Origin of the sequence: Bradyrhizobium sp. DN3, from assembly GCF_041357655.1 — a bacterium.
Lineage (GTDB): Bacteria > Pseudomonadota > Alphaproteobacteria > Rhizobiales > Xanthobacteraceae > Bradyrhizobium.
In genome coordinates this window covers 113597-167747 of record NZ_JAULLN010000002.1, presented here as the reverse complement: position 1 = coordinate 167747, position 54151 = coordinate 113597, and the positions used below count along the sequence as shown (strand labels likewise).

At 64.2% G+C, this 54151-nt stretch carries 61 protein-coding genes and 4 tRNA genes (2 of these 65 cut by a window edge); 26 read left to right on the top strand and 39 right to left on the bottom strand.

Annotated elements, in window-relative coordinates; translation table 11 throughout:
- The 3 genes in view from AAE027_RS04125 to AAE027_RS04115 are tightly spaced (at most 3 nt apart) and all read left to right on the top strand, a layout consistent with a single transcriptional unit that may run on beyond the window.
- On the top strand, positions 1-660 hold the 3' portion of the coding sequence (locus tag AAE027_RS04125; RefSeq protein WP_370985616.1) for a class I SAM-dependent methyltransferase. It extends 558 nt beyond the left edge of the window; the window shows 660 of its 1218 coding nt (coding positions 559-1218); its start codon lies off the left edge, out of view; the stop codon is at positions 658-660.
- Positions 653-1858: a class I SAM-dependent methyltransferase gene (locus AAE027_RS04120; protein ID WP_370985615.1), complete on the top strand. Its 1206-nt coding sequence runs from the start codon at positions 653-655 to the stop codon at positions 1856-1858. The genes AAE027_RS04125 and AAE027_RS04120 overlap by 8 nt, the downstream gene beginning before the upstream one ends.
- 3 nt (positions 1859-1861) lie before the next feature.
- Positions 1862-2896: a Gfo/Idh/MocA family protein gene (locus tag AAE027_RS04115; RefSeq protein ID WP_370985614.1), complete on the top strand. Its 1035-nt coding sequence runs from the start codon at positions 1862-1864 to the stop codon at positions 2894-2896.
- Here the strand turns inward: AAE027_RS04115 and AAE027_RS04110 are convergent.
- A complete protein-coding gene (locus AAE027_RS04110) occupies positions 2886-4493 on the bottom strand; it encodes a hypothetical protein (protein WP_370985613.1) in 1608 nt (535 codons plus the stop codon). The two genes, AAE027_RS04115 and AAE027_RS04110, sit on opposite strands and share 11 nt — an antisense overlap.
- Positions 4494-4710: 217 nt before the next feature.
- Here AAE027_RS04110 and AAE027_RS04105 point away from each other — a divergent pair, with 217 nt between their 5' ends.
- The 3 genes from AAE027_RS04105 (at position 4711) to AAE027_RS04095 (ending at position 6636) form a co-directional block, all read left to right on the top strand.
- Positions 4711-5217 carry a hypothetical protein gene (locus tag AAE027_RS04105; RefSeq protein ID WP_370985612.1) on the top strand — a complete coding sequence of 169 codons (507 nt, stop codon included), beginning with the start codon at positions 4711-4713 and terminating at the stop codon, positions 5215-5217.
- An 8-nt stretch (positions 5218-5225) separates the two neighbouring features.
- Entirely contained in the window at positions 5226-5732 is a 507-nt protein-coding gene (locus tag AAE027_RS04100) for a hypothetical protein (RefSeq protein WP_370985611.1), read from the top strand.
- A gap of 142 nt (positions 5733-5874) precedes the next feature.
- Entirely contained in the window at positions 5875-6636 is a 762-nt protein-coding gene (locus AAE027_RS04095; protein WP_370985610.1) for a glycosyltransferase family 2 protein, read from the top strand.
- A 93-nt stretch (positions 6637-6729) separates the two neighbouring features.
- Here the strand turns inward: AAE027_RS04095 and AAE027_RS04090 are convergent.
- Positions 6730-6805, bottom strand: a tRNA-Trp gene (locus AAE027_RS04090).
- A 149-nt stretch (positions 6806-6954) separates the two neighbouring features.
- On the opposite strand from AAE027_RS04090, the gene AAE027_RS04085 reads away from it, so the two are divergent.
- Entirely contained in the window at positions 6955-8190 is a 1236-nt protein-coding gene (locus tag AAE027_RS04085) for a serine hydrolase domain-containing protein (protein WP_370985609.1), read from the top strand.
- 202 nt (positions 8191-8392) lie between these two features.
- Here the strand turns inward: AAE027_RS04085 and AAE027_RS04080 are convergent, their stop codons facing one another.
- Both AAE027_RS04080 and AAE027_RS04075 read right to left on the bottom strand, forming a co-directional pair.
- Entirely contained in the window at positions 8393-9160 is a 768-nt protein-coding gene (locus AAE027_RS04080) for an SDR family NAD(P)-dependent oxidoreductase (RefSeq protein WP_091894773.1), read from the bottom strand.
- Between the two features lie 67 nt (positions 9161-9227).
- On the bottom strand, positions 9228-9926 hold the full coding sequence (locus AAE027_RS04075) for a histidine phosphatase family protein (RefSeq protein WP_370985608.1): 699 nt from the start codon (positions 9924-9926) through the stop codon (positions 9228-9230).
- A 134-nt stretch (positions 9927-10060) separates the two neighbouring features.
- Between AAE027_RS04075 and AAE027_RS04070 the strand changes: the two genes are divergently transcribed.
- Together AAE027_RS04070 and argE are read left to right on the top strand one after the other, a co-directional pair.
- On the top strand, positions 10061-10846 hold the full coding sequence (locus tag AAE027_RS04070; protein WP_091894792.1) for an SDR family NAD(P)-dependent oxidoreductase: 786 nt from the start codon (positions 10061-10063) through the stop codon (positions 10844-10846).
- 1092 nt (positions 10847-11938) lie between these two features.
- Positions 11939-13111, top strand: coding sequence for an acetylornithine deacetylase (argE, locus tag AAE027_RS04065; RefSeq protein ID WP_370985606.1), 1173 nt, complete (start codon positions 11939-11941; stop codon positions 13109-13111).
- 684 nt (positions 13112-13795) lie between these two features.
- On the opposite strand, the gene AAE027_RS04060 is transcribed toward argE, so the two are convergent.
- Both AAE027_RS04060 and AAE027_RS04055 read right to left on the bottom strand, forming a co-directional pair.
- Entirely contained in the window at positions 13796-14854 is a 1059-nt protein-coding gene (locus AAE027_RS04060) for a phosphotransferase family protein (protein WP_370985605.1), read from the bottom strand.
- A 158-nt stretch (positions 14855-15012) separates the two neighbouring features.
- On the bottom strand, positions 15013-16248 hold the full coding sequence (locus AAE027_RS04055) for an acyl-CoA dehydrogenase family protein (RefSeq protein ID WP_370985604.1): 1236 nt from the start codon (positions 16246-16248) through the stop codon (positions 15013-15015).
- Between the two features lie 215 nt (positions 16249-16463).
- Here AAE027_RS04055 and AAE027_RS04050 point away from each other — a divergent pair, with 215 nt between their 5' ends.
- A complete protein-coding gene (locus AAE027_RS04050; protein WP_091889201.1) occupies positions 16464-17126 on the top strand; it encodes a TetR/AcrR family transcriptional regulator in 663 nt (220 codons plus the stop codon).
- A 346-nt stretch (positions 17127-17472) separates the two neighbouring features.
- On the opposite strand, the gene AAE027_RS04045 is transcribed toward AAE027_RS04050, so the two are convergent.
- From AAE027_RS04045 to AAE027_RS04020, 6 genes are all read right to left on the bottom strand, one after another.
- Entirely contained in the window at positions 17473-17862 is a 390-nt protein-coding gene (locus tag AAE027_RS04045) for a RidA family protein (protein ID WP_370985602.1), read from the bottom strand.
- A gap of 89 nt (positions 17863-17951) precedes the next feature.
- Complete coding sequence (locus AAE027_RS04040; RefSeq protein ID WP_091889205.1) at positions 17952-18167, bottom strand: hypothetical protein; 216 nt, start codon at positions 18165-18167, stop codon at positions 17952-17954.
- 164 nt (positions 18168-18331) lie between these two features.
- Positions 18332-19561 (bottom strand): CaiB/BaiF CoA transferase family protein, encoded by a 1230-nt coding sequence (locus AAE027_RS04035; RefSeq protein ID WP_370985600.1) that lies wholly within the window; start codon positions 19559-19561, stop codon positions 18332-18334.
- A gap of 175 nt (positions 19562-19736) precedes the next feature.
- Positions 19737-20942, bottom strand: coding sequence for an MFS transporter (locus tag AAE027_RS04030; protein WP_370985599.1), 1206 nt, complete (start codon positions 20940-20942; stop codon positions 19737-19739).
- Positions 20943-21075: 133 nt separating this feature from the next.
- Entirely contained in the window at positions 21076-21903 is an 828-nt protein-coding gene (locus AAE027_RS04025; RefSeq protein ID WP_091889213.1) for a 3-oxoadipate:acetyl-CoA acetyltransferase, read from the bottom strand.
- Between the two features lie 122 nt (positions 21904-22025).
- Positions 22026-23423 carry an MFS transporter gene (locus AAE027_RS04020; RefSeq protein ID WP_370985597.1) on the bottom strand — a complete coding sequence of 466 codons (1398 nt, stop codon included), beginning with the start codon at positions 23421-23423 and terminating at the stop codon, positions 22026-22028.
- 194 nt (positions 23424-23617) lie between these two features.
- Here AAE027_RS04020 and AAE027_RS04015 point away from each other — a divergent pair, with 194 nt between their 5' ends.
- Entirely contained in the window at positions 23618-23764 is a 147-nt protein-coding gene (locus tag AAE027_RS04015) for a hypothetical protein (RefSeq protein ID WP_370985596.1), read from the top strand.
- 20 nt (positions 23765-23784) lie between these two features.
- Here AAE027_RS04015 and AAE027_RS04010 read toward each other — a convergent pair whose 3' ends face one another.
- The 7 genes from AAE027_RS04010 to dctA form a co-directional block, all read right to left on the bottom strand.
- Positions 23785-23955 carry a hypothetical protein gene (locus AAE027_RS04010; protein ID WP_370985595.1) on the bottom strand — a complete coding sequence of 57 codons (171 nt, stop codon included), beginning with the start codon at positions 23953-23955 and terminating at the stop codon, positions 23785-23787.
- Between the two features lie 41 nt (positions 23956-23996).
- Positions 23997-24200, bottom strand: coding sequence for a hypothetical protein (locus AAE027_RS04005; protein WP_091889217.1), 204 nt, complete (start codon positions 24198-24200; stop codon positions 23997-23999).
- A gap of 69 nt (positions 24201-24269) precedes the next feature.
- Positions 24270-25607, bottom strand: coding sequence for a PQQ-dependent sugar dehydrogenase (locus AAE027_RS04000; protein ID WP_370985594.1), 1338 nt, complete (start codon positions 25605-25607; stop codon positions 24270-24272).
- Positions 25604-26056 (bottom strand): DUF2231 domain-containing protein, encoded by a 453-nt coding sequence (locus AAE027_RS03995; protein ID WP_091889220.1) that lies wholly within the window; start codon positions 26054-26056, stop codon positions 25604-25606. The genes AAE027_RS04000 and AAE027_RS03995 overlap by 4 nt, the downstream gene beginning before the upstream one ends.
- A 173-nt stretch (positions 26057-26229) precedes the next feature.
- On the bottom strand, positions 26230-27069 hold the full coding sequence (locus AAE027_RS03990; RefSeq protein WP_370986044.1) for a bifunctional allantoicase/(S)-ureidoglycine aminohydrolase: 840 nt from the start codon (positions 27067-27069) through the stop codon (positions 26230-26232).
- 27 nt (positions 27070-27096) lie between these two features.
- Positions 27097-27597 carry an ureidoglycolate lyase gene (locus tag AAE027_RS03985; RefSeq protein ID WP_370986043.1) on the bottom strand — a complete coding sequence of 167 codons (501 nt, stop codon included), beginning with the start codon at positions 27595-27597 and terminating at the stop codon, positions 27097-27099.
- Positions 27598-27618: 21 nt separating this feature from the next.
- Entirely contained in the window at positions 27619-28953 is a 1335-nt protein-coding gene (gene dctA / locus AAE027_RS03980) for a C4-dicarboxylate transporter DctA (RefSeq protein WP_370985592.1), read from the bottom strand.
- A gap of 205 nt (positions 28954-29158) precedes the next feature.
- On the opposite strand from dctA, the gene AAE027_RS03975 reads away from it, so the two are divergent.
- Positions 29159-30049: a LysR substrate-binding domain-containing protein gene (locus AAE027_RS03975; protein WP_370985590.1), complete on the top strand. Its 891-nt coding sequence runs from the start codon at positions 29159-29161 to the stop codon at positions 30047-30049.
- A 240-nt stretch (positions 30050-30289) separates the two neighbouring features.
- On the opposite strand, the gene AAE027_RS03970 is transcribed toward AAE027_RS03975, so the two are convergent.
- Positions 30290-30363: transfer RNA gene (locus tag AAE027_RS03970), tRNA-Gly, on the bottom strand.
- Between the two features lie 401 nt (positions 30364-30764).
- Between AAE027_RS03970 and AAE027_RS03965 the strand changes: the two genes are divergently transcribed.
- Entirely contained in the window at positions 30765-31223 is a 459-nt protein-coding gene (locus tag AAE027_RS03965; RefSeq protein ID WP_370985589.1) for a type I pantothenate kinase, read from the top strand.
- Positions 31224-31444: 221 nt separating this feature from the next.
- Here the strand turns inward: AAE027_RS03965 and AAE027_RS03960 are convergent, their stop codons facing one another.
- On the bottom strand, positions 31445-31648 hold the full coding sequence (locus AAE027_RS03960) for a hypothetical protein (RefSeq protein WP_370986042.1): 204 nt from the start codon (positions 31646-31648) through the stop codon (positions 31445-31447).
- A 26-nt stretch (positions 31649-31674) separates the two neighbouring features.
- Complete coding sequence (locus tag AAE027_RS03955) at positions 31675-31860, bottom strand: hypothetical protein (RefSeq protein ID WP_091889314.1); 186 nt, start codon at positions 31858-31860, stop codon at positions 31675-31677.
- Positions 31861-32056: 196 nt separating this feature from the next.
- On the opposite strand from AAE027_RS03955, the gene AAE027_RS03950 reads away from it, so the two are divergent.
- Positions 32057-32437 carry a YciI family protein gene (locus AAE027_RS03950; protein WP_370985588.1) on the top strand — a complete coding sequence of 127 codons (381 nt, stop codon included), beginning with the start codon at positions 32057-32059 and terminating at the stop codon, positions 32435-32437.
- A gap of 8 nt (positions 32438-32445) precedes the next feature.
- Here AAE027_RS03950 and AAE027_RS03945 read toward each other — a convergent pair whose 3' ends face one another.
- Positions 32446-33036, bottom strand: coding sequence for a TMEM175 family protein (locus AAE027_RS03945; protein WP_370985587.1), 591 nt, complete (start codon positions 33034-33036; stop codon positions 32446-32448).
- 129 nt (positions 33037-33165) lie between these two features.
- Here AAE027_RS03945 and AAE027_RS03940 point away from each other — a divergent pair, with 129 nt between their 5' ends.
- Together AAE027_RS03940 and AAE027_RS03935 are read left to right on the top strand one after the other, a co-directional pair.
- Complete coding sequence (locus tag AAE027_RS03940) at positions 33166-35223, top strand: ATP-dependent helicase (protein ID WP_370985585.1); 2058 nt, start codon at positions 33166-33168, stop codon at positions 35221-35223.
- Between the two features lie 56 nt (positions 35224-35279).
- Positions 35280-36260, top strand: a complete 981-nt coding sequence (locus AAE027_RS03935) for an NADPH:quinone oxidoreductase family protein (protein ID WP_370985584.1) — start codon at positions 35280-35282, stop codon at positions 36258-36260.
- Positions 36261-36307: 47 nt separating this feature from the next.
- Here AAE027_RS03935 and AAE027_RS03930 read toward each other — a convergent pair whose 3' ends face one another.
- From AAE027_RS03930 to AAE027_RS03920, 3 genes are read right to left on the bottom strand one after another with little or no spacing between them, the layout of a single operon-like run.
- Complete coding sequence (locus AAE027_RS03930) at positions 36308-37555, bottom strand: metal-dependent hydrolase family protein (RefSeq protein WP_370985583.1); 1248 nt, start codon at positions 37553-37555, stop codon at positions 36308-36310.
- A gap of 17 nt (positions 37556-37572) precedes the next feature.
- Complete coding sequence (locus tag AAE027_RS03925) at positions 37573-38070, bottom strand: GAF domain-containing protein (RefSeq protein WP_370985582.1); 498 nt, start codon at positions 38068-38070, stop codon at positions 37573-37575.
- Complete coding sequence (locus tag AAE027_RS03920) at positions 38067-39425, bottom strand: MFS transporter (protein ID WP_370985581.1); 1359 nt, start codon at positions 39423-39425, stop codon at positions 38067-38069. The genes AAE027_RS03925 and AAE027_RS03920 overlap by 4 nt, the downstream gene beginning before the upstream one ends.
- A gap of 112 nt (positions 39426-39537) precedes the next feature.
- Between AAE027_RS03920 and AAE027_RS03915 the strand changes: the two genes are divergently transcribed.
- Both AAE027_RS03915 and AAE027_RS03910 read left to right on the top strand, forming a co-directional pair.
- A complete protein-coding gene (locus AAE027_RS03915; protein ID WP_370985580.1) occupies positions 39538-40455 on the top strand; it encodes a LysR family transcriptional regulator in 918 nt (305 codons plus the stop codon).
- A gap of 141 nt (positions 40456-40596) precedes the next feature.
- Positions 40597-41628 carry an LLM class flavin-dependent oxidoreductase gene (locus AAE027_RS03910; protein WP_370985579.1) on the top strand — a complete coding sequence of 344 codons (1032 nt, stop codon included), beginning with the start codon at positions 40597-40599 and terminating at the stop codon, positions 41626-41628.
- 13 nt (positions 41629-41641) lie between these two features.
- Here the strand turns inward: AAE027_RS03910 and rlmB are convergent, their stop codons facing one another.
- Positions 41642-42484 (bottom strand): 23S rRNA (guanosine(2251)-2'-O)-methyltransferase RlmB, encoded by an 843-nt coding sequence (gene rlmB / locus AAE027_RS03905; protein ID WP_164940296.1) that lies wholly within the window; start codon positions 42482-42484, stop codon positions 41642-41644.
- Positions 42485-42691: 207 nt separating this feature from the next.
- On the opposite strand from rlmB, the gene AAE027_RS03900 reads away from it, so the two are divergent.
- Positions 42692-42777: transfer RNA gene (locus AAE027_RS03900), tRNA-Tyr, on the top strand.
- A gap of 196 nt (positions 42778-42973) precedes the next feature.
- On the opposite strand, the gene AAE027_RS03895 is transcribed toward AAE027_RS03900, so the two are convergent.
- Both AAE027_RS03895 and AAE027_RS03890 read right to left on the bottom strand, forming a co-directional pair.
- Entirely contained in the window at positions 42974-43462 is a 489-nt protein-coding gene (locus AAE027_RS03895; RefSeq protein WP_091889333.1) for a hypothetical protein, read from the bottom strand.
- 43 nt (positions 43463-43505) lie between these two features.
- Positions 43506-43991: a hypothetical protein gene (locus AAE027_RS03890; RefSeq protein WP_370985578.1), complete on the bottom strand. Its 486-nt coding sequence runs from the start codon at positions 43989-43991 to the stop codon at positions 43506-43508.
- Positions 43992-44273: 282 nt separating this feature from the next.
- Between AAE027_RS03890 and AAE027_RS03885 the strand changes: the two genes are divergently transcribed.
- Positions 44274-44738: a hypothetical protein gene (locus AAE027_RS03885; RefSeq protein ID WP_091889337.1), complete on the top strand. Its 465-nt coding sequence runs from the start codon at positions 44274-44276 to the stop codon at positions 44736-44738.
- 177 nt (positions 44739-44915) lie between these two features.
- Positions 44916-44990: transfer RNA gene (locus AAE027_RS03880), tRNA-Thr, on the top strand.
- Between the two features lie 476 nt (positions 44991-45466).
- Here AAE027_RS03880 and AAE027_RS03875 read toward each other — a convergent pair.
- The 3 genes from AAE027_RS03875 to AAE027_RS03865 form a co-directional block, all read right to left on the bottom strand.
- On the bottom strand, positions 45467-45886 hold the full coding sequence (locus tag AAE027_RS03875) for a GFA family protein (RefSeq protein WP_370985577.1): 420 nt from the start codon (positions 45884-45886) through the stop codon (positions 45467-45469).
- Positions 45883-46569 (bottom strand): class I SAM-dependent methyltransferase, encoded by a 687-nt coding sequence (locus AAE027_RS03870; RefSeq protein ID WP_370985576.1) that lies wholly within the window; start codon positions 46567-46569, stop codon positions 45883-45885. The genes AAE027_RS03875 and AAE027_RS03870 overlap by 4 nt, the downstream gene beginning before the upstream one ends.
- Positions 46570-46644: 75 nt before the next feature.
- A complete protein-coding gene (locus AAE027_RS03865) occupies positions 46645-47364 on the bottom strand; it encodes a class I SAM-dependent methyltransferase (RefSeq protein ID WP_370985575.1) in 720 nt (239 codons plus the stop codon).
- Positions 47365-47789: 425 nt separating this feature from the next.
- Here AAE027_RS03865 and AAE027_RS03860 point away from each other — a divergent pair, with 425 nt between their 5' ends.
- Positions 47790-47984 carry a hypothetical protein gene (locus AAE027_RS03860; RefSeq protein ID WP_176945680.1) on the top strand — a complete coding sequence of 65 codons (195 nt, stop codon included), beginning with the start codon at positions 47790-47792 and terminating at the stop codon, positions 47982-47984.
- 3 nt (positions 47985-47987) lie between these two features.
- On the opposite strand, the gene AAE027_RS03855 is transcribed toward AAE027_RS03860, so the two are convergent.
- On the bottom strand, positions 47988-48131 hold the full coding sequence (locus tag AAE027_RS03855) for a hypothetical protein (protein ID WP_176945671.1): 144 nt from the start codon (positions 48129-48131) through the stop codon (positions 47988-47990).
- 126 nt (positions 48132-48257) lie between these two features.
- Between AAE027_RS03855 and AAE027_RS03850 the strand changes: the two genes are divergently transcribed.
- Complete coding sequence (locus tag AAE027_RS03850) at positions 48258-48635, top strand: hypothetical protein (protein ID WP_370985574.1); 378 nt, start codon at positions 48258-48260, stop codon at positions 48633-48635.
- A 22-nt stretch (positions 48636-48657) separates the two neighbouring features.
- Here AAE027_RS03850 and AAE027_RS03845 read toward each other — a convergent pair whose 3' ends face one another.
- A complete protein-coding gene (locus tag AAE027_RS03845) occupies positions 48658-48834 on the bottom strand; it encodes a hypothetical protein (RefSeq protein WP_370985573.1) in 177 nt (58 codons plus the stop codon).
- Positions 48835-48938: 104 nt separating this feature from the next.
- On the opposite strand from AAE027_RS03845, the gene AAE027_RS03840 reads away from it, so the two are divergent.
- Positions 48939-49193: a hypothetical protein gene (locus tag AAE027_RS03840; protein ID WP_130212011.1), complete on the top strand. Its 255-nt coding sequence runs from the start codon at positions 48939-48941 to the stop codon at positions 49191-49193.
- Position 49194: 1 nt separating this feature from the next.
- Here the strand turns inward: AAE027_RS03840 and AAE027_RS03835 are convergent, their stop codons facing one another.
- The 4 genes from AAE027_RS03835 to AAE027_RS03820 all read right to left on the bottom strand — a co-directional run bounded on the left by AAE027_RS03835 (position 49195) and on the right by AAE027_RS03820 (position 51713).
- Positions 49195-49437: a DUF6719 family protein gene (locus AAE027_RS03835; RefSeq protein WP_027560017.1), complete on the bottom strand. Its 243-nt coding sequence runs from the start codon at positions 49435-49437 to the stop codon at positions 49195-49197.
- 251 nt (positions 49438-49688) lie between these two features.
- Positions 49689-50396 carry an outer membrane protein gene (locus AAE027_RS03830; protein WP_370985572.1) on the bottom strand — a complete coding sequence of 236 codons (708 nt, stop codon included), beginning with the start codon at positions 50394-50396 and terminating at the stop codon, positions 49689-49691.
- A 287-nt stretch (positions 50397-50683) separates the two neighbouring features.
- The gene (locus AAE027_RS03825) at positions 50684-51079 is read right to left on the bottom strand and encodes a hypothetical protein (RefSeq protein ID WP_128940612.1); all 396 of its coding nucleotides are present in this window, start codon (positions 51077-51079) and stop codon (positions 50684-50686) included.
- A 265-nt stretch (positions 51080-51344) separates the two neighbouring features.
- Positions 51345-51713 carry a His-rich protein BRANT gene (locus AAE027_RS03820; protein WP_370985571.1) on the bottom strand — a complete coding sequence of 123 codons (369 nt, stop codon included), beginning with the start codon at positions 51711-51713 and terminating at the stop codon, positions 51345-51347.
- Between the two features lie 250 nt (positions 51714-51963).
- On the opposite strand from AAE027_RS03820, the gene AAE027_RS03815 reads away from it, so the two are divergent.
- On the top strand, positions 51964-52506 hold the full coding sequence (locus AAE027_RS03815) for a tetratricopeptide repeat protein (RefSeq protein WP_370985570.1): 543 nt from the start codon (positions 51964-51966) through the stop codon (positions 52504-52506).
- 125 nt (positions 52507-52631) lie between these two features.
- Positions 52632-54014: a serine hydrolase domain-containing protein gene (locus tag AAE027_RS03810; RefSeq protein ID WP_370985569.1), complete on the top strand. Its 1383-nt coding sequence runs from the start codon at positions 52632-52634 to the stop codon at positions 54012-54014.
- A 51-nt stretch (positions 54015-54065) separates the two neighbouring features.
- On the opposite strand, the gene AAE027_RS03805 is transcribed toward AAE027_RS03810, so the two are convergent.
- Positions 54066-54151, bottom strand: the end of a protein-coding gene (locus tag AAE027_RS03805) for a S10 family peptidase (RefSeq protein WP_370985568.1). 1483 nt of this gene lie beyond the right edge of the window; only the last 86 of its 1569 coding nucleotides appear in the window; its start codon lies off the right edge, out of view; the stop codon is at positions 54066-54068.

Here is a 54151-nt window from a genome sequence, read left to right as displayed (position 1 = left end):
GATGGCCTGCTGTTCATCGACGTGCCCGATTTCGCCCCCGGATCGACGGCGGGCGACCTCTCCGTCCTCTGGGAGGAGCACGTCAGCTATTTCACCGAACCGACCCTGCTCGCCCTGCTGGCACGCCACGGCTTCGAGGCGGTGTCCGTGAAGAAATACAATTTCAGCGGCGGCAGCCTCGCGATTGCAGCCCGCCGAGCGGCGCGCGACGTGACACCGCCTCCTGCGCCATCCGGCGTCGGCGAGAAATTCGGTCAGCGCGCGCGGGAGTATGGCGCACGGCTGCGTCCGATCCTCACCAAGGCCCGCGCCAATGGTGCCGAGATCGCCATCTATGGCGCAGGCTGCCGCGCCTGCACCTTCACCAATGCCCACGAACTGGCGGATCTCGTCGATCTCTCGGTCGACGATCAGAAGGAGCGCCAGGGCCTGTTCCTGCCTGGCACCGGCATTCCGATCCGTTCGCCTGTGGACCTCACCCGCAAGCCGGATCCGCTTGTCTGCCTTCTCGCCGTGAACCAGGAAAACGAGGCCAAGGTCAGCAGCCGGCTGCGAGAGAACGTGAAGCGCCCGCTGCACATCGTTTCGATCTTCGCGCCCTCCGACATCTGGAGCGAGCTCGATCGCCTCGAGGCGGTCGCAGGGTCGCCGCATGGCTGAGGACAAGCTCTTCAACTACTACGAACGCCAGAACGTTCTGCCGACGTTCGGGAATTTCAAATCGTCCGCTGAGCTCGGAGCCTATGCCAGTCAGCGGCGCGAACTGTTTTCGGACAAATTGGCGCTGTCGCCGCGGCTGTTCCGCGATGCCGAGGTGCTCGAATTCGGTCCTGATTCCGGCGAGAATGCCCTGGTGTTTGCCGGCTGGGGTGCGAACATGACGCTCGCCGAGCCGAACCGTCTCGCCCACGAGAAAATTCAGGCATATTTCGCGCAATTCAGCCGGGCGGACCGTCTGCGTGAACTCGTAGCGTCCGATGTCGAGGGATTTCGCAGCGATCGTCGCTTCGACATCATCGATGCCGAAGGATTCATCTACACGGTGCAGCCGACCGAAAATTGGCTCCGCATCTTCCACCGGCTGCTCAATCCCGACGGTCACGCCGTCGTTTCCTACTACGAACGTTATGGCGGCTTCTTCGAGCTCGCGCTCAAGGCGATCCATGCGGCCGGCAAGGCATTGACGGGTCGGCCCGCGCTGGAGACCGCGAAGACGCTATTCGACGCGAAATGGAACAGCATTCCGCACACCCGCAGCTTCGACTCCTGGCTAATGGACGTGCTGGAAAATCCCTTCGTTCGGCACCGGTACTTCCTCGACGCTAGAGCCTTATGCACGGCGGCGCATGAACAGGGCTTCGACATCCATTCGGCATGGCCGGCCTATCGCGACAGCCTTGACGTCTACTGGCACAAGAAGATCTTGTCCGACGACGAGAAGCTGCGGCGCGCGGCGCGCCATCTTAGCCGCAGCCGCCTGAGCTTCCTCGGCGGACGGAAGCTCTATCTGGTCGGCAACATCGAAGCCGTCGACGCGATCTCGGCATCGATCGAAGCGCTGGTTCGCGATGTCGACGGGATGATCGACGATCCCTTCGGCGCCAGCCTGCCCCGGGTGATCTCCAGCCTCGCCGCATTGCGCGATTCGATCCGGACGACGGAGATTCTCGCCGACGATGCTGCCGACATCGAAGCCATCGTTGCGACGCTCGACAGTTTCCATCGCATCTTCGGCGCGATCGGGCGGCGGGATGCATCTGCAGTCACCGCCCTCACCCAATCAGACCCGGCGTTCATCAACACCTGGGGTCAGCCGGCGCACTTCCTCGTCGTCCGAAAGCGCTTCGAGGGATCGTAGCCAGTGAGGCCAGGCATTGGCATCATCGGAACGGGCATGGTCGGCCAGATGTGCCACCTCGCCAATTTCGCTGCCAACCCCGCCTGCCGCGTCGTCGCGATTGCCGATCTCCGGCCTGATCTGGCGGCCGCAGCGGCGCTGAAATTCGGCGTCGCGCGCATCTACGGCACGCACCGGGAGTTGCTCGCGGACAGCGAGGTCTCCGCCGTCGTCGTCGTGACGAAGCGACGCGCCACCGGCCCGATCGTCCTGGACGCATTGAACAGCGGCCGGCACGTGCTGTCGGAGAAACCGATGGCCTACACGACGGTTCAGGCCGCGATGCTGGTCGAAGCTGCGCAGCAGAAAGAGCTCCTGTACAGCGTCGGCTACATGAAACGTCACGACGCCGGCGTGGCGCGCGCGCTGGTCGAGCTGGCGCGCATCCGCGCCGACCTGTCGCTCGGCCGCATCATCGGCGCGCATGGCTGGTGCTTCGGCGGCGATACGGGCCGATCGCAGGACAATTTCGTCATGACCGGCGAAACGCGGCCGGACGGGCTCGAGCTCTGGCCGGATGGTCCTGACTGGATGCCGAGCGCGATGCGCCCCGGCTACGACAATTTTCTGAACGTCTTCAGCCATATCATCAATCTGGCGCGTTACGTGCTCGGCCGGTCGCCGACGATCGCCGAAGGCACCGTCGAGACCTCGGGAGCTGCGCGCATCACCCTCGACTTCGACGGCATCGCGTGCACGCTGGATCTGGTGAACGGGTCCGAGGGCGCCTGGCGCGAGGGACTGACGATCAATTTCGAGCGCGGTGCCCTGACCATCGAATTGCCCCCTCCCTTCGCCGAAGAGGAGGCGCGGGTCATCCTCGATCATGACGGCGAATCCACGCAGCTCGTGCGTGCAACCAGCTGGGCATTTCGGCGCCAGGCCGATGCCTTTGTCTCCGATATCGTCGAACGACGGATACCCCTCGCCTCCGGCCAAGACTCGGTGACCGACATCGCGCTTGCAGAAGCGATCTGGAAGCGGCGAGCTAGCGGCTAGGCGAGACATCCTCGCTGGCGCCGTTGAGCGGCAAGATTCCAGCGATCGGGCCGACCTTGATCGTGATCTGCGCAAGTTGAGCCAGAAACTCTGCAACGTCACAGCGCGCCAGCAACCGACACGCGTAGTACCTTCGCACCACTGCCCGGTCCGACGCAGCTCCAGAGCCCGCCTGCAACAAGATCGTCGCCTGCGGTCCCGACGGATCGAAATGACGGAATGCAGTTCCCGGAGCGACCCGCTTCCACTCCATTTCCTGGAGGATGTCAGGCCGCTCGGCTCGCAAAGCAAACCCGAAGAAAGGCTGATTGCCCCAGGCGAGGCGGAGCATACCGGTGACCTCGGCCAGGCCGAACGGCACGTCCCGTGACGGATAGTCGAAGAAGCGGTCGTCGAGCGCGTAGACCGTCGCCGCGGGCTGGACCCGGTCGGCGAGGCCGCGCGTCAGAGCCTCCTGTTTCAGCGTTCTCGCCTGCATGAAGACGTAATCGTTCCACAGCGTTCCGATCCACAGGATCGTGCCCAATCCGAACAACATCGCAAAGGCGGCGCTGGGTCCGATCCAACGTTCGGCCTGACGCTTGAACGCGAGAAGCGCCAGCGCCGCCGGCACGCCGAACAGCAGCAGGTGACGGCTTTCGTAAAAATGCGTGGAAGAGGGTCGCAGGCCGGCGATCAGATAGGGCGAGGACAATGCGAGGAACAAAACCACGGCGAGCACGAGCGGCAAGGCGGTCGCGCGTCTGGGTGGCGTTGGCTCCGTACCGGGACGCAGCAGTAGCAAGACGACGCCAACGAGGACCGCAGCCGAGATGAAGGGCGCTGGGACCTGGATCGCCGCCCGGATCGCGTGGGTCACGACGTCCCTGTAGCCGGCGTCGAAGAACGCCCCCCATCCGTTCGCCATCTCGCTGAGCGTCGGGAAATGGGCGTCATAGTGCTGCGCGTACAAACCAATCCGCTTGAACCAGATACTCAGCGCGGCCGCATAGACCGGAGGAAGCACGATCAAATCCGGATAGCCCAAAGCGCAGCGCCAGGCTGCGAGCCATGTGCGACGAACGAAACCATGCGCGGCGGCTTCGCTCCGCCATTTTGCAACGAAGAGTCCCAGCATGACGAAGGCATAGAGCATGACCGTCGAGTTGAGCGCGAAGCTGAGAAGGAATGCGAACGCACAGGCCACGCGAAGCAACACACGCCGCCGACCCCGGGCGCTGAAAGCGAGCGTCAACAGCCATGCACCGACGAACAGGAGTCCAAAGCTGAAGACGTAGACCGCGTTCGCCTTTCCCGCCCAAAGCTGATAGCCGGGATAGGTCCAGACGATCAGCGCAAAGCCAACTGCTTCGGCGCGATCGAGCAAGCCGAGCCGCGTCGCCGTCAGCACCAGGCACACCGCGCCGAAGACAATTCCAGCAAACGCCAACGATACCATCACGGCCACCGGCGCGCCCGTCCAATTCGCGAGCGTGTCGTAACTGTAAAAGATCGGATGGCCGGCGCCGTTCAGCAGGAAACCGATGTCGATGAAATAGTCCGGACGTGGCTTGAGCACCAGCCAATCGTCCATGAAGAGGCCGTCGTTCAGGAGCATCGGTGCATGCGCGGCCAGCAACACCAGGAGGAGAACGACTATCGCGCGCAGCAATGGGGACGAGTTCGGACGGGAGAGGAAGGGCATCGCTGGCAAGAATTCGCACGCCCACGTGACGACCGCAAGAGCGGGATGGCGGGCTCCCTTGACCGGAAAAATACGACCTCCTATAGACTTTCGCTCTGGCTGGGCCTGAGAGGCGTCCGGGATTTCCGCAATGAACATGCTACCGGGCCCGGCGCAAGCCGCTGCGATCTGTCTCAGCATCGCCTTCCCACTTCTACTGCTGGGCTATGCGCGCATCGCTGCCACAGGCGGATCCGGTCGCCGCTTTCGGCTGGGCTGCGTCAGCGTCATCGTCCTTTACGTGCTCGCCTGCATCGTGCTTCCCGGTCAACGCCATTTCGACGAGGTGCTCAGCGGTCTCTTCCTGTTGGCGACGGCGATGATGCTTTGCTACGTCCTGTTCAGCCTGCTGGCATGGGGCTTTACGCTGACGTTGCTCACGGCACTGGTCAAGACTGGACGTCCTCTCACGCTGGAGCAATGGGCCGCAGCCTACATGCAGGGCGGCGATCTCGGCACCTTCACGCATAATCGCCTGAAACTCCTGATCGGTTCGAGGCTGGTGACGACGGCAGACGGCAGGCTGGCGCCGACATCCAAGGGGGTGGCGGTCGCGCATCTCGTCAAACTGGTTCGTCTGTCGACGGGCCTTGGGTGAGCGGCACGATGTCCTATGTTGTCGGACTGATCGCCGTCCTCGCCTTCGCCGTGCTGTCGCCTGCCCTGCAGCTCATGGCGCGCGCTTTCGCATGGTCGCTTTCATCCGTGATGCTGCTCGCGATCGCCGCGGTCGTCTCGCATGGCTTCGGCGTGATGCTCGGTATGCTCGTCGTCCCGCAATTCCAGTACTGGGACGCCGCCTCGATTTTCGCGTTTTGCGTCATGGCCTATGTGTTCGCCTTTGGCGCAGTGTTCAAATCGGTTTCGCTCGACATCCTGCTTGGTCTCGTCGACCGGCCTGAAGGCAGCGCCCCGCTTGTCGACATCCTCGAACGGCAGGTTCCAGATCTATTCGAGGGACGCATCCGGACCCTGATGGACGGCGGCTTGGTCGAACAGACCGGTGCTCACTTTGCGCCGACCGCGGCAGGCCGGAACATGGCGGGCCGCATCGGACGGCTACGCCAAACCTTCGGCATCGGCGATACCGGCCTTTACGATTTTTCCGATTAGTTGCCCGGAACACACACATCACGGGCTTCGTTTCACTTGTGCGGGCTTGAATGGCGGGGTCCGTCTTGTTCTCCCGGCAGAGATCACCTAGCGTGAATCGGGGGTCCCAACGGTATAGGGTGGCCGGCAACGGCAGCATGCGATGACACCTTCCAGGGCGGCAAAAAGGCTTACGATCGTCATCCCTGCGCTGAACGAGCAGGACAAGATCGCCGACACCATCGACGGCGTGCTCCCGCTCGCCCGCGAGCTGCTTGACGATTTCGAGATCTTCCTGATCGACGACGGCAGCACCGACGCCACCGGCGCGATCATGGACGAGTACGCGGCCGGCGAGCCGCGCATCATCGTGCATCACAACCCCGAACGGCGGGGCGTGGGTGCCGGCTTCGAATATGCGCTCTCGCGCGCGAAATTCGATGCCATCACCCTCATTCCCGGCGATCACGCCTTTCAAAACGAGGGCATCGCCAGGATGTTCAAGGCGGCGGGCGCCGCCGATATCGTCATCACCTATCGCGACAACCAGTCAGACCGCTCCGTCAACCGCTCGATCCAATCGCATTCGCTGCGGTTCATCCTGAACTGCCTGTTCGGCTTCTGGCTGTCCGACTACCACAGCATGATCGTCTACCCCGTCAAATGGCTGCGCCAGATCGCAGTCAAGGCCGACGGCTACGGCTATCAGATCTGTGCCTTGATCTCGCTGCTCCAGCTCGGCCTCACCTACGTGCAGGTGCCGGTCAGCCTGAATGCGGAGCTCAAGGGATCTTCCCGCGCACTGCGGCTGCGCACCTATTTCGAACTCGGCGGCACCATCGTCTCGCTGCTGCGCCGCGTTCCGATCCGCGACGTCGATCTCAGCCAAGTCTCCGCCAACGCCGAGCGGACCCCGGCGCGCTAGCGTTGGCGCAGGGCCACTCGCCTATCGTGATTCGCAAACGGGGACCTTCGCGTCCCTACCCCGTCAGAATCTGATCTAAGTGATTGATTTTACTGGCAGGAGTGGCAGGGCTCGAACCTGCGACCCCCGGTTTTGGAGACCGGTGCTCTACCAATTGAGCTACACTCCTACAGACCCTGCGTCGCCTTAGGATCAGGGCCGCTTTCAAGCACAGGGGACGGCCGGTTTGCAAGGGTGAACCGCGCCGGCTCCGCTTGTTTGTACCGGGGTTTTTGCGCCACAGTCGTTCCCGATAATCAAGAGCAACCGGGAGTGCCCATGACCGCCACAGCGACCGCTACAGCCGCCCCACAGGCCACGATCGCGCCGCAGACCCCGCCTTTGCCGGAAGCCCGCCCCGAGACGCTCGGGCTGTCGCGGCCCCGCCTCCAGGCTATGTCGGACGCCTTCAAGCGCGAGATCGACAAGGGCACTGTTCCCGGCGTCACCGTGCTGGTGGCCCGCCGCGGCCAAATCGGCTGGTTCGAGGCGCTGGGCCGGCAGAGCCCGACGGGCGCCGCGCCGATGACGCGCGATTCGATCTTCCGGATCTTCTCGATGACCAAGCCGATTGTCTCGGTCGGCATCATGGCGCTGGTCGAGGACGGCCATCTCCTTCTCAGCGACGCGGTCGCCAAGTTCATTCCGGAGTTCGCCGACCAAAAGGTCGGCGTGGTCAGCGGCGGCAAGCTGGACCTGGTTCCGCCCAAGCGGCCAATGACGGTGCAGGACCTGCTCCGTCACACCTCGGGCCTGACCTACGAGCACCAGGGCGACGGCCCCGTGCACAAGCTCTATCAGGAGTCCCGCGTCCGCAGCCGCAAGATCACCAATGCCGAGCACGCCGCGCTGGTGGCGAGCTTCCCGCTGGTCTGCCATCCCGGCGACGAGTTCAACTACAGCCGCTCCACCGACATCCTCGGCCGCATCATCGAGGTCGTCAGCGGCAAGCCGCTCGGCGCGTTCCTCGCCGAGCGCATCCTCGCGCCGTTGCAGATGGCCGAGACCGGTTTTGCAACAGCCGAGGCCAATGCCGGCCGGCTCGCCGAACCGTTCGCGGCCGATCCCTGGACCGGCGACAAGGTCGCGCTCTTCAACATGCTGGAACATCCGGTGATGGAATCCGGCGGCGGCGGGCTGGTCTCGACCACGATGGATTATGCCCGCTTCTGCCTGATGCTGCGCAACGGCGGCACTCTCGACGGCAACAGGATCATCGGCCGCAAGACGCTGGAGCTGATGGCGTCCGATCATCTCGGGCCGCACGTTGTGACCAATGGCACGTTGCTGTCGCCCGGCCACGGTTTTGGCCTCGGCTTTGCCGTGCGCCGCGAGCCTGGCATCGCGCCCTTCCCCGGAAGCGTCGGCCAGTATTTCTGGAGCGGCATTGCCGGCACGTTCTTCTGGATCGATCCGAAGGAGGATCTGTTCGCGGTGTTCATGAGCCAGGGCCCGGGCCAGCGCGACTATACGCGCACGCTGGTGCGGGATCTGGTTTACGCGGCGGTGGAGTGAGGTTGTTCACGTAAGCGACGCAATATCCACATTCTCGCTGTCATGCCCCGGCTTGACCGGGCATCCAGTACGCCGCAGCGGATGTGGTGAGAGCGAGCTCTCCAACGAAGGCCGCGGAGTACTGGATCGCCCGCTTTCGCGGGCGATGACACCGGTGTTGGGGCGGCATGATCGCTTCTACTTGCCTTCAACTCGCCAGCACTCAGCTGATCGTCGCGCCGCCGTCGATCACCATGGTCTGGCCGGTCATGAAGTCACCGGCCTTCGACCCCAGGAACACGGCCGCGCCCGCGATCTCGTCGGGGATGCCGATGCGCAAGAGCGGCGAGCGCGAGGTCGAGGCCTTCAGGTTCTCCGGATTGTCCCACAGCGCTTTGGCAAAGTCGGTCTTGATCAGGCCGGGCGCGATGCAGTTCACGCGGATATTGTCCTTGCCGTATTCGCAGGCGAGGTTGCGCGCGAGCTGCATGTCGGCGGCTTTCGAAATCGCGTACGCGCCGAGGATGGTCGAGCCCTTCAGGCCGCCGATCGACGAGACGATGATGATCGAGCCGTCCTTGCGCTCGATCATCTGCGGCACCACCATCGAGATCAGCCAATTGTTGGCGACGATGTTGTTGTCGAGGATTTTTCTGAACTGATCGTCGGAGATGCCGGCGAGCGGACCATAGTACGGATTCGACGCGGCGTTGCAGACCAGCACGTCGATCTTGCCGAAGGCGCGGTTGCTCTCGTCGACGAGGTTTTGCAGATTCTCTTTCGACGAGATGTTGGCGGCGATCGCGACCGCGGTGCCCTTGCCGAATCTGTCGTTGATGCCCTTGGCCACCTGCTCGCAAACGTCAGCCTTGCGCGAGGAGATCACCACCTTGGCGCCGTGCTCGGCCATGCGCTCGGCGATCGCGAGCCCGATGCCGCGCGTCGAGCCGGTGATGACGGCAACTTTCCCCTTCATGTCAAACAAGGTCATGTTTCTCTCCCAGAGTATGATCGATTGGCTTGAACCTTACGCCGCAGGCGCGCGGCCGGACAATGGCTCAAGCGAGCTTCTTGACTTCCGGTCCCGCAGGCTGGTGCATCGCCGCGTGCGCAGCGTCGGCGATCCATGGCTGCTGGTTCACCATCGGCAACCGCCAGACCGTGCGCTCCGGGCTTGCGAAATGATCGAGCCGCGTCACCGACACATTGTCGATGTCGAATGCGAGCCCCTGCTCCGGCAAGTCACCGAGCGCAAGGCCGACTGCCGCCTTGATGGTGCCGCCATGCGCGACCGCGATGATGTCCTGCCCGGCCGCTTCCACATTGATCCGTTCGATGGTGCGACGCGTGCGGTTGTAGAGGTCCATGAAGCTTTCACCGCCGGGCGCAGGCTCCTTGATGTCGGCGAACCAGCTCGTGCCGACGGGTCGGCTCGCGATGAACTCGGCGCGGTTCATACCCTGCCAGCGGCCGAGATTCTGCTCGGCGAGATCCGCTTCCCATTTCATCGCCGCAGGCCGCGGAAAGCCGGCCGCCCAGATCGCCTCGGCCGTCTGATGTGTGCGCATCAGATTGCTCGAATACCAGACAGCCTTGCGTGGCAGCACCTTGGCAACAGCGTTGAACACATAGGTGTCGCTGGTGTCGCAGGCGATGTCGGACTGGCCGTAGATGTTGCCGCCGTCATTGCGCACGGGCGCGTGCCGGACCCACCACCATCGTGTCATGACCACATTCGGCTTGTCTGCGCCTGCCATCGAAACCCTTCCATCCCGTGTGATGTCGCTGTACGTCAGTAGCGAACGTGTCTCAAGACACTTTACCGTTTGAAATCTTGTTTGAAATTCCGTCGCGCGGCAAGGGCCGCGATGCGAGCCAAAGGGAGAAGCGCATGGGCCGCCTGCAAGGCAAATCCGTCATCATCACCGGCGCCGGCAGCGGCATCGGCCGCGCCGCAGCGCTGCTGTTCACCAGGGAAGGCGCAAAGCTCATTGCCGTCGATCGCACCGAGGCGGTGAAGGAGACCGTCGAAGAGATCAGGGCGGCCGGCGGTGTCGCGGAAGCCATGGTGGCGGACGCCGGCTCCGAGAAGGACGTCATCGCCGTGATCGACAAGGCGGTGAAGACGCATGGCCGGCTCGACGTGATCTGGGCCAATGCCGGCGTCTCGGGCGGGCTCGTTCCGCTCGCCGAGCAGACGGTGGAGCACTGGCAGGAGATTCTGCGCGTCAATTTGATCGGACCGTTCCTCGCGGTGAAATACGCGATGCCGCACATGGTCAGGCAGCAGTCCGGCGCGATCGTGCTGACGGCGTCCGTTGCAGGTCTCAAGGCCGGCGCCAGCGGCCATCCCTATGCGGCGAGCAAGGCCGGCGTGATCAGCCTGGTGCAGACCACGGCCTATTCGCTCACCGGCACCGGCGTGCGCATCAACGCGGTATGCCCGGGCCTGATCGAAACCGGCATGACCAAACCGATCTTCGACCGCGCCAAGGAGCGCGGCACCCAAGACAAGATCGGCCAGCTCAACCCACTCAAGCGCCCCGGCCAGCCGCACGAGCTCGCGGCGATGGGACTGTTTTTGGCCAGCGACGAGGCCTCGTATGTGAACGGCCAGGCGTTCCCGGTCGACGGCGGTCTCACGGCATCGATGCCGTATACGGGCAAGCCGGTGTAGCAAGGGGTCTCGTGTCCCGGACGCGACGCGGCGTTTACGCTGCGGCGCAGAGCCGGGAGCCCTCAGGCCGCGCAACTGCTGCAACATGGGCCCCGGCTCTGCAGCGCACCGCTAAGAAGCGCTGCGCTGCGTCCGGGGCACGAGAGCGGAGTTTGTCGCGCAACTGCCTCAACATCGTCATTGCGAGCGCAGCGAAGCAATCCAGAATCCCTCGGCGGAGGCAGTCTGGATTGCTTCGTCGCAAGAGCTCCTCGCAATGACGGAGTTTGAGGCGGCATGGTCGCTCATCAATCCCATTTCAATCGCAGACGCGCCTTCTCATCCTCGCGGCTTGCTCGCCCGAGCTTTGCTTCGGTGCCTTGCCCTCAATGAAAGAGGGCGCAGGGAAGACCGGGAGCCGGTTGGCTCCTATGGACCGCCATGCCGAGAGCAGATTGCGTGTGCTTCGATGCATAGCGGGGAAACAGGGCAACCGGAGACATCCCGGCCTTCCCTGCGCAGTGGTTGGAACGGCTTATGTCGTGCTCTCCCCGGGGAGCGATGCACTATTGCCCCCGTCGCCTTGCAGATGACTGATGCGAGCGCCCGGTCGGGCCGCCACATCACCGCCAGACTTGGCGCACAGAACCCCGGGCGCCAGGACCACACGATTTGGCCGTACGCGAACCGCACCTGTCGTTGGCGTGACGCTTTCGCTCACGGTTGCCCGCCCTGCGAAGCCTTTCGCGCCGGTGTGGTCCACGTCCACCGCCGCCCGACCCGCGTTCGTGACGATCGCGATACGCCCCTCTTCCTTGGGCCGGGTTGCGGCGACACATACGCCGTTTCCGAATTTCGGTAAAGGGGAATATTTTGGATGGCGCGCGTTGACCCACGGCTTGCGTGTTTTGCCCGACGGGCAACGCAAGGTCTTGTAGCCCGGATGGAGCGCAGCGCAATCCGGGATTCCATCCGTGCGGACACAGCGGTCCCGGATTACGCTGCGCTCCATCCGGGCTACGGATCTGTGTTGATTTGCGCGACCGGCCACCACGTTGGTATGGTTCATGCAAGCCGCCTCGGCTTCCGCAATCTCCTACCAAGATCCTGAAAATGCAGAGCTCAAGACCCGACCGTATCCGCAAGCTGCTCGCCGACCTCGTTGCTTTCGACACCGTCAGCGACCGCACCAACCTGCCCCTGATCGCCCATATCGAAAGCTATCTCGCCGCGTTCGGCATCAAGGGTGAGCGCATCATCGATGAGACCGGCAAGAAGGCCTCGCTGTGGGTCACCATTGGACCCGAGGACCGCCCCGGCCTGGTGCTGTCGGGCCACACCGACGTCGTGCCCGTCGTCGGCCAGGACTGGAGCCACGATCCGTTCAAGCTCATCGAGCGCGACGGCAGGCTCTACGGCCGCGGCACCACCGACATGAAGGGCTTTGTCGCGGTGTGCCTCGCGATGGTGCCCGAGATGGTGGAGGCGAAGCTCAAGACGCCGATTCATCTCGCGATCTCCTATGACGAGGAGATCGGCTGTGTCGGCGTGCGGCCGATGCTGCGCGAAATCGCCAAGACGAAGGTCAAGCCGCTCGGCGCCTTCATCGGTGAGCCGACCCAGATGAAGGTCATCATCGGCCACAAGGGCAAGCACGGTGTCCGCGCCACGTTTCGCGGCCTCGCCCGCCACTCCTCGATCGCGCCCGACGGCGTCAATGCGATCGAATATGCCGCCGAGCTGATCACCGAGATCCGCCGCCGCGCGGTGAAGCTCGCCGCCGCGCGATCAACGGACAGCCTCTACGATGTTCCGCACTCGACGCTGCTCACCAGCATCGTGCATGGCGGCGCCGCGCTCAACATCGTGCCGGACCATTGTGCAGTCGAGTTCGAATGTCGCGGCATCGGCATCACGGAATCGCGTGAGGTCACCGATGCGATCGTCGCCTGGGCCAAGGCCGAGCTCGCGCCGGCGATGAAGGCAAAGAATGCCGATTGCGGCATCGATTTCGAGGAAATCCTCGACTATCCCGCGCTCGATACGGCTGCCGATGCCGCCATCGTCACGCTGGCCAAAAGCCTTGCGGGGCGCAACGACCACGCCAAGGTCGCCTTCGGCACCGAGGCCAGCCTGTTCGCCAGCATAGCCGATATCCCATCGGTGGTGATCGGCCCGGGATCGATCGCACAGGCGCATACGCCGGACGAGTTCGTCGCGATGGCGGAGTTGGAGAAATGCGCGGGGTTTGTCGAGAGGCTGATCGCGCATTGTGTGAGGGGGTAGCCCACCTCCTCGTCATTGCGAGGAGCTCTTGCGACGAAGCAATCCAGACTGTCACTGCGGAGATATGCTGGATCGCGGAGCCTGTCATCGGGCCGCGCTCCGCGCGGACCCGGTGGCTCGCAATGACGAGCTGTAAGAGCTCGCCTCATCGCGGCTGTCATGCTCCGCGAAAGCGGGGCATCCAGTACGCTGCGGCCTCTCGGCTCAAGCACTGCCGCTTCTGGAATACTGGATTGCCCGCTTTCGCGGGCAATGACACCGAGTTTGTGGAAACAGGGTGGGCAAAGCGAAGCGTGCCCACCGCTTTCGCCACGATTGGGGAAAGATGGTGGGCACAGCGCTACGCGCTTTTGCCCACCCTACAGGAGCTGCAAGTGAGGGGGCTCGATGCCCACCTCCTCGTCATTGCGAGGAGCTCTTGCGACGAAGCAATCCAGACTGTTACTGCGGAGATACTCTGGATTGCTTCGCTTCGCTCGCAATGACGAGTGGCACGAGCTCGCCTCATCACGGCTGTCATGCTCCGCGAAAGCGGGGCATCCAATACGCTGCGGCTTCCCGGCTCAAGCACTGCTGCCTCTGGAATACTGGATTGCCCGCTTTCGCGGGCAATGACACCGGAGGTGTGGGGACGGCCAACCACAAATGAAAAAGGCGCGGCCACCGGCCGCGCCTTCGCTCTTCCTAAACCGCCCCCGCCTTCTGCGCATATTCCCACGACGCTTGCGACAGCGGCGCGGTGCGCTTGGCGGATTCGAGCGCTTTGGCGTTCGCGGCGGTGCCGTCGCGGATGCGCCCCGCGATACCCTGCGTGATGCCGGCGAGGCGGAACAGATTGTAGGAGAAGTACCAGTTGAGGTCCGGCACGTTCATCTTGGTGACGCTGCAGTAGATCTGCGCGGCCTCTTCCAGGCTGGGGATGTTGAGCGCCTTGAGATCGACGCCGTGCAAGCCCGGCATGATCCACTGCATCAACAGATAGGTGAAATCGGCCATGGGATCGCCGAGCGTCGACAGCTCCCAGTCCAGCACCGCCTGCACGCGCGGTTCCGTCGCGTGGAAAATCATGTTGTCGAGGCGATAGTCGCCGTGGACGATCGAGACGCGCGCCTGCTCCGGCACGGTCTTCGGCAGCCATTCGGCGACCTTCTCGAACTCCGGAATGTGCTGGGTTTCGGAGGCGCGGTACTGCTTGGTCCAGCGGTCGATCTGTCGCGCGAAATAATTGCCGGGCTTGCCGAAGTCGCCAAGGCCGATCGCAACGGGATCGAACATGTGGAGTTGCGCCAGCGTCTCGATCTTGCTGGTGAAGATCTTGCGCCGCGCATCGGCATCCTGGCTCGGCAGCGTCGGATCCCAGAACACCCGGCCCTCCTCCATCGACATGATGTAGAAGGCAGCGCCAATGACGCTGTCGTCCTGGCACAGCGCGTAGGCGCGCGCGACCGGAAAGCCTTGTTTTCCAAGGGCTGCAATCACGCGGTATTCGCGATCGACGGCGTGCGCCGAAGGCAGCAATTTGCCGAACGGCTTTCGGCGCATCACATAGGAACGGTTCGGCGTGTCGAGCCGATAGGTCGGGTTGGACTGGCCGCCCCTAAACTGGAGGACGACCAGCGGCCCCTCATAGCCTTCGACGTTGTCGCGCATCCAGGCCTCGAGCCGCAGCTCGTCGAAACGATGCCGCTCCTCGACCGGCTTGGTGCCCGAAAACTCCTCGTCTTTCCTGACGCCGTCAGCCACGATGACGCTCCCTCTTCAGTCCTGACCTTTTCAGGTCGAGCATGATCCTAATCGGTAACCACTGGCGCACTTGCGTCAAGCGGTCATCCGACGCGGATCATGCCCTGTCGTGTCTTCAAGTCGGAAGCGCCGTCCGGCTCTCCCTCTCGATGACTTGTTTAGTGACTTGGAGAGTTTGCATACTTCCGAAGTTCAAGTCTGGCAATGGCGCGATTGTGCACCTCGTCCGGACCGTCGGCGAGCCGCAGCGTGCGGATGTGGGCGTAGTCCTTGGCAAGGCCGGCTTCATCCGAGACGCCGCCGCCGCCAAAGGCCTGGATCGCCTCGTCGATGATCTTCAGCGCCATGTTGGGGGCTGCGACCTTGATCATCGCGATCTCGGCCTGCGCGGTCTTGTTGCCGACCTTGTCCATCATGTCGGCCGCCTTGAGGCACAGCAGACGCGTCATCTCGATGTTGGTACGGGCCTCGCCAATGCGCTGCTCCCACACCGAGTGCTCGACGATCCTCTTGCCGAAGGCAGTGCGCGAGGCGAGCCGCTTCACCATCTTCTCCAGCGCCTCCTCGGCTTTGCCGATGGTGCGCATGCAGTGATGAATGCGGCCCGGGCCGAGACGGCCCTGCGCGATCTCGAAACCGCGGCCTTCGCCGAGCAGGATGTTCTCCTTCGGCACCCGCACGTTCTCGAGCAGCACCTGGGCGTGGCCGTGCGGCGCGTCGTCAAAACCGAACACGGGCAACATCTTCTCGACCTTGATGCCGGGGGTGTCGAGCGGAACCAGGATCTGCGACTGCTGCTGGTGCTTGGCGGCCTTGAAATCGGTCTTGCCCATCAGGATCGCGATCTTGCAGCGGGGATCGCCGACGCCGGACGACCACCATTTGCGACCGTTGATGACGTAGTGGTCGCCGTCCTTCTCGATGCGGGTCTCGATGTTGGTGGCGTCCGACGAGGCCACCGCCGGTTCCGTCATCAGGAAGGCGGAACGGATCTCGCCGTCCATCAGCGGGCGCAGCCATTTGCGCTTCTGCTCCTTGGAGCCGTAACGGATGAACACTTCCATGTTGCCGGTGTCGGGCGCGGAACAGTTGAACACCTCCGAGGCCCAGGTGATGCGGCCCATCTCTTCCGAGAGCAGCGCATATTCGAGATTGGTCAGTCCCGCGCCGCGGAATTCGTCATCCTCATGCTCCGACGGCGGCAGGAACATGTTCCAGAGGCCCTCGGCCTTGGCCTTCTTCTTGAGGTCTTCCAGGACCGGGATCACCTTCCAGCGGTCGCCGCTCTTGTCCTGCTGGTCGTAGATCGGCACCGCCGGGCGCACGTGCGTGGCCATGAAGGACTGCACGCGGTCGAGCCATTCCTTCTGCTTGGGCGACAGATCGAAATCCATAGGACGCTCCTCGTCTTGCTCTTTGAACAATCTCTTGCGCCGGACTGTCGTGCTGCCGCGCGCGACCCGCAAGCGCGAATGCGCGTGCGTTGCGGCCGCCTCGGAACGGAATCGCAAGTTGCGAACGAGTCCCGATTACGGATTGACATTTCCGGCCTTCAAACGATAGTTTCATACAACTGTTTGAATTGCAACTCCCCCCATCCAGGGCACTCATGGCCAGCGATCATACGAGGTCTGCCATTCTCGCCGCCGCCGAACGGCTCTACGCCGATCGCGGCTTCGGCGACGTGACGCTCCGTGACATCGTCGCGGAGGCCAATGTCAATCTGGCCGCGGTGAACTATCATTTCGGCTCGAAGGATGAATTGATCGCGGAATTGTTCGTCACGCGCTCGATCGCGACCAATCGCGAGCGCCTGCGCGAACTGAAGGCGGCGGAGGAACAAGGCGGCGGGCGCGCGCCGATCGAGGTGATTTTGCGCGCGCTCGTCGGCCCCACCTTGCGCGGCTGCCTCGGCCCCGAGAACCAGCGCTCCACCGCGGCACGTTTCATGATCCGCGCCTCGATCGAATCCGTGCCGCCGATCCGCCGCATCAAGAACCGCGAGATCGACCATTTGCGCAAATTCGCCGGCGCGATGCGGAGATCCCTGCCCGAGCGCAGCGACGTCGAGATCTACTGGGGCCTGAACTTCGCGCTCGCCATGGCGCACCACACCATCCGCGAGAGCGAGCGGCTGACGAAGCTGTCGGAAGGCAAATGCGATCTCGACGACGTCGAGGACGTGGTCGCCCGCGTCGTCAGCGTCGCGACGATGGCGCTGACGGCGGGACGGACCGAGACGAAGGTGTCGTCAAAGGTGGCGGCGCGTTAGTCGAAAAGGTAGCCACACCGACGCTGCGCTCCCTCGCCCCGTTTGCGGTAGGGCTATCGCATATGCATTTCGCGGGGACCACCCGCGAGTTTGCTCCGCCTCTCCCGCTTGCGGGAGAGGCCGACGCGTCCCGGGCGATGCGAAGCATCGTCCCGAGCGCGGCGGGTGAGGGCTCTCACCGCACTGGGATCGCCTCCGCAATTCTCGACAATCCCGACGCGGGAGGCACCCCCACCCCCGCCCTCCCCCGCAAGCGGGAGAAGGAGCCCACTGCCGATGCCGAAGCATTATTCACGCCATATGCGATAGCCCTACCGCTTGCGGGGAGAAGCGAAAGGATCGCCCCTCACATCATCGCGATGCAGTCGATCTCGACGTCGAAGGGACCGAACCATTCCGGCGTGCAGACGAAGATCCGCGCCGGCGGATCGAGCGGGAAGTAGCGCGCATAGACGGTGTTGAAGGCGGCGAAATGCTTCGTCGATGTGCAGACATTGCATTTCATGACGTTGTCGAGCGAGGCGCCGGCCGTCTGAAGGCACAGCTTCATCTGCTCCATCACGAGCTCGCTCTGCCGCTCGATCGGAACTGGGGCGATCTCGCCCGTCGCCGGATCGAACGGCGGCAGGCCGGCGACGAAGATCATGTTGCCTGCACGCGTCACCGGCGAAGTCGGCGCCTTCCAACGGTCGAGAAACGTCGAGATCGGTTCGAGGCGGAGCGCTTCGCGTTTCATGGCGGCCACCTTCGGTTCGAGCGAGACGGCGCCGTGCTACATCATATTGCAGCCGGCATGGTTCGCTTTCGATCGAAGTGTGGCGGGCCCTAGACCCGCTGCGGCATCTCCTCGGCCTCTTCCTTGGCGAGCAGCAGCAGCATCTCGATGCCCATCTCGCCTTCCTGGGGTGAACGGATGAACTTGATCTCATCGGAACTTTGCCGCAGCGCGGCAATGATGGCGACGGCCTGATTTGCGGTCGCCGCCTCGGTCGCCAGAATTCCCTTCTGGTTCTTGGCCTGGAACCCGATCGTGTAGGACATTCGCTTCCCTCCCGCTCAAGTGGAGAGATCGGATCAGAATCGGGCGCGCGGCGAAAGCCTGTGCGACTACGGACCGGGATTATCTGGGGATTGCGGGCAAGCTTCAGGCAAGCCCGAGCATCGCACGGGCCTCATCCGCGGTCGCGACCGCCGCCCCCCGCGCGCTAAATGATGCCCTGCTGCTTCAGCGTCTCGATCTTGCCGGCATCATAGCCGAGCTTGCCGGTGAGCACCTCCTGGGTGTGCTCGCCCAGAAGCGGCGGCGCGCGGTAGTCCTTGATCGGGGTCTCGGACAAAGTGAGCGCGTTGCGGACCAGCGACAGATCGGGCTCGAAGGGATGGTTGACCTTCACCCGCATGCCGCGCGACTGGACGTGCGGATCGGAAAACACCTGCTCGAAATTGTTGATCGGCCCTGAGGGCACGCCGGCCTCCTCGAGCTTTTCCAGCCAATAGGCCACCGGCTTCTTCAGGAACAGACCGGCGAAGATCGCCATGATCTCCTTGCCGTGCACGACGCGGTCGTTGTTCTTGATGAAGCGCTTGTCGCTGGCGAGCTCGGGCTCGCCGAGCACAGCGCAGGTGCGCTGGAACTGGCCGTCATTGCCGACCACCAGCATCAGCTCGCCGTCGGTGCAGCGGAACACGCCGGCCGGCATGCCGCCATTGCCCCAGGTGCCGCGGCGCGGCGGCGTCTTGCCGTTGACGAGGTAGATCTGGAGCCAGTGGCTGAGCGAGGCAATCACGGTATCGAACAGACAGACGTCGATGTGCTGTCCCGCCCCGCCATTGGCGTCGCGATGGTAGAGCGCCGAGAGAATCCCGATCGATGAGTTCATGCCGGTCATGTAGTCGACGATCGAGGGACCGACCTTCATCGGGCCCTCGCCCGGCTCGCCGTCGATATGGCCGGTGACGCTCATCAGGCCGCCCATCGCCTGCAGGATGGCGTCATAGCCGGCGCGCGGCGCGTATGGGCCGGTCTGGCCGAAGCCGGTCACCGAGCAATAGATGATGCCGGGATTGATCGCCTTGATTGATTCATAGTCGAGGCCGTAGCGCTTGAGATCGCCGACCTTGTAGTTCTCCATGAAGACGTCGACGTCCTTGGCGAGCTCGCGGATGATCGCCTGCCCCTCCGGCTTGGCGATGTTGACCGTGACCGACTTCTTGTTACGGTTGGCGCAGAGGTAGAACGAGTTGTTGTTGTTCGCCTTGCCTTCGGGATCGGCGAGGTAAGGTGGGCCGAAGGCGCGCGCGTCGTCGCCGGTGCCCGGCCGCTCGATCTTGATGACCTCCGCACCCAGGTCCCCCAGCATCTGGGCCGACAGGGGACCGGCGAGCACGCGGGTGAGGTCAAGGATCTTGATGCCTGAAAGCGGCAAGGCCGACATGTCGATTTCCTCCGGGGAACTGGAATCTTGGCGCGGCGGCTCGAAGCTCTGGCCGCGCACCTTGCCGATACACTATTTTCGGGCTCCGAGCACTGCACTGGCGGCATACGGCCATCCCCTGCCCGGCGACAGCATCGGCTGTGGACGTCGAATTCCGCACGGCGAATATTTTTTCTTAGGTCAGGGCTGCGGCGACAATTCGCGGCCGGCGCCGGCCGAGCAGGACCAGGATCAGCACGGTCGCACAGGAGCAGACGAAGGTGAGACCGAGGGCGCCGCGGCTGCCGAACTCCGTGAGCAAGCCGACGAGGAGCGGCGGCGAGATTGCGGATGCGAGATTGAGCGGCAGCGCGATCATCGACATGGCCTTGGCGAACTCGGCCTGGTCGTAGAACACCAGCGGGATGGTCGCCCGCGCCACCGCCATTGCGCCGCCGCCGGCGCCATAGAGCAGGATGAAGACCGCGACTGCCCAGGTCGTGCCCTCGCTCATCATCAGCAGCAGCATCGCCACCGGCAAGGCCGTGCCTGCGACGAGGCCGGTCGTGATGCCGTCCCATCGCCCGCCCCCGAGGAAGTCCAGCCCGCGAGCGCTGACCTGGATCACACCGAGCATCGAGCCGAAGGCGATGGCCTGGGCCGGCGCCAACCCCTCCGCCCGGAGCAGCTCGATGAGAATGGCGGAAAGGCCGAAATTGACGAAGGCATTGAGGGTGATCGCGGCAACGACGAGACGGAACGTGCTCCGCGCAATTGGCGGCGCATCCTCAGGCTTGGCCGGCGCACCGCCATCGCCTTCCGCGCCTCTCCGGCGCGGAGCCGCGAACGCATAGAGTGGAAGCGAAACGAGGATCAACGTGGCGGCATAGACGAGGCATGTTCCACGCCAGCCGAGGTGGCCGCTCAGGAACGACGTGGCCGGCCAGAAGATGCTGTTGGACAATCCCGTCACCAGCATGAGCGCGCCGATCGCGCTCTTGGCTTGCCGCCCGGCAACCTCGTTCAGCATGATATAGGCGCCGGTCGACAAGGTGGCGCTGCCGGCGATGCCGAGCACGATCCAGGCGGCGAAATAGAGCATCGGCTCGCGCGCGAAGGACAGCAGCACGAAGCCCGGCACGGTGACGACCGTGCCGATCATCATGACCGTCCGCGCGCCATGCCGCGCAAACGACTTGGCGAGCCAGGGAGCGCACAGTCCCATCGAGACATAGAGAACGGATGTCCCCGCGAACACCGCCGGCAGGCTCATGCCGAGGTCCGCCGCAAGGTCGCGCCCGATGATGGCGGGAAGCCCGATCGTGCCCCATCCGACCAGCTGCGTGGTCGCGAGCACCAGCAGGACCCCGATGAGCCTGCTGTCAGATTTCAAGAACCGCATTCCAAATATCGCCTGCCCGCCAGGCGCAGATCGCGCCTGTGCCCCCGTCATACCGGGAGACTCGGCGCACGGGAACGCCGGCCGCCGAATGGCAGGAGGCAGCCGGGAGCATGTCGACCGGTGGACGGTCGCCCTACCCTGCGATCCCGAGCAAGGATCGCGCCTCAGTCGCGGTCGCGACGCGCCGGCCGTGCCGTGCGACAGCCTCGGCCGCGATGGCCACCAGCTCTGCGTTGCTGGCGGCCAGGCGCGTCTTGTCGATCCTGATATTGTCCTCGAGCCCGGTGCGAACCGCGTCGGCGCCCCGCGCGAGCGCCCAGCCCATGACCTCGGCTTGATGGCGCCCGATTCCGGCTGCGGTCCAGGTTGCTTTCGGGATCAGCCGCCTGAGCTCTCCCAACAGGATGTCGAGGACATGTTCGTCCGCCGGCATTGCGTTCTTGACGCCCATGACGAACTGCACGTGCGGACGCTGGTCGATCAGGCCCGCCTCGATCAGGCGGCGGGCGCCATGCAGATGCGACAAATCAAAGATCTCGATTTCCGGCCGGATGCCATTCGCCTTCATGCTCGTGGCGAGCGTTTCGACCAGCGCGGCGCTGTTCTCGTAAACTATCGTCGGAAAGTTCACTGATCCGGTGGAGAGCGAGGCCATGTCGGGCTTGAGATAAAGCGCTGAGCCGCGCGCAGAGGGATCGCGGCCCCGCCCGCCGGTCGAGAACTGGACGATCATGCCCGGACAATGCTTCCTGATCCCCTCCTGCACCAGGGCAAATCGCTCGGGGTCGGAGGATGGCGTCTCGTCATCGTTTCGAACATGGATATGCGCAAGCGTGGCGCCGGCCTCGAAGGCTTGTTGCGTCGATTCGATCTGCTCGGACGGCAGGATGGGGACCGCCGGATTGTCCTTCTTGCGCGGAACGGAGCCGGTGATCGCGACAGCAACGACAGCGGGGTTCATCCAACAACCTCATGATTCCAGCGCTCGCGCGCACAAAGTTCGAGTAGCCAGTCACGCTATGCGTGAAGCCCTGCCGCTGCAACCTTCGTCAATTGCAGCGGCATGGCCTTGTTCCGTCCGGATCAGGTCGGAATTGCGGTGGCACCGCTCGCGGCCTCAGCACGCTGCCGCTCATAATCGGCCTGCGCCATCGGAACGGCCTGGGGATTACCGAGATCCTCGATGCTGATCCGATAGGTTTCGCGCGCCGTGACGGCCGCCAGTGCCGCGATGACGGTGATGCCGAAGGCGATCGCCCCCACCGTCAAGGGAATGTTGGTCGAGCCGGGAGGAGCCACGGTCGCAAACAGGGCAGGAAGCAATGCCGTGATGGTCGTGCCGATGTTCTGCGAGATCGCCATCGCCGACACGCGGGTGCGCGTCGGAAAGAGCTCCGGGTAAAAGCTCGGGAAGATCGCGTTGTAGCCCTGATAGACCACGCCCCACATCAGGAGCGACAGGAGGATCGCGAGCGGCACGTTCCTGATGCTGATGGCATAGAGATAGCCGAAGGCGAGCAGGCCGGAGAGCAGCGCGCCCACGATGATCGGGGGCTTGCGGCCGACCTTGTCGGAGAGATGGCCGACGAAGGGAATGACGAACACGGCCAGCATGTTTCCGAGCACCGGGATCCACAGATAGACGTCCTTGGCAAAGCCGATGCCATAGGCCGGCTGGACCGCGTACGCCGCCCCAAAGATGGTCGCAACGACCGGAATGACATTCATGAGCGCCATGCAGATGACCCGCAGCATGTCGGGCCAGCTCAGCTTGATGGCCTGGACGATCGGAGCCCGTGGCGTTTCTCCCCGCTCGTCCTCTCGGGCAAAAGCAGGCGTTTCGTCGACTTCGCGGCGAATGATGTAGCCGGCGACGATGACGAAGAAGCTGAGCAGGAACGGAATCCGCCAGCCCCAGCTGTTGAACGCGTCGGTCGGCATATAGGCCGCCAGCGGCAGGAAGACGGCTGCAGCGAGAATCTGTCCGGCCTGTACGCCCTGGAGCGCGAAGCTTGCATAAAAGCCGCGCCGGCCGAACGGCGCGTGCTCCAGGATCATCGAGCTCGCGCCGGAGATTTCACCGGCAACGGCAAATCCCTGCACGAGGCGCAGGATGACGAGCAGGACCGGCGCCAGGATGCCAACCTGCTGATAGGTCGGCAGAAGGCCAACGGCCATGGTCGAGATGCCCATCAGGAACATGCAGACGATGAGCACGGTCTTGCGCCCGTGGGTATCTCCCCAATGTCCGAGCACGAAAGCACCGATCGGCCGCGCCACGTAGCCGACGCCATAGGTCGCCAGCGACGCGACGATTGCGGCGGTGGGATTGTCCGACGGGAAGAATATCTGCGGGAAGATCAGCGAGGCGGCTGTCGCGTAGATGAAGAAGTCATAATATTCGAGAGCCGACCCAATCCAGCCGCTTGCGGCAGCCTTCCTGGACTGAGTCATGTCATGGATCGCGCGCGTCGTGACCATCTCAAAATCCTCCCAATCTGGTTTGCTGCCGGCCCGTTGGCGGGCTTCGTTGGAAAATTGGGCAGCAATCTCCGGGCGCTCTGCGGAGTTTCGCGAGCGCTTGTCACTGCCGGTCGTGTCTGATTGGAGGCGACAATAGGCTTTCGCCGGGCTAACACAATTACCCAGTTATGCGATAAACCTAACATGATGTTATGCCGGGCGAACGCCCGGGCAGCGGCTATGCGCGCGGACTGGCGGCCGGCACGCCCGATGGCATCGAAGCCGGCCGTCTCGATTTCAACGCCTGTGCCGAGGTTGCGGTTGGGATTGCCGCGCGGTGCGGGCGGTTGATCGTCTGATCATGAGCCGCCGATCCGTGTCATGCGGTATGGCCTGGCTCGATGTGCTTCGGCGTCTTCTTGTCGCGCTGCGGGGTCATCCTGGCCGGGTCGGGCGCGCCGGGCACGCCGCGCGGGCCGAGCTGCTCGCGCTGGATGTCGTCTTCGGACAGCGGCGGCTCGACGCCATTCTGCTCGCGAGGCTTGGTCATTCGGCCTCCTTATCTCGAATGCTATTCCGCGTCCCCGGGCTCTAGACGCCGAGTGCGGTCTCGCCGGCTTCGCGACCGGGCACGCTGACATGGACTTCATGTCCCTCGCGAAGGGCCAGGGATGCCGCGGCAACCGCCGACTCGAATGCGGCTTCCTTGGTGGCGTATCTGCTCTTGACGTCGCCGTCGTGCAGCACGCCCCACTCGTCCTGCACCGGCACGATGGCATATTGAGCAAGGCCCATGGTCCAACTCCTGGCTTGGCGTTTGGCTTGGCGTTCAGAGACCGTCTGCCCGATAACGCGCCGGCGCGCTTAACGTTGCGTCAGCTGCGAATGCGCCGCCGTCACCCGCCACACCGTGTTGCCGCTGTCGTCGGCCACCAGCAGCGCGCCGGTCTTGTCGATGGCGACGCCGACGGGACGTCCGCGCGCCTTGTTATCGCTGTTGAGGAAGCCGGTCACGACATCCTGCGCCGGCCCGCTCGGCTTGCCGTCCGCAAACGGCACGAACACGACCTTGTAGCCGTTCAGCACCTGCCGGTTCCAACTGCCGTGCTCACCGACGAAGGCGCCATTGCGATAGGCGTCCGGCAGACTCGTGCTGGTGCTGAAAGCCATCCCGAGCGGGGCGACATGCGAGCTCAGGGCATAGTCCGGCACGATCGCCTTGGCGACGAGGTCCGGCCGCTCTGGCTTGACGCGGGGATCGACGTGTTGGCCGAAATAGCTGTAAGGCCAACCGTAGAAGCCGCCGTCCTTCACCGACGTCATGTAGTCGGGCACGAGATCGGGACCGATCTCGTCGCGCTCGTTCACCACCGTCCACAGCGCGCCGGTCTGCGGCTCGAAGCTGAGGCCGTTCGGATTGCGCAGGCCGCTTGCGAAGATGCGCCATCGGCCGCTGGCACGGTCGACCTCGAGGATCGCGGCGCGATTATGCTCGGCCTCCATGCCGTTTTCGGTGATGTTGCTATTGGAGCCGACGCCGGCATAGAGCTTTGAGCCGTCGGGGCTCGCGACCAGGCTCTTGGTCCAATGATGATTGATCGGCCCGCCCGGCAGCGGCGTCAACACCGTGCCGGGTGCGGTGATCTTGGTGTCGCCCTCGGTGTAGGGATATTTCACGATCGCGTCGGCGTTGGCGACATAGAGATCGTTGCCGACCAGCGCGACGCCGAACGGCGAGTTGAGATGGTCGAGGAACACGTTTTGCGTATCAGGCACGCCGTCGCCGTTGCTGTCACGCAGCAGCGTGATGCGGTTACCCGGCCCGGTGTCGCCGCCGCCCGATGTCGCCCAGGACTCGATATATCCCATGACGATCTCCTTGGGCCGCTTGATCGCGGCCCCCTTCGGCGCCTTGGATTCCACCACCAGCACGTCGCCGTTGGGCAGCACGTAGAGGAAACGCGGATGCTGCAAGCCGGTCGCAAACGCCTTGGCCTGCAAGCCCTGCGCAACGGCCGGCGTCTCGTCCTTCTTCCAGCCGACAATGCGGGCGATGTGGACCGGCGGCAGCAGATATTGCTGGATCTCCGGCAGCGTCGGATTGGCGCCGATTTGCGCCTTCGGATCGCCGCTGCCGTCATTGCAGCCGGCCAGACACAGCAACGAAGAGCACAACAGCGCGCGGGCAACGGAGAACTTCATCGCGCAACTCCCACACCGTGGCGATAGACCATGGCCCACCCGAGCCAGCCGGTGACGGGCAGGATCAGGACGGTCAGTGCCGAAAGCACGAGCCCGGTTGGCCACACCGAGGTCCAGGCATCGCGCATGTGAATCATCGTGTTGAAGATCGCAAGGACCAGCGCCACGGCGTTGCCGATCAGATGCGGCCAGGCCGGCGCTTGCGTCCGCACCAGGCGGTTGCCGAGGAAATCGGTCAGGCCTGCGATGGCCGCGAGCACGCCGAAGATGACGCCGACGAGCAGGAGCCAGGCGGAAAAATCCGCCCACATGATCTCGGCGCTCGCGACATAGGCGATGTCGGTGAACAGCGCCCCGATGAAGCACACGATCGGGATCGGCACCAGCATCGGGTGAATCGGATGACCCGCGATCTGCGCCGTGGAACGGACGCGCATGTCGTCTTGCACGGTCGGCCTCGTGTGACTTTCGCCTGCCCGACCGGCCAACTCGTGCTTGCGGTGATGGTTCCTGGGCGGATCGATCGTGCGGGCGCGCCTCCATGTCGGCAGCCGCGCCGCGTGGAAGCCGGCCGTCCGGGCCGGATTTGTCGGGCGCTACCCGAAGCCAACGCTACTCGAAGTTAGATCAGCGGAGCTCCCTGCCGCAGATTCATGTGCCGGTTGACGTCCTTGTAAAGCAGATAGCGAAACCGACCGGGGCCTCCTGCGTAGCACGCCTGCGGGCAGAAGGCGCGCAGCCACATATAGTCTCCGGCCTCGACCTCGACCCAGTCCCGATTGAGACGGTACACGGCCTTGCCCTCGAGGACATATAATCCGTGCTCCATGACGTGCGTCTCTGCAAAGGGGATCGTCGCACCCGGCTCGAACGTGACGATATTGATGTGCATGTCATGCCGCATGTCGGCCGGATCGATGAAGCGCGTGGTTGCCCACCTTCCCTCGGTGCCCGGCATCGCTACCGGTTCAACCGAGTCTGCATGGGTCACGATCGCCTCGGGCTCGGCCAATCCTGGCACGCGCTGATACAGCTTGCGGATCCAGTGAAGCTGTGCCGGGCTCTGGTCCCGGTTGCGAATGCTCCAGGCGCAGCCAGGTGGCAGATAGGCGAAGCCGCCGGGCCTGAGCTCACGCTCCCTGTCCGCCAATGTCAGGACCAACCTGCCGCCCACGACGAACAACGCGCCCTCGGCGTCTTTGTCCGGCTCGGGAACTTCACTTCCTCCACCCGGCGCGATCTCCATAAGATAATGGGAGAACGTCTCGGCGAATCCGGAGAGCGGTCGCGCCAGCACCCAGACGCGCGTGCCGTCCCAGTGCGGCAGGTGGCTGACGACGATATCGCGCTGCACGCCGTTGGGGATGACGGCGTAGGCGTTCGTAAAGACCGCCCGGCTACTCAGAAGATCCGTCTGGGGCGGAAGGCCCCCTTGGGGGATGTGATAGGTTTGCGATGACATCATCAAGCCTCGTGGTCGTTACCGGGGTCAGCTTGCGGCTGTCCTGAGATCGAGTTGCATCGTCTCGTCCAGCCAATATTCTTCGAGATTGTCACCACCACCCTTGCGATCGACGACGAGGAACGCGCTTGCGTCCTTGAGAACCAGAAGCGGGTGGTGCCAACAGTTTCGGGCATAATTCACGCCTTGGTTGCCCTTGGCAGCGAACGCCCGATAGCTCGATTGTGTGTGCGGGTCCGTGCAAACGACGACCAGCCAGTCCCCTCCGTTCAAGGGCATGAACAGCTGGCTTCCAAGTGGATGGCGCTCCATCAGGCGAATGGCGATCGGCGCGGGCCGCGCAGAGGCGACAAACCAGCTGATGTTGATTTGTCCGCCTTCCGCGCCGACATCGATAGTAGCGAGTTCGTTGTAGCGCTCGGCATATCCCTGGTTGATCGACAGGGCCGTCAACCCTTCCGTTTCGACGACCTCTCCGAACGGAGCGAACGCCTGCCTCGTCAACGGCTCAATCGAGAGTGTCGCCATCGTCAACCAATGCCTCTGCGTTCAAAGCGTCTGCAGACCCGCGACGGGAGCGTTCGCGCCGGCCGGATCGATCTGCACGTCCTCGCTGGAAGGAACGACCTCACCATCGAGGATGCGATGCGCCTTCGCGCGATCGAGGTCCCCCTCCCACGAGGCCACGACGACCGTGGCAACGCAGTTTCCGACATAGTTGCCGAGCGCACGGGCGATGCCGATGAACCAGTCCACCGACAAGATCAGCACCAGTCCGATCGCCGGGATGGCCGGGATGGCAGCCAGCGTCGCCGCGAGGACGACAATGGCCGAGCCCGGGACGCCATGAGCCCCCTTGGAGGTGAGCAGCGCGATGCCGAGGATCGCCAGGAGATCGCCCGTGGCAAGCGGCGTGTTCGTCGCCTGGGCAATGAAGACCGCCGCCAAGGTCAAGTAGATCGAGAAGGCATCCAGATTGAATGAGTACCCTGTCGGGATGACCAAACCGACCGTCGACCGCTTGATCCCGAGCTGTTCGAGCTTGCGCATGGTCTGCGGAAGCACGCTGTCGCCTGCGGCCGTGCCGAGAACGATCATCAGCTCTTCGCGCAGATAGACGAGCAACTTGAACAGGCTGAAGCCCGACAGCCGCATGATCGCGCCGAGCACGATGACCACGAAGAAGAACACCGCCAGATAGAACAGGGCAACCAGTCCCCCGAGCTGCTTGAGCGAACCGATGCCATACTTGCCGACAGTGAAGGCGATCGCACCGAAGACTCCGAGCGGGGCGAGCCGGACGACGAAGTTCATCATCTTGAAGATGATCTCGTTCACCCGCTCGACGAAATCGACGACTGGCTTCGCGCGCTCGCCGCACAACGACATGGCGCAGCCAAACATGATCGACACGATCAGGACCTGCAGAACATCGCCGGAGCTGAAGGCACCGACGATGGTCGACGGGATGAGCTTCATCAGGAATTCGGAGACGCCCCCGCCGGCGACCTGTGCCGCGGTCTGGCTGAATCCGCTGAGCGCCTTGGCGTCCAACGTCCTCGGATCGATGTTCATTCCGGCGCCGGGCTGGAAATAATAAGCAAGCGCAATGCCGAACATCAGGGCGATGGTGGTGACGATCTCGAAATAGAGCAGCGAGCGAATGCCGACTCTTCCAACCTTTGAAAGGTCGCCGGCCGCCGATATTCCCTGCACCACCACGCAGAACACGATGACGGGCACCAGCATCTTGATCAGCTTGATGAAGCCGTCGCCCAGGGGCTTCATCTGCAATGCGGTGTCCGGATAGGCCATGCCGAGAGCGATACCGGCCAGAAGTGCGACGACCACTTGGAAGAAGAGTGACTTGAAAATCTTGGGCATGGCTTTCCTCGCTCGCTGGGCTTCCATTTGTCTGGCTTGGTCGGCCTTTAGCCTTCGCCACTTTTATCGTTGGCGGCGACGTGAAGTCGCCGCGGACGGAGCCATTCGGTCGCGGCAGAACGCGCGAGGTCTCCGCCGGTCATTCGTTGACCAGCCTCGCCGCCAAGTCCAATATATAGAACGACACGATTGATAGGGCTTCACTATGGATCTGCGCCAGCTCCGGTACTTCATCGCGGTTGCCGAAGAGCGCAGCTTCACCCTCGCCGCCCGACGGCTGAACCTCTCGCAGCCGCCGCTCAGCCAACATATCCAGGCGCTCGAGGCCGAACTCGGGACCCAGCTTCTCTACAGGACCAGCCGCAGGGTGGAGATGACGCAGGCCGGCGAAGCCATGCTGGTGCGGGGGCGCGCGATCCTGCAGCAGGTCAAAGCCACCGAAGACGAGGTCCGGTCGATAGGCGCCGGCTTGGTCGGAACGCTGGATGTCGGGGCGACCGGCTCGATCCTGCGCGGGCGTCTCGCCGAGCTGCTCGCGGCCTACCGGAAGGTCGCACCATTGGTCAAGATGACCGTGCATGAGCAGGCGCCGGCGCTGCAGATCGCGGCGCTCCTCGGCCGGACCACCAACATCTGCCTGATTCGCGGTATTCCCGCCGAGCGCGACCTGACCAGCAAGCTGGCGTGGCGCGAAGAGGTCGTCCTGGCCGTGCCCCGCACCCATCGGCTGGCGCACCGCAAGCGCATTGCCCTCGGTGATCTCGCTTCCGAGGATCACGTCGTCCTGGATCCGGACAGCTCGGATTTCGCCCGCTACGTGCAGAAGTGCTGTGTCGACGCCGGCTTCCTTCCAAAGGTTTCCCAGCAAGTCGTCGACGCCCAGTCGATCCCAAGTCTGATTGCCGCAGGTTTTGGTGTGGCACTCGTGCCCCAGTCGATTGCGCGGTTCACAACCACCGACATTGTATTCCGCCCGATCAGGCCTTCGCCGCCCACGGCCGATGTGTTTCTGGTGTTCAGGGAGGACGAGACGTCGATGGTGGTGCACAATTTCATCAGGCTCGCTCTTCGATACCTCAACCACCGAAGAGCCTGAGCCAGGCCCACGTCATCGATCATGCCGGCAGGGGCGCCCCTGCTCAGACCATTGCGATAGTTTTCTTTGACCACGTCTGTGGCCGTCATGCCGAAGGCCCAGGGCAAATGCCGCTGGTCGTCGACGAGCGATGGCGGACGATCTGCGAGACGACGAGGGAGACGAAACAAGACGCGCACATCGGCGAAGCGCGACGTGTCGGAATGAAACGTCCTTGGCAAGCTAAGCTGTTGAGAACATTGGAGCGGGTGAAGGGAATCGAACCCTCGTATTCAGCTTGGAAGGCTGCTGCTCTACCATTGAGCTACACCCGCATCAGGGGCTCCCTAACACGGCCGGACGGCGGTCTCAACTGCCGCGACGGTGACTTTTCGCAGCTTGCCGGCCTTACGAACAGGCCTCGGTTCCGGCCGATCGGCCTGCCCTTAACAGCGGCGGCCTTACAACCTATATTGGAATCTCCCGAAACCAACGAAAGGAGGTGATCCAGTGTTGCAAAATTATAGGCTCCCGGACCTTCACTCTGGATCATCGGTTCTAACGATCTCAAAGAGTTAGGCCCTGGACCACATCATCGAACTACAGTCCAGAACACGGGTTTTCACGCGCTATTGCGCCCAATGAGCGCCCAAGGCTTTGGACTAGCGATGAGCCAGCGCGTCGAGTGATCGACGCGCTGGTTTCGTCTATAAGGATGATGCCAAGGGCCAGGAGCATGCGTCACACCGAGTACCCACAATATGCGCAAGCAGTTGCCGCACTTGAGCCGGTGCTTGATGCGAGAGACGGAAAGGTCATCGCGATCGGCGGGTGGCCGCACTCAGGGAAGACCACGCTCGGGAGATACCTTGCCTGGCAGTTCAACGTCTCGCTGGTCGAGACGGACATGTTCATCATCCCCAATCGGGGTGGCATCGTTCACAGAGAAGATGAGGTAGCCCGCGTCATCGAACACCGCATCGGTGGCGCGTATCCAAACCCAGTGATCATCGAGGGCGCGACCGTGCTGAAACTGCTGTCGCGGCTGAACGTGAAGCCAGACTTCACGATCTACGTGGAGCGCCCCGAAGACCACGACGCAGGAAACCTCGCCGCCGAACTCGACGTCTACCACAAAGAATTTCGGCCGCGCGAGGCGGCCGACTTGATCCTTTTGCTGCCGGAAGACGACTAAGCGCCGGCGTCCAACTCCGCCAACTGCTTCTGAGCCGACTCCCTCTCCTCAAGCGCTGTCACCTCGCTGGGATCGCCCGCTAAGCTCTAGACAAAGCTTGGCATCGGGGCGCTCTCAGCCCTGGACCAGCGAGCAAGAAATCGGGCGCGACGGGGCCTCCCCGCCGCGCCTTTTCCTTTTCAGATTTGCCTTGATTGGGAGGATCGGGACTGCTTGCCGGCTCAGCTCGTGCGGAGCCGCTCACGGAATGCCACGGAGGCAATCAGCATGCCGACGCACCAGGCTATGACGGCGCGGTGGGGCTCTCCGGAGAGGAGCACAGTGAAGATGCTCGCAAGCAAGCACGGCGCGATCGCCTTGCCGGTCCGGCTCGCCAGCGAGAGCAGGAACGGCATCGCCGCAATCGATATTTGCAGGACGGCCATGTTGAACCACGGTCTCATCGACGGCTTTAGAAGCCGCAGATGTTGAGCGCACGCGGGCGTTTGCCGCGCCGGCTCTCCACGATCCGCTCGCCGCCGTTCTCGGCCGAGCTGCCGTAATAGCGGTGATGGCCGGCCTGGTCGTGCAGATCGGCCGGCTCCGATTGCCCCGCCCGACGCGCGTCGCAGATGATCTTGATGGTGTGACCCGACATAGCCGCCTCCAGCAATAACCTTTGTTGTTTGTGGTCATCAGTCGCGATCAGTTCCGGCGGCGTTCACACGGCACGGCCGCAATCGGGTTTCAGGACGGTTTCGTCGCTTGCCGGCCGCGCAATATTTTGCTTCGGGATTGTCGGCACGGGCTGCCGTGCTACGTCCTTGGGGCTTGCGCAGAAAAAAGAGGTGACGATGCTGTACGCCATCCTGGCCTATCACGTGGAAGACGAGGTCTTGTCCTGGACGCCGGAGGAGGACGCCGCGGTCGTCGCCAAAGTCATCGAGGTTCAGGCGCCCCTGAGGGCGAGCGGACAGTTTGGGCCGGCGGCCCGTCTGGATGAGACCCGGAAGGCTCGCACCTTGCGGGGCCCCGGCGCGGGCATGGTGCTGGACGGCCCGTTTGCCGAGACCAAGGAGCAGCTTCTGGGCTTTCACCTGATAGAATGCGCCACCGAGGATGAGGCGATCGCGGCGGCGCGGAAGCTGCGTGCGGTCAATCCGACGGCGGTCTACGAAATCCGCCCAGTCAAGCTTTATGTGCCAGCCGACGGGTTCGGCGCGACATCCCCGTGAGGTGCCGTCTACGGGTCTAATCTGGACCGCGCGATGGTGAAGCGCTGGATCACGAGCCCGCCAAAGGCGATGAACCAGACGAAGGGCGCGACATGCGGCGCGAACGCGGCAACGATCGTGCCCGGAATGAACACGAGCAGCGGAAACATCGAGGCCATGATCTCGTGGCGCCAGCCGCCCAGGATGGTCCACCACAGCCAGGCATTGAGGCCGGCGATCGCGGTCAGGTGCAGGCCGTAGAGCACCGCCACCGCGTTGCTCATGCCATAATTGGTGTAGAGGCCGTTGGTCACCGGCAGCAGCACGATCGAGAGCAGGAAGAACAAATTGAGGATCACCGCGCCGCGGCTGCCGATGGGCTGGCGCGCAAGGCGCCGGTGATGGCTGATCCAGAACACGCCGGCGATGATGAAGCTGAGCGCAAAGCCGGCGAGCTTACCGGAATAGACATGGGCAAGATCGCTCCAGCCGGGGGCGCTGGTGAACACCGCGGCCTTGGGCAGGTCGTAGGCGAGCAGCGTCATGGCGACACCAAAAATGGTGTTGCTGAGCGATTCCAGCCGCCGCATCTCGAACTGGTCGGGCTTGAGCTCGGTCATGCCAGGGACGCGTTCCTCGGGCTGGAACTTCGGGCCGTCTTTCCCCCTAAATCCTAAACCCGGTTTCGTCCAGCTGCATTGCGATTCGCGACGGGATCGCCGACTCTCATCCTTTCACCGGGGCGATTCGTGGCGACATATCTGGACACGCTCAATGCGGAGCAGCGCCGCGCTGTCGAGCATGGCGTGGCCGAAGGCACGACCGTGGGCGCCCCCCTGCTCGTCATTGCCGGTGCCGGCTCCGGCAAGACCAACACGCTCGCCCACCGCGTCGCGCATCTGATCGTCGCAGGCGCCGATCCGCGCCGCATCCTGTTGATGACATTCTCCCGCCGCGCCGCGGCCGAGATGGCCGGCCGGGTCGAGCGCATCGCCCGAAAAGTGCTGGGCGAGAACAACGCGGCGATCATGCGCGATGCGCTCACCTGGGCCGGCACCTTCCACGGCATCGGTGCGCGGCTCTTGCGCGAATATGCCGAGCGCATCGGCGTCGATCCCGCCTTCACCATCCACGACCGCGAGGACTCCGCCGACCTGATGAACCTGGTCCGGCACGAGCGCGGGTTGTCGAAGACCGAGAGCCGCTTCCCCGCCAAGGGCACGTGCCTGTCGATCTACTCGCGCTGCGTCAATGCCGAGATGGAGATCGAGAAGGTGTTAGGGGTGCATTATCCCTGGTGCGCCGGCTGGGCCGCCGAGCTGAAAGGCCTGTTCGCGGCCTATGTCGAGGCCAAGCAGGCCCAGCATGTGCTCGATTACGACGATCTTCTCCTCTACTGGTCGCAGATGATGAGCGATGCGCTGATCGCGGAAGAGATCGGCGGCCGCTTCGATCACGTGCTGGTCGACGAATACCAGGACACCAACCGCCTGCAGTCCTCGATCCTGCTGGCGCTGAAACCTGATGGACGCGGGCTCACCGTGGTCGGCGACGACGCACAGTCGATCTATTCGTTCCGCGCGGCCACCGTGCGCAACATCCTGGAGTTTCCGCAGAGCTTCTCGCCCCGCGCCGAGATGATCACGCTCGACCGCAACTACCGCTCGACCCAAGCGGTGCTGGCGGCGGCCAACGGCGTCATCGGCCTTGCGCGCGAGCGCTTCACCAAGAATCTCTGGACCGACCGCACCTCGACGCACAAGCCGCAGCTCGTCACCGTGCACGACGAGGCCGACCAGGCCCGCTACATCGTCGAACAGGTGCTCGTCAATCGCGAGCAAGGCGCGCTGCTCAAGCATCAGTCGGTGCTGTTCCGGACCTCCTCGCATTCCGGGCCGCTGGAGATCGAGCTGACCCGCCGCAACATCCCCTTCGTCAAGTTCGGCGGGCTGAAATTCCTCGATGCCGCGCACGTCAAGGACGTTCTGGCCCTCTTGCGCTTCGCCGAAAACCCGCGCGACCGCGTCGCGGGCTTCCGCATCCTGCATCTGTTGCCCGGCATCGGACCCGCAACCGCGCAGCGCGTGCTGGACCAGATGGCGGAGAGCACCGATCCGCTCGCCGCGCTCGGCCAGCTTCCGGTGCCAGCTCGCGCCGGCTCCGATTGGACCGACTTCGTCCGCACGACCCAGAATTTGCGCTACTCGGAATGGCCGGTCGATCTCGAACGCGTGCGGCTGTGGTACGAGCCGCATCTCGACCGCATCCACGAGGATGCCGAGACGCGGCGCGCCGATTTGATGCAGCTCGAGCAGATCGCGAGCGGATATGCCTCGCGCGAAAAGTTCCTGACCGAGCTCACGCTCGATCCACCCGATGCGACCAGCGACAAATCCGGGCCGTCCCTGCGCGACGAGGACTACCTGATCCTCTCCACCATCCATTCCGCCAAGGGCCAGGAGTGGAAGTCGGTGTTCGTGCTCAACGTCGTCGACGGCTGCATGCCGTCCGACCTCGGCGCCGGCACCAGCGCCGAGATCGAGGAGGAGCGCCGCCTGCTCTATGTCGCGATGACGCGCGCCAAGGACGATCTCCACCTCGTGGTGCCCCAGCGCTTCTTCGTCCACGGCCAGGCCGCCAAGGGCGACCGCCACGTCTACGCCTCGCGCACCCGCTTCATCCCGGAGCAGCTGGTCTATCTGTTCGAGCGCACCGCCTGGCCGAAGGCCGCCGCCGGCGCAGCCCGCACCGCGGCGCAGGGCCCGAAGATCGATATCGGCGCGAAGATGCGCGGGATGTGGCGGTAAACACAAGAGGCCAGCCTCGGGACCTGGCAGAGTAGCTCGAACAACAGAGGTCCGACATGAAAGCCGTCGTCGTCGAGCAATACGCCCCGATCGATCAGATCGAGCTGAAGGAGATTTATCCGCCCGTCATGGAGCCGGGACAGTTGCGCATCCTGGTGGAGGCGACGGGAATTGGCTTTGTCGACGGCTTGAAGATCGAAGGGCGCTATCAGACCAAGGATCCCTTGCCCTTCATTCCCGGGACGGAGTTCGCCGGGATCGTGAGCGAAGCGCCTGGCAGGCCGGGTGGCTACCAGCCCGGCATGCGCGTGATGGGAATGACGCGGTCGGGCGCGCTCGCCGAAGAGATCGTCGTCAACCCCGAAGCGGTCTACCCCTTGCCGGACGGCATCGCGCCCGAAGTCGCAGCGTCGTTTCGCGCCAATTATCTGACCGCGCTCTACGCCCTGAGCGCGCGAGCCATGCTGTGCGCAGGCGAGCAACTGCTCGTGCTGGGTGCGGCCGGCGGCACGGGAATCGCGGCAATCCAGGTTGGCAAACTGCTTGGCGCGCGCGTCATCGCAGCGGCATCGACATTGGAGAAGCGCGAATTCGCGCTAGCCCACGGCGCCGACGCAGCGATCGATTATACGCAGGCCGGCTGGCGCGACACGTTCAAGGAATTGACGGGCGGACATGGCGCCGACGTGATCTTCGATCCTGTCGGGGGCGAGATCTCAGTACAGGCCTTTCGATCCATCGCCTGGCGCGGGCGCCATCTCGTGGTCGGGTTTGCTGCCGGCGCCATCCCCGCACTGCCGTTCAATCTGCCGCTGCTGAAAGGCGGCGCTTTGCTCGGTGTCGACCTCGCGCAGATTCCGGTGCGCGAGCCCGACGTGCAGAAGCGCCTGATGTCGCAACTGACGGGCTGGCTCGCCGACGGCCAGCTGAAGCCCGTGGTCGGTCGCGTCTTCGCGCTTGAGGATTTCCGGGACGCGTTCAGGACCATGCAGACGCGCGGGGCGCTCGGCAAAATGGTCGTGCGCATCGCGAAATAGCACGCACAAACGGACACCGGACGAAGATGCCCGTGATGCGGCGGCAACTACGCGTTCAGCCTGTCGAACTGGACCCTGCCCGCCTTCATCACCAGCGGAATGTGCTCGCCCTGGCCGAGCAGGCAGGAGACGTCGCGCAGCGGATTGCCGTCGACCACCAGAACGTCCGCGATGGATTCCGGCACGATCCGGCCGAGCTTGCCTTCCATGCCGAGCACCTCGGCGCCGATCAATGTCGCGCTGGCAATGACGGCGCGCGGACCGAGTATCTCGGCGCGGATGCGGAATTCGTCGCTCTGGAGACGCTGGGACGGGCCAAGCAGGTCGCTGCCGAACCCCATCTTGACGCCGGCGTCGCGGTAGATCGCGAGGGAACGCAGACCGGCGTCGCGAACATCGGCGATCTTGGCCACGCTCTCGGGCGGCAGACCGTATTGGGCGCCCTCGTTCGCCAGCGCTTCATAGGTGACGAGCGTCGGCACCACATAGGCGCCCTTCTCGGCCATCAGGCGCGCGGTCGGAGCATCGACCAGATTGCCGTGCTCGATCGTGCGCACGCCGCAGCGAACGGCGCGCGCGATGGCAGCAGCGGTGTAGGCATGGGCCAGCACATAGGTCTGGCGCCCGTGCGCCTCCTCGACGATGGCGCGGATCTCGTCCTCGGAGTAGCCGAAGGCGCCGACCGGATCGGTTGGCGAGGCGACGCCGCCGGACGCCATGATCTTGATCTGGTCGGCGCCCATCTGCAGCTCCTCGCGCGCCGCCTTGCGCACGCCGTCGACGCCGTCGGCAACGCGTGCCAGCGCGCCGACACGCACGCAGCAGGGACACGGCGCGTCGCTGGCGAGGTAATCCGAGCGCGCCCGCATGTCGCCGTGGCCGCCGGTCTGGCTCAGCGCACGGCCGGAGACGAACAGCCGCGGGCCGTCGGTCAGGCCGGTCTCGATCGCCTGTTTCAACGCATGGCCGGCGCCGCCGGCGTCGCGGACGGTGGTGAAGCCCCGCCGGAGCATGCCCCGCAGCAGCAGCGTCGAACGCAGCGTCACCAGCACGTTCGGCATGTGCACCTGCTGCGCCAGGTTGAGCTCGACCGCCACCGCATGAACATGCAGGTCGATCAGGCCGGGCATCAACGTCTTGCCCTTCAGGTCGATCGTCCGGTCGGCCGAGGCCTGGAGCGGCCGGTCGGAGACCTCCTTGATCAGATTGTCCTCGACCAGCACGTGATGTCCCCCCAGGAGGTCTGGCTGGAGTGGATCGAGCAGAGCGGCATTCGTGAAAAGCGTGCTGGGCATGGTCGTTTCCTGTCTGGTCAGGACTGTATGAGCAGCGCGGGCAGCGCGAGCTGGGCAAAGGGAAGACACGCCGCAACGTCGTCCTCGCGATACCAGCCTGACTCGTGGAGCAGGTTGAGCGAGCCGAGCGTGCGTCCGCGCCAGCGCACGGGCATATTGAGCACGCTCTCGCAGCCGAGCGAGGCGATCAGCTCGTGGTCGGGAAAGACGTTACGCAAATCATCCTGCGTGCGGCCGATATAGGCCTCGCCGCGATCGAGAACGGCCTCGGTCCACGGGCCCGGCGCCAGGCGCTTGCGTTCGCCGGTCGGATACGGGCCGGGGAGATTGGAATAGACCCGCGCTGCTTCGCCGCTGTCGCCGTCATAGGTCAGGATCGTGAACAGTTTGTGCCCAATCGACGATTTCAACGCGTCGTCCAGCGCCGAGAACAGGGCATTCGGCTGCTCCACCCTGCCCTGCGCGGCCGCCACATTGCAGAGCAGCGGATCGGCCTGGCGTCTCGCCTTCCTCATGCGACTTCACCCGCCGCAATCTCTTCCAACGAGCGGCCCCGCGTCCGCACGCCCATCAGGACAACGGTTACCGCGCCGATCAGCAGAACGCTGGTGGTGATGCCGAACACGCCGGCAAAGCCGAAATTGGGATAGAGATAGCCGACCAGGATCGGCGAGACGATCGCGCCGATGCGGCCGATCGCGGAAGCGAGGCCGGCGCCGGTGGTCCTGACCGGCGTCGGAAACACTTCCGCCGTATAGGCATAGACTCCCGCATAGGTGCCGTTCATGAAGAACGACAGGCAGATGCCCGCGAGCATGATCTGCTGGTCGCTGTGCGCGAACGCGAGTCCGAGCGCACTGGCGCCGCCGAGCACCATGTAGGACGCGATCGTCGCCTGCCGGCCGACGCGCTCGTTGAACCAGGCGGCGCTGAAATAGCCGGGAATCTGCGCGCAATAGATCGCGATCGAATAGGCGAAGCTCTTGGTGATGCTCATGCCGTTCTGGACCAGGAGGCCGGGAATCCAGACGAAGAAGGAATAATAGCTGAAGGTGATCGCCAGCCACATGATCCAGGTCATGATCGTGATGCGCGCCTGGCGGCCGGCGAGCAGCGCGGCGAAATTGGCTAGCAGCGTTCCCCCGGCGGCGGGCGGGCTGACCGCATCGACGACCGGCTGCGACAGCGCGTGACCCTCACGGGCGAATCCGGCTTCGATCCTGTCCAGCACGGCTTCGGCTTCCTTGCCCCTGCCCCGGCTCTCCAGCCAGCGCGGCGATTCCGGCAGCGCCCTGCGCCACCACAACAGCATGACGACCGGCACGGCGGTGATCACCAGCACGATGCGCCAGCCGTTTTCATAGGCGGGAACGATGAAGTAGCCGAGCAAGGCCGCCGCGACGAAACCGAAGGAGAAGAAGCCGGCCAGCGCGCCGGTGAAGCTGCCGCGGAAGCGCCGCGCCACGAACTCGGCGAGATAGGGCGCGATGATCGCGCTCTCGGCACCGGTGCCCATGCCGGCGACGACGCGGGCGGCGAAGAAGGATGGCCAGGTGTCCACCGTCGCGCTGACCAGCGATGCGGCGCAGTAGAGCGCCAGCGCCGACATCATCACCGCCCGGCGGCCGATCAGGTCGCCCAGCGTGCCCGCGAGCAACGCGCCGAACAGGAAGCCGATATAGGTGCTGCTGCCGAGCACGCCGATCTCGACGCTCGACAAATTCCAGGCCGTGCGCAGCACCGGCAGGATGAACGCCAATACGGCCGCGTCCATCGCGTCGAACATGTAGCCGAGCCCGCCCATCAACAGCAGATGCGTGTGGAAGCGCGCGAATGGAAGGCGCTCGATGCGCGCCGATATCATCGACATGAAAGTCCCCCTCGATTGTCACGGGCCCGGCGCGCCGCTCGGGAGGCAACCATAGACAAAGTGACATTATCGTCATAATTTATAATTATGATCTGATATATCACTGTGGTGAATGTTCGTGTCGTTCCGCGCGCTCGACCTCAACCTCCTGAAAGTCTTCGAGGCGCTGATGACCGAGGGCAGCGTCACGCGCGCCGCGAATGCGTTGCGGATGACCCAGCCCGCGGTCAGCAACGCGCTCGCGCGGCTGCGCGACGCGCTCGGCGATCCCCTGTTCGTGCGAGCCGGCACCGGCATCCGCCCAACCCAGCGCGCCGTCGTGCTGTGGGAGCCGATCGGCGAGGCCCTGGAAAGCGTGCGCGGGGCGCTCGACGAGCAGGTGTTCGATCCTGCACGTGCACAGACCGAATTCAGCCTGTCGATGTCGGACTACGTCTCATCGCTGGTGATGCCGAACCTGCTCGGCCATCTCGGCAAGGTTGCGCCGAAGTCGCGCGTCCATACCGTGCCCAATACTGTCGTCGAGATCGCCGACCAGCTCGAGGACAACAGGGTCGATTGCGTGCTCAGCGTCTATGTCAACGAAGCGCAGCAGCCGGCAGCCATTCGCTCGCGCTCACTGTGGACCGTCGACTATGCCTGCTTCATGCGGCGCGGCCATCCGCTCGCGTCCCAGAAACGGCTGAGCACGCGGACCTTCCTGAATGCGGGGCACGTCGATGTGAGTCTCGCCGGCAAGACCTTGCCGTCTTACGATCTCTTCCTGGCCTCGCGTGGCCTGTCGCGCAACCTGGTCGCGACCGTCAATCACTACAGCGCCGCCTACGAGGTCGTCCGCCAGTCCGACTTGATTGCCGTGCTGCCGAGCGACCTGCGCTCGCAATCCCGGCACGCGCCGTTCCTGCACGCCATGCCGCTTCCGCTTCGCGCGCCGCCGCGCATCGTCAGCCTGTTCTGGCACCAGCGCAACGACACCGTGCCGGCGCAACGCTGGCTACGCGAGACGCTGGTCGGGATGTTCGCCGACTGAACACGCACCTAACACCCCCCAAAAAGGAAACGGTGCGTTTCTCGAAGCAGCATTGTTGCGCCGGCATCAGCGGCCTAGCTCCACCGCAAACGATCCCTCCCTCAACGACAGGCGCCAGTTGCGCCCGCAGAGATCTCATCGATGACCGCACCGCTCGAATTCGGACTGGATACCTTTGGCGACGTCACCAAGGACGCCTCCGGCGCGACGCTTCCGCATGCGCAGGTGATCCGCAACATCGTCGATGAGGCCGTGCTGGCCGACGAGCTTGGTCTCGACTTCATCGGCCTCGGCGAACACCATCGCGCCGACTTCGCGATCTCCTCGCCCGAGACCGTGCTCGCGGCCATCGCATCGCGCACCAAGCGCATCCATCTCGGCTCGGCCGTGACGGTGCTGAGCTCGGACGACCCGATCCGCGTGTTCCAGCGCTTTGCCACGCTGGACGCGCTCTCGAATGGCCGCGCCGAGGTGATCCTCGGCCGCGGCTCGTTTACCGAATCCTTTCCGCTGTTCGGCTTCGATCTGCGCAAATACGAGGAGTTGTTCGAGGAGAAGCTCGACCTGTTCGCCGCGCTCTTGTCGCAGCAGCCGGTGACCTGGGAGGGCAAGCTGCGCCCGCCGCTGAAGGACCAGCTGGTCTATCCCCCTGTCGAGAACGGCACGCTGAAGACCTGGATCGGCGTCGGCGGCAGCCCGCAATCGGTGGTGCGCGCCGCGCATTACGACCTGCCCTTGATGCTCGCGATCATCGGCGGCGACCCTGCGCGCTTTGCGCCCTACGTCGATCTCTATCATCGCGCTTTCAAAGAGTTCGGCCGCCCGGCACAGCCGATCGGCGTGCATTCCCCCGGCTATGTCGCCGAGACCGACGAACAGGCGCGTGAAGAATTGTGGCCCGATTACAAGGCCCTGCGCGACCGCATCGGCAAGGAACGCGGCTGGCCGCCGATGGGCCGCGACGAGTTCGTCAGCGAAGCCGAGCACGGCTCGCTCTATGTCGGCTCACCCGAGACCGTTGCGCGCAAGATCGCCAAGACGGCGAAGGCGCTTGGCATTTCGCGCTTCCAGTTGAAGTATTCGGCAGGTCCCTTGCCGCACGAGAAGCTGATGCGTAGCATCGAGCTTTATGGGCGCAAGGTGGTGCCGATGGTGCGGGAGATGATCGGGTAAGTCTGCCTTCGGTCTACGACGTCGCGCCCTGCTTCATCAGCCCGAGCCTGCTTGCGCCGACATAGAGCGAGAGCACGGCGGCGTTGGAGACGTTGAGGCTCTTGATCTCGCCGGGCATGTCGAGCCGCGCCACGACGCTGCAGGTCTCGCGGGTCAGCTGCCTGAGGCCCTTGCCTTCGGCCCCTAGCACCAGCGCCAGCGGCTCACGCAGCGCGACGTCACTGAGGTCCTCACTGCCCTCGCTGTCCAGCCCGACGGTCTGAAAGCCACGCTCGTTCAGCGCGGTGAGCGCGCGGGCGAGGTTTTGTACGGTGATGAGCGGCACGAGCTCGAGCGCACCGGAGGCTGCCTTCGCGAGCACGCCGGTGGCTTCCGGACTGTGACGCGCGGTGGTGACGATCGCCTTCACCGCAAAGGCCGCGGCGGAGCGCAAGATGGCGCCGACATTGTGGGGATCGGTGATCTGGTCGAGCACCAGCACCATGCCTTCCTGCTTCAAGGTCTCGATGTCAGGCGAAGGCAGCGGATCGGCTTCCGCAAGCAACCCCTGATGCACGGCGTCTGGCGACAGCAGACGGTCGATCTCCTGGGGCCGGACGATCTCGGGCGCGATGCGGGTTGCGATGTTTTCGTCCGCGAGCCGCCTTGCCGCATTCTCGGTCAGCGTCAGCTTGCGGATCCGCCGCCGGGGGTTGGCGAGCGCCATCGTGACGGTGTGCCAGCCATAGAGGATGACAGGCCCGTCGGGGTGCGAATCGCGGTCGCGCCAGGCCGGCCGGCCGGCCGATTTCCCGGGCCTGTTGAAGGGCTTAGCCCCGCCGCGAGCCCCCTTGGGGCCGAATTTTCGATCCTTCATGGGCTCGCTTGTGTCACGGGTCCCCGAATATGGCAATTTCGGTGCCTTCAGGGGCGATTTTAGCTGTTCGCCTCGGTTGACTTTGCCCCACTGCTTCGCCCATAAACGCGCCCGGTCGCGCCCCGATCCGGGTTGTCGCGGCCTTCACGTTCCATGGCCGTCTTCGGTCCGCCGGCAAGGTCCGGCCCGATTGTGCTGCCGTCGAGCGGGGGAGTGTCCCGAGTGGCAAAGGGAGCTGACTGTAAATCAGCCGCCTCATGGCTTCGCAGGTTCGAGTCCTGCCTCCCCCACCAGCCTTCGCTCGCTTCGCGAACTTCGGCTGGGCAAGCCAACCTAGAACATCATTATGCGAAGCGAGCGAAGGCTGCCACGCCGTAGCAGGCGGGCTGACGGCCAAAAGCGCCGATCGCCACTACGTTCACACCAAAAAAGCAGAACGCCCGTCCGCATCACGCGAACGGGCGCCTCGTCGGCTCAACCGTTCAGAGATCAGTAATAGCGGCGCAGCACGCGATGGCCGCCGTAATACGGTGCGTGGCGATGAGCGTAGCCGTAGCGCGGACCGTAGCCGTAGTGCACGCGCGGCAGATAGCCGTAGCGCGGGCCATAGCCGTAGCGATACGGACGATAGTACGGGCGGTGATAGCGATAAGCGGCACGATAGCCGTAACCATAGCCATAATTGGCGGGCGCGACGACCGCGTCTTCACGATAGGTCGGATACGGCGCGAAGGCGCCCGGGCCTGTGTAGGTCGGCCCCTGGTTGACGTAATAATACTGCGTGGTCGGCTCGGCGAGGCGCTCATAGGCTCCATAGCCATAGCCGTACCCATAACCATAGCCGCCGCAGCCGGTGTTGCAGCCGGAATAGACCGGCGCAACCGGCGCGCACGTGGTGAAGCCGCAGGCCGCGGCGGGCGCGGTAGCGACGAACATCACGGCAGCCGCCGCGACCAGTCCCGAAATCATCTGACGCATTACTCTCTCCTGTTGATTTCCGTTTTTTGGGTTTTCACGTTTGCTAACCCGGCGGCTTGCCGGGGATCTCTGTATGCGGCCGTGGCCGAGGGCGCCGAGGATGGTCGTTGATCTCGGGCGCGAGGATCACTGGCGGCGGATTGACGGGCACGTCCATCTGCGGCGGCAGCGGCGCGGACGACGCGCCCCAGCTCTGGTGGTAGCTCTCGGCCGGCTTGGGCAATTTGCGGTTCGCAGGCGGCTCGACCTCGAGCCGGCCGTAGCCGGGCCGCAGGCCCAGCGTCGGATAATAGTGGCCGACGTCGTCGGGCTGCCGCTCGGCGATATAGCGCCCGCCATAGATCGTGGGCTGCACCTGCTGGTTCTTGCCGAGGCCCCAGACACCCTCGACGACGCTGTAGGACGCGTCGATATTGTTGATGATGATCGGCACGCCGGGACGGCCGGGAACGACGATATCGAAGCCGCCGTCGGCAAGCGCCGTCGCAGGCAGTCCGATCAGAAAGGCAGCGAGCGCCGCAGCGCGCATGAGGGGCCCCGGTTATCCGGCGACAACCTATCCGATAGCGACGCAGAGAGGGTTAAGGCCCGCTCACCAATTTCCGGTAAGCCTAATGTGCAAGGATTGCGCGGTGCTCAAATGCTGCAAAGCGCACTAGCGAAGCGTTAACGGCATCGAGCGCACCGGCCGGAACCACCCGTATGCTCACATCCGTTTGACCGTCCAGCTGCGAAAATCGACCGGTTTCACCGGAACGTCCGGCGCGCTCGGCATTTAGCCCCCGTTCAACCACAACGGGAGCCAACAATCATGAACATCAAACTCCTCGGCGCCGTCGCGATCGCGACCACCACTCTCGCGGGCCCCGCGATGGCACAGGCGGTGGTCAACAATCCTGCCCGCTGCTCGGCCCAGTTCCCGAATGCCAACTGCCAGAACCTCGGACCGGGAAACCCGTACACCGACAGGGGTTATCGCCATCGCCGCATGTCTTATCGGCAGACCAACAACGGCGACTGGAATAACGATTGGAACAGGAGCCGCACCGGCTTCTGGCCGACCGATGTCGCGGCGGGCGTAGCCGGTGCCGCGATCGGCACCGCGGGCGCGATCGCAACCGCCCCGTTCCGCGCCTGGGACAATTCCTACGCCTACGATCGTTCGTGGGACAATCGCGGCTGGGACACCCGCACCTATGCCCAGCGTAACGGCTTCGTCTGCACGCCCGGCACCTGGTTCAAGGGCGACGACGGCCGCCGGCACATCTGTCAGTAAGCGGCTCACATCGAACACGACCCATCAGGCGGCCCGCAAGGCCGCCTGATTCATGCCTTGCGACGGCGATCGCGGTTCTGGCACTTTCCGACCAAGTCTGATATTGCGGCGCGCAAGGGTGGACGACCGGGTGGACGGCCCCGGCATGTGCCGGCCCTGCCCGCTTTCTCAGGCGTCGCCGGCTTAGCTCAGCGGTAGAGCAGCGGTTTTGTAAACCGAAGGTCGGGGGTTCAATCCCCTCAGCCGGCACCATTGGTTTAGCCGACACCGCGTCGTGGCCTGACGTGCTATGTCGAACCTGCAATCGACCCGGGCGGCAAAGCTTCCACCGCCCTCCGCGACCGCGGATCGAAGCCTGTCAATTGCCACGGCTCCTTATTCATCGGCGACCACCGCAAGAACTAAATCATCGGTTTGCCGTTATCCTTGAGCTATAGAGCCGTCTCGCGGAGGTCTAGCGATGGACCCGAATGATCGGGTAGCCTTAGCCCTATCCGCTGTCGCCTTGGCCATCGCCATTGTGGTTGCATCGACAGTCACGTTAGAGCGCGTCAATACCCGTACCGCCAGCAACGACGCACCTCCCGGAACGGTAGGACTCGCCAGGCCTCACCCGCCACTGGACCGTGCTCCCGGTGAACCGATACAGACGTCAGGAGCGTCGTCCAACGCAAGTCATCGGCAGCGTCCTTGACCGAACACCGGCCGCGCCGGCATCTGCCTGTGCCTCAGCTTGAACTCTTGCGCGCGCTGCCCTGTTCGAAGTGCGCGACGCCGGCGCCACCGATCTCGACCCAGGCATGTTTCGATTGCTCGAACACCGATCTGACGGGCGCCGGAAAATCCGGATCCGCGATGGCGCCGACGGCAACGCCGATCATGTCAGGCAGATTGTCAGCCTTCCAGCAGACCGTCGAGCCGCAGTCGGCGCAGAAATAGAAGCGGACCTCGCCGCCGCTTGCGGCGGCGCGAGCGTACTGCTTCGGCGCGCCGGAGATCGTGACGTCTTCGACAGGGTAGAACGCACCGACGCCGAACGGCGCTCCGGTTCGCCGCTGGCAGTCGATGCAATGACAGGCCGCGACCAGCCTGGTCGGTCCCGGAAGCGAAAGTGAAACAGCACCGCAACTGCATCTGGCATCGATCATCGGACATCCTCCAGCCGCCAGAGCCCGAGGCTCTTGTCGCGCCAGCCGCCACCGCCCTCCTCGCAACGCTCGTTGATCAGCGCGTGCGGCGCCGGCCAGGCGAACGGCGGCTTCTCCATATTCAGCGCCCGCCAGTCGCCGTCCTCGCAATCGCGATTTGCATCCCATTCCGGAAAGGTGGTGGCCAGCAGCAAGCGCGCGCCGCTCTCCCGGAATCGCGCGAGGGTGCGATCGATATTCGCAAAGCTCAGATGCACCAGACAGTCCCGGCAGAGAATGACATCCGCACGCGGCAGTGCATCGCGCGTGATGTCGGCAACGAGAAACCGGCCCGACGACCCACCGCCTGCCACACGCCGGCGGTTGGCCTCGATCAGCGACGGCACGATGTCGATGCCGGTGTAATCGACATCGAGCTTCAGGCGGCCGATCCATCCGGCATCGCCGCAGGGCGCATCGAGCAGCGAGCGCGCGCCGAGCCGTTGCAGCAGTGGAGCAAGCGTCTCCCGGATCGCGGCGGTCGCGGGGTCCTCCGAGCCGAGGCCCGACACCGAGGTGGCCGCGCCCCAGAGGTTGGTCCGCTCGATCCGCTCGAAGCGGGCCGCGAGATCGAGGCCGGCGAAATTCTCGCGGTCGGCGAGGAAACGTTCGTGGGCGAGCACGGGAGGACGAGTGGAGATCATCGGACTAGGCTCAAATCAAGTCGCGAGCCCAGTGTACAGGCGATCCGTTGCCTCCGGAATCGCCTGTATTTTCGCTCAGGCCGGCTTCTGCCACTCCATGACGTGGAAGAAGGGCACGCGGCGATGACGGGCAACCTGCTCGGGACTGCCGCCCGTTGGCTGCGGCTCGACGAACAGGCGCAACTGGAGACCGTGATCGAGCAACATCGTCATGTAGGTGCTGAGCGGACGGTGCCAGTTCCGGATCCGGATGCCGTGCCAAGCGGCCCAGATCGGCCGCTCCTGCATATAGTGGTCGATCGCGAAGCGCCACGGGCCCTCGCCATCACGCGTCCAGCCGTCCGGCTGGCCAGCGGTGTTGAAGCTCGTCAGGTTGGCGATCAGTAGCGTGCCACCCGGGCGCAGCACCGCCACCATCCTGGCGATCGCCGCACCGAGATCGGGCATGTCGATCAGACTGAGATAGCTGACGACTAGGTCGAAGCTCGCATCGAGCTCCATCGTCTCGGCGCGGCCGAGCCGATAGTCGCCATCCGGGTCCAGCTCGCGGGCGCGCGTGAGCAGCGCCTCGGTCGGATCGATGCCGGTGGTACGGATGCCGGCGCGCTGCATGATGCGGCAAAAGCGCCCTTCTCCACAGCCGACGTCGAGCGCATTGCGAAAGCCGCGCCCTTCGATTCGCTCTCTCATCGGCGCGTCCAGCACGAAGCGGCGACCATAGTCGCCATCTTGCCCCTGCTCGACGATCCAGGCAGCCGCGGACGCGGCCCAGCCGTCGCTGACGTCCTCGTTCATAGGCAGACCTACAGGAATGGAGGTTGGCCGCGCGCAGCGCGGGCGCAGTTACTGAGCACAGATTGGATCAGAGTTCAACATGAGGTAGCAAGTGCATACGATGCGTTCCACCACGCTCAAAGAGAAAGCCAGGATCGCCGCCGGTGCGGTTACGGCCATCGTGATGACGGCCGTGCTGTTTGCAATCGCAATGGGGTTTCTGCTGGCGCTATAGATGGCATCGGCACCGCGGGCATACGCCGCCGCCCAAGCGCACCAGGCGCACACGGCCCGCCGGAATTTTCGGACTTCACCATTCAGGTAGTCGCCATCGCTTGGCCGCGTTGGGCGGACTTGTAGGCGGCCGCTCCGATAGGGTCTGACCGGAACCAAAGCCCTGCGTCATGGGTTCTCGATCCATGCGGATCAGGGAAGAAAACCGAAACATGTTTTTGCTGGCGACGGTGACGCTGTGCTGTGGCGCCGTGGCCGGCACAGTTGCGCTGTTCGAACCGGCGTCGTCACCTGATCCTGCGAAGCAGGTGGCCCAGCGGATGGCGACCGACGTCAGCGCTCAGAAGACACCGGTTCGAGTGGTCGGCGCGCCGTTCGAGCCCAACGTCAATCCGCGCCAGCGCTAGCCATCACTGCGGCGATATCTCCTTGCCCTTTTCGGGCCGGCCGTGGGCACGCGCCAATTCCTCGACGAACGCGATCACCTCCGCCCGCTTGTCGGGCGGCAGCGACAGGAATGCGCGGACGAGCCTCAAGCCCTCCGCTTCGTCCATCCGTTTGTCTTCGGCATTCATCCGACCAATGTCGGGCGATCGGGAAAAATATGCAATCCCCTTTACAAACGGACCCTTGATTCGGCGCGGCCGCTTTGTTGGAATGGGGTGCGACTGAGGTGGATCATGAAGTGGATCAGGGAACGCGACGCACTGATCGCGCAGACACTGGCCTTCGTCCAATCGGTGACCGGCAAGAAGGATGACGTCCTTCAGCCGGGCGCGCCGTCGGATTCGCCGGCGGCGACCGTCGAGATCGTCGCCGTCGAGGCCGTCACCGCCGAGATCGAGCCACCCCAGCCCCCTCCGCAGCCTCAGCCCGTCAAGCTCCCGCCGGCGCGGGCAAGCGGCGATTTCCGCAGCGAGATGCAGGCCCGGATTGCCAATTTCCGCAAGCATCAGGAGCGGTTCGAGCGCGAGCGCGAGGAATATTGCGCGGCCACCCTGACCAAATTGCGCGCCGCCATCCGCGCCCCCTCCCTCCGTCCACCGGCCGAAAAGTAGGGCCGGCTCTCCAGTCGGGGGCCTACAGCCAGAACCACACCAGCCAGAGATTGGCCGCGCAGGCGCCAAACAGCGCCAGCGTCAGGGGCAGGAGCATGTGCCCGCAGGAGGTTTTCAGGTCGCTCGTCATGGCCGAAAACATCCGCTGATTCCGGCCGGAGAGTCCCAGGGATTCTTTTTTTTGGGATTCAGGACTCATTAAGGACTCAGGGCCCTATCACCCTGATCACGGCGCCGTGATCGGCCGCCGGCCGGAACCCCTCACCCGCAAAGTCGTTAACGGGCTTTCCTGGAGTGGGAAGAATGCCCTACGCCCTGTTCTGCAACGAGGCCCAGATCAGCAAGGCCTACCCGAGTGAGTCCGACGTCTGGAAGCTCGCGCAGCGAAGTGGCCTCGTCGTCGACGTGATCGCGGACGACGAGCAGCGGGGACCGCGCCGGGTGCTCGACAACGACTACGAGATTGCGCCCTGCCAGGCAGCCCAGGGCGAGGACCCCGCCAAGAACAAGGCCGAGGCCGACCAGCAGTCGAGGATGGAGCTCGAGCTGTTATCTTGAGTCAGGGGGTCGCGGTCGCGAGAGATGCCTGCTCGCCCGCCAGGGCCACGCAGGCCTTCCGGCGATGCAGCCCCCGGATCGCGCCGGTGACCTTCAGTACCTTGCCCGACGGACAGGAAGCGTCCTTGACGAAGGCGACCTCATAGGGCGCCAGCATCAGAGGTTCGGATTTGAGGATTGTCTGTGCAGAGCACGGCAGGCAGGTGAAGCACGAGAGCACCACTGCCGACACAAAGATACGCATGTCCGTCGTCCCACCAGCCCGATAATTCTCATATAACGCGTTGAGGAGCGCGAGTTCCGTAAATCGCAAAAATTATTTTTGCTTTACCCCGGCCCCATGACGCGCGTGAGAAGGCGCGCCCGCACTGTTTGCAAGCAAATGACGCGCCAGATGGTTCACGCAAAGCAAACGGAAGGCCGGCAATCAGGATCCTGACAAACGAAAGGCCGGCGGGAGCCGGCCTTTGTCAGATCCTGGTCGTGGGCGGTAGGTCAGTAGCGCGCGGCCGCCGGCCCGCCCCAGCCGAACCGGTAGTTCACACCGACCTTGACGGTATGTTCGTCCTCCCGGCCACGAACGCCGACGATGTCGGCCGGGCCGGAGGTGAAGGTGGTGCTGCCAAAGTTGTAATACTGGTACTCGGCCTTGGCCGACCAGCTCGGCGCGAACATGTATTCGAGGCCGGCGCCGACGGTGTAACCGTCCTTGCTGTTGCCGGTGGTGGTGAAGGTCTGCGGCACCCCGGCGATGTTCACGCCAAGGCCGTTATTGCGCCAGGCATAACCGCCCTTGGCGTAGAGCAGCGTCGGTCCCCAGGTGTAGCCGATGCGACCGGTCACCGACCCGAGCTGGTCGGTGTTGGACGTCACCTGCGTGCCCAGCGGAAACGTGACGCCGTTGTTGTTGGTTGGCAGCCAGGAATACTGGGCCTCGATACCCACCACCCAATTGGGCGCGAACTGGTAGTCGAAGCCGCCCTGCACGCCGCCGAGGAAGCGGGCGTCGCTCGACTGGAAGCTGTTGTCGCCGGCGAAGGCGCCGCCAACATGGCCGCCGATGTAGAAACCGGTCCAATTGTAGATCACCTGCGGCGGCGTATAGGCCGGCGCCTTGGTGTAGGTACGCGGCTGCATATCGGCAGCAGCGGCCGGCGCGGCCAGCGCCAGCAGCGCGACTGCTCCGAGCAAAAACCTCTTCATGATCATCCCCGTGCTTTCAAATTCGACCCTCAGCAAACAACGTGGCGTGAATTTGGTTGCTTCGCGACGATGCCGGAACGTTGATCGTTCGTTACTGTGACGGGGTGGCAACAGCGCGATTTTGTTCCGTCACGTCGCCTTGCGCTGGCTGCTCTCGTCGCCTGCGCAGGGCCTGCCGTGAGGGTTTGTCGCGAGACGAAACCGCCCCGTTCAAAGCTCGCCAAAACGTGATCCAGCGGCTCCGGCGTGGACTGTCCTATCACCAGGCGATGAAGGCGGGCTTTGCGCTACCGCGTCATCTTTTCCAGTTCCGGAAAGGGTGCGTAAACCGCACCGGCACAGAGCTCGCTCGTCCGATCGACGACGCGGTCGCTCCGCCCGTTGACGAAGATCACGGCGCGCTCGCGCATGCCCTTGTAGCTGCCATCGGTCTCGCGCGGGGTGAAGTGCAGGCAGCTCACATAGAATTGGCGCCCACCAACCTCGCGCTGCACCGGATCAGCCATGCTGGCGTCGCGCACTCCGACCGGATTGTTCAGATAGCTGCGCATCAAGGCCAGCGTGTCGCCGCGGAAATTGTCGGGAAACGGCTGCGGCCCTCCGGCCTGGGTCCCACCCAACAGCGTTGGACGGTCACCGTCGCTGCCGAAACAAGCCGCAAGCGCCAACGGCAACGCCAGGATCACCGCACATCTCGCCAATCGCCCCACAGGCCCCGCTCTCCGCTCGATCAGATTCGAAGATGTTCTAGCCCCAAGCTTCTACGAACCCAAGCCCGCACGATCCCAACCCTGCATGAAGGGAGCTCGCCTGCAGCGGCGCAACGACGCACCGGCCCGCCGCCGACACCTCGAGCTTTCGCACGAGGCACGGCGAACGGACCGGGCCTGAATTCCGCACGCGGCGGCGGGGCAATGCCAGGGATGCCGCCGCGCGGGAGATCAGTCGTCAGTTGCGCTTGTCCGATGTCGCCGGCTTGGTCACGTCCGGCTGCGCCTTCAGCGACTCCTTGGCCGTGACCTGCTTGTGGTGATGGCGATGCTTGCGCACGGACTTGTGCTCGGCGGGGGTGACGGCAGCGTTGGCGTTCATCGCCTTCGACTTGGTGTCCACCTTGGCGTCCGCCTTGACGTCGGAAGCCTTCGTGTCGGCCTTGACGCCCGCATCCGGTTTGACGGCAGTGTTGGCTGCCTTGGTCTGACTCTGATCCGCCTTGATCACCGGCGCGGTCGTGGTGGTCTTGCCGGCCTCAGCGGCGAAGGCCGGGGCTGCGATCACGGAAGCGGCGAGCAAGGCTGCGGAAATGGTCTTCAACATGGTGGTCTCCTCTTGGAAGGATCTTGAGGCGGCGCCCTCTCGTCACCTCTTCGATCGTAGGTGGGAGCCTAGGGGCCGCGCACTGAACCCGGTCTGAAGGCCGCTGCAGGCTTCCGTTCATCTCGATGACAAGTTTGTCATCTGCGGCAGGACGAATAGATCGTGCGAAGCGGGAATGTTTTCGCCCCATGGGTGTTCCGGTCTTCGGGCAATCGTGTAGGATCGCCACGTTCCATACCGGAGAACTTAGATGCGCAAACTCTCAATGCTTGTTGTGCCGGGACTTGTCGCCATGACGCTGGCGGCTGCGCCGGTGCTGTCCAGCGCCTATGCCGCGGGCAGCGACGAGCCCTCCTCGCCGCCGAAGTCGGACAGCTCGTCCAAAAAGGGCAAGAAGAAGAGCTCCTCCGTCAGCGATCCCAAATTCCTGGCGGCCTATCGCACCGCTTATACTGCGATCTACGACCGCCACGACTACACGGGTGCGATCGACCAGCTGAAATCGCTCAAGCGCGACGACGTCGCCGATGTCGCAAACCTGATCGGCTACTCCTATCGCAAGCTCGGCGATTACCAGTCGTCGAAGGCCTATTACGAGCTGGCGCTGAAGGATGATCCGAACCACGTCCGCACCTGGCAGTATTACGGCCTCTGGCAGCTCGAGCAGGGCAACCGCGAACAGGCGCAGTATCACCTCAACAAGATCGCCTCGCTCGCCGGCACCGACAGCTCCGAATATCGCTCGCTCGCGTCCGCGCTCGATAAGCCGACCGGCGCGACGCTGGTCTACTGAGCCGTCCGTCTACTGAGACCTCGCATCTTTGAATGAATTGAACGGGCACAACCTTGGGGTTGTGCCCGTTCTACTTTCTCGGCTAGCTTCCCGCACCAAATCTTTCCCTCGCAAATTGGTGCGCAATGGACCCGTGGCTGCGATCCGCGATCGATTACATTAGCTCCTGGATCGAATTCCAGCTGAGGACCATCCAACAGCCCGGCGTCATCGTCGCGTTCGCCCATCGCGGCGAGGTCGTCGCCGAGCACGCATTCGGCCTTGCCAATCTCGACACCGGCGAGAAGCTCACGCCCCGTCATCGCTTCCGCATTGCCTCGCACTCGAAGAGCTTCACCTCAGCCGGCACCATGAAGCTGCGCGAGCAGCGCAAGCTCCGGCTCGACGATCCCGTGGGCCAATATGTCGGCGGCCTGCATCCGCGCGTCGCCGAAACGACGATCGCACAACTGCTCTCGCACAGCGCGGGACTGACGCGCGACGGCGCCGATTCGGGCCAGTTCATCGACACCCGCCCCTATCTCAACGCGAACGAGCTGCTCGCGGAATTGAAGCTGCCGACCGCGGTCGAACCCGGCACGCGCTTCAAATATTCCAACCATGGTTTTGGCCTGCTCGGTCTCGTCATCGAGGCCGTGACGAAGGAGCCTTACCCCGCCTGGATCAAGCGCGAGATCGTCGAGCCGGCCGGCTTACGTGAGACCGAACCGAATGCCCCCCTTGCCAAAGGCAAGCCATTCGCGTGCGGCCACACGCGAAAAGTGCCGTTCGGCGAGCGCTGCGTGATCCCCGGCGACAATCCCGCGCACGCGATGGCCTCCGCCGCAGGCTTCGTCGCGACCGCCGGCGACACCGCCCGCTTCTTCGCGCAGCTCGCACCCAATGCGAAAAAGAGCGTGCTCTCGGTCGCGAGCCGCCGCGAGATGACGCGACACCATTGGCGCATCCCGCAGAGCTTCGAGGGCTATTACGGGCTCGGCGTCAACGCCGGCAAAACCGACGGCTGGGACTGGTTCGGCCATGGTGGCGGTTTCCAGGGCTACATCTCCCGGACCTGCTCCATTCCTGATTGCGAGCTCGCGATCAGCATCCTCAGCAACTCCATCGACGGCGCAGCGCCGTTCTGGATGGACGGCGCGCTGCAGATCCTGCGCGTGTTCAAGACACGCGGCGCGCCGGACCGGCGCGTGCGCGACTGGACCGGCCGCTGGTGGACGATCTGGGGAGCCACTGATCTCGTGCCCGCGGGCAACCGCGTGCTCGTCGCCAATCCGCAGTTCAATAACCCATTCATGGATGCCGCCGAGATCGAGATCACCGGCCGCGACACCGGCAAGCTCGCTTGGGCCGCCGGTTACTCCAGCCATGGCGAGCCTGTCCGTCGTGTCCGCGACAAGCGCGGGAGGATCAGCGACATCTGGATCGCCGGTGCCAACGTCAAGCCGGAAAAAGTCGTCGCCCGCGAGATCGGCCGTCGATATCAGCCGCGCAAGCGCCGACCTATTTAGCCGGAGCATGATCCTATCGGAAAACCGCTACGCGCTTTTCCGGATCATGCTCTATTCCCTGATCAACGTCTCGACCTCACTCCGCAACGCCTGCCGCGAGCCGTCGCGCGAATAGAACATGTGGCCGCCGGGATAGA

Bases quoted from the DNA above. Each gene is read 5' to 3' on its own strand.
- AAE027_RS03965 (WP_370985589.1), top strand. From the start codon at position 30,765: ATGCGTCACACCGAGTACCCACAATATGCGCAAGCAGTTGCCGCACTT.
- AAE027_RS03945 (WP_370985587.1), bottom strand. From the start codon at position 33,036: ATGACCGAGCTCAAGCCCGACCAGTTCGAGATGCGGCGGCTGGAATCG.
- AAE027_RS03835 (WP_027560017.1), bottom strand. From the start codon at position 49,437: ATGCGTATCTTTGTGTCGGCAGTGGTGCTCTCGTGCTTCACCTGCCTG.
- AAE027_RS03830 (WP_370985572.1), bottom strand. From the start codon at position 50,396: ATGAAGAGGTTTTTGCTCGGAGCAGTCGCGCTGCTGGCGCTGGCCGCG.
- AAE027_RS03870 (WP_370985576.1), bottom strand. From the start codon at position 46,569: ATGATCTCCACTCGTCCTCCCGTGCTCGCCCACGAACGTTTCCTCGCC.
- AAE027_RS04010 (WP_370985595.1), bottom strand. From the start codon at position 23,955: ATGACCAAGCCTCGCGAGCAGAATGGCGTCGAGCCGCCGCTGTCCGAA.
- AAE027_RS03875 (WP_370985577.1), bottom strand. From the start codon at position 45,886: ATGATCGATGCCAGATGCAGTTGCGGTGCTGTTTCACTTTCGCTTCCG.
- AAE027_RS04040 (WP_091889205.1), bottom strand. From the start codon at position 18,167: ATGTCCTACACGATCGGGTTCCAGGCCAAGAACCAGAAGGGAATTCTG.
- AAE027_RS04055 (WP_370985604.1), bottom strand. From the start codon at position 16,248: ATGGATTTCGATCTGTCGCCCAAGCAGAAGGAATGGCTCGACCGCGTG.
- AAE027_RS04020 (WP_370985597.1), bottom strand. From the start codon at position 23,423: ATGGTCACGACGCGCGCGATCCATGACATGACTCAGTCCAGGAAGGCT.
- AAE027_RS03840 (WP_130212011.1), top strand. From the start codon at position 48,939: ATGCCCTACGCCCTGTTCTGCAACGAGGCCCAGATCAGCAAGGCCTAC.
- AAE027_RS03885 (WP_091889337.1), top strand. From the start codon at position 44,274: ATGAACATCAAACTCCTCGGCGCCGTCGCGATCGCGACCACCACTCTC.
- AAE027_RS03860 (WP_176945680.1), top strand. From the start codon at position 47,790: ATGTTTTTGCTGGCGACGGTGACGCTGTGCTGTGGCGCCGTGGCCGGC.
- AAE027_RS03820 (WP_370985571.1), bottom strand. From the start codon at position 51,713: ATGTTGAAGACCATTTCCGCAGCCTTGCTCGCCGCTTCCGTGATCGCA.
- AAE027_RS03815 (WP_370985570.1), top strand. From the start codon at position 51,964: ATGCGCAAACTCTCAATGCTTGTTGTGCCGGGACTTGTCGCCATGACG.
- AAE027_RS04070 (WP_091894792.1), top strand. From the start codon at position 10,061: ATGGGCCGCCTGCAAGGCAAATCCGTCATCATCACCGGCGCCGGCAGC.
- AAE027_RS03955 (WP_091889314.1), bottom strand. From the start codon at position 31,860: ATGTCGGGTCACACCATCAAGATCATCTGCGACGCGCGTCGGGCGGGG.
- AAE027_RS03990 (WP_370986044.1), bottom strand. From the start codon at position 27,069: ATGTCATCGCAAACCTATCACATCCCCCAAGGGGGCCTTCCGCCCCAG.
- AAE027_RS03850 (WP_370985574.1), top strand. From the start codon at position 48,258: ATGAAGTGGATCAGGGAACGCGACGCACTGATCGCGCAGACACTGGCC.
- AAE027_RS04030 (WP_370985599.1), bottom strand. From the start codon at position 20,942: ATGCGGTTCTTGAAATCTGACAGCAGGCTCATCGGGGTCCTGCTGGTG.
- AAE027_RS04105 (WP_370985612.1), top strand. From the start codon at position 4,711: ATGAACATGCTACCGGGCCCGGCGCAAGCCGCTGCGATCTGTCTCAGC.
- AAE027_RS04085 (WP_370985609.1), top strand. From the start codon at position 6,955: ATGACCGCCACAGCGACCGCTACAGCCGCCCCACAGGCCACGATCGCG.
- AAE027_RS03890 (WP_370985578.1), bottom strand. From the start codon at position 43,991: ATGCGCGCTGCGGCGCTCGCTGCCTTTCTGATCGGACTGCCTGCGACG.
- AAE027_RS04025 (WP_091889213.1), bottom strand. From the start codon at position 21,903: ATGAACCCCGCTGTCGTTGCTGTCGCGATCACCGGCTCCGTTCCGCGC.
- AAE027_RS04110 (WP_370985613.1), bottom strand. From the start codon at position 4,493: ATGCTCCTGAACGACGGCCTCTTCATGGACGATTGGCTGGTGCTCAAG.
- AAE027_RS03855 (WP_176945671.1), bottom strand. From the start codon at position 48,131: ATGGACGAAGCGGAGGGCTTGAGGCTCGTCCGCGCATTCCTGTCGCTG.
- AAE027_RS03960 (WP_370986042.1), bottom strand. From the start codon at position 31,648: ATGGCCGTCCTGCAAATATCGATTGCGGCGATGCCGTTCCTGCTCTCG.
- AAE027_RS03975 (WP_370985590.1), top strand. From the start codon at position 29,159: ATGGATCTGCGCCAGCTCCGGTACTTCATCGCGGTTGCCGAAGAGCGC.
- AAE027_RS03935 (WP_370985584.1), top strand. From the start codon at position 35,280: ATGAAAGCCGTCGTCGTCGAGCAATACGCCCCGATCGATCAGATCGAG.
- AAE027_RS04035 (WP_370985600.1), bottom strand. From the start codon at position 19,561: ATGTCGGCCTTGCCGCTTTCAGGCATCAAGATCCTTGACCTCACCCGC.
- AAE027_RS03910 (WP_370985579.1), top strand. From the start codon at position 40,597: ATGACCGCACCGCTCGAATTCGGACTGGATACCTTTGGCGACGTCACC.
- AAE027_RS03895 (WP_091889333.1), bottom strand. From the start codon at position 43,462: ATGCGTCAGATGATTTCGGGACTGGTCGCGGCGGCTGCCGTGATGTTC.
- AAE027_RS03950 (WP_370985588.1), top strand. From the start codon at position 32,057: ATGCTGTACGCCATCCTGGCCTATCACGTGGAAGACGAGGTCTTGTCC.
- AAE027_RS03920 (WP_370985581.1), bottom strand. From the start codon at position 39,425: ATGTCGATGATATCGGCGCGCATCGAGCGCCTTCCATTCGCGCGCTTC.
- AAE027_RS03845 (WP_370985573.1), bottom strand. From the start codon at position 48,834: ATGAGTCCTGAATCCCAAAAAAAAGAATCCCTGGGACTCTCCGGCCGG.
- AAE027_RS03810 (WP_370985569.1), top strand. From the start codon at position 52,632: ATGGACCCGTGGCTGCGATCCGCGATCGATTACATTAGCTCCTGGATC.
- AAE027_RS04005 (WP_091889217.1), bottom strand. From the start codon at position 24,200: ATGGGCCTTGCTCAATATGCCATCGTGCCGGTGCAGGACGAGTGGGGC.
- AAE027_RS04100 (WP_370985611.1), top strand. From the start codon at position 5,226: ATGTCCTATGTTGTCGGACTGATCGCCGTCCTCGCCTTCGCCGTGCTG.
- rlmB (WP_164940296.1), bottom strand. From the start codon at position 42,484: ATGAAGGATCGAAAATTCGGCCCCAAGGGGGCTCGCGGCGGGGCTAAG.
- dctA (WP_370985592.1), bottom strand. From the start codon at position 28,953: ATGCCCAAGATTTTCAAGTCACTCTTCTTCCAAGTGGTCGTCGCACTT.
- AAE027_RS03915 (WP_370985580.1), top strand. From the start codon at position 39,538: ATGTTCGTGTCGTTCCGCGCGCTCGACCTCAACCTCCTGAAAGTCTTC.
- AAE027_RS04045 (WP_370985602.1), bottom strand. From the start codon at position 17,862: ATGAAACGCGAAGCGCTCCGCCTCGAACCGATCTCGACGTTTCTCGAC.
- AAE027_RS03930 (WP_370985583.1), bottom strand. From the start codon at position 37,555: ATGCCCAGCACGCTTTTCACGAATGCCGCTCTGCTCGATCCACTCCAG.
- AAE027_RS04080 (WP_091894773.1), bottom strand. From the start codon at position 9,160: ATGACCTTGTTTGACATGAAGGGGAAAGTTGCCGTCATCACCGGCTCG.
- AAE027_RS04050 (WP_091889201.1), top strand. From the start codon at position 16,464: ATGGCCAGCGATCATACGAGGTCTGCCATTCTCGCCGCCGCCGAACGG.
- AAE027_RS04015 (WP_370985596.1), top strand. From the start codon at position 23,618: ATGCCGGGCGAACGCCCGGGCAGCGGCTATGCGCGCGGACTGGCGGCC.
- AAE027_RS04000 (WP_370985594.1), bottom strand. From the start codon at position 25,607: ATGAAGTTCTCCGTTGCCCGCGCGCTGTTGTGCTCTTCGTTGCTGTGT.
- argE (WP_370985606.1), top strand. From the start codon at position 11,939: ATGCAGAGCTCAAGACCCGACCGTATCCGCAAGCTGCTCGCCGACCTC.
- AAE027_RS04120 (WP_370985615.1), top strand. From the start codon at position 653: ATGGCTGAGGACAAGCTCTTCAACTACTACGAACGCCAGAACGTTCTG.
- AAE027_RS03865 (WP_370985575.1), bottom strand. From the start codon at position 47,364: ATGAACGAGGACGTCAGCGACGGCTGGGCCGCGTCCGCGGCTGCCTGG.
- AAE027_RS04075 (WP_370985608.1), bottom strand. From the start codon at position 9,926: ATGGCAGGCGCAGACAAGCCGAATGTGGTCATGACACGATGGTGGTGG.
- AAE027_RS03925 (WP_370985582.1), bottom strand. From the start codon at position 38,070: ATGAGGAAGGCGAGACGCCAGGCCGATCCGCTGCTCTGCAATGTGGCG.
- AAE027_RS03985 (WP_370986043.1), bottom strand. From the start codon at position 27,597: ATGGCGACACTCTCGATTGAGCCGTTGACGAGGCAGGCGTTCGCTCCG.
- AAE027_RS04095 (WP_370985610.1), top strand. From the start codon at position 5,875: ATGACACCTTCCAGGGCGGCAAAAAGGCTTACGATCGTCATCCCTGCG.